Here is a 57,671-nt window from a genome sequence, read left to right on the forward strand (position 1 = left end):
ACAGAAGCGCTGCTGAAAGCCTCTGGCATCCCGTTCGCCCTGCTGCGTAACGGCTGGTACAGCGAGAACTACGCAGCCAGCATCCCACCGGCGCTGGCGCATCATGCGTTTATTGGCGCAGCAGGCGAAGGTCGTATCGCCTCGGCAGCGCGTCAGGATTACGCCGAAGCGGCGGCAGAAGTAATGACCCGTGAGGATCAGGCGGGCAAAGTGTATGAACTGGCAGGTGATGACAGCTACACGCTGGCGCAGTTTGCTACGGAGATTGCCGCACAGAGCGGTGAAAAGGTTGATTACGTCAATCTCTCTCAAAGTGAGTTTGCGGCGGCGCTGAAAAACGCAGGCCTGCCAGAAGGTCTGGCGGAAATGCTGGCGGATTCTGATGCCGGTGCAGAGAAAGGCGGTTTGTTCGATGACTCCCGTCAGCTAAGCCAGCTCATCGGTCGCCCCACCACCACCTGGCAGGCAGTCATTCGCGCGGCGCTGGCAAATCGTTAATTCTGTCGTTCATGAGCGGACAATCGGGTCCGCTCACCTCACTCTCCTGTCCGAATTCCCGTTGGGTATGCCACTTTCTGCACTCTTTGCGGCTGCTGTTTCTTTTACAAAATGTGAATAAACGCCAGTTTTCTTCAGGTTAAATTTTTTTATTCAGGTCGCTAAGAGATTCATCTGAAATGCGTTTTTTGTGAACAGCGCTATATTTGGTTGAATTGTCTGGAATTTATCCAAAAACCTCGATTAATCGACAATATTTATTACGTTCATAGATATTCTGCATTGTTGTTCCGGGGGAGGAGAGGTCTATAATTTGTCCTTTGTGCAACCACGACCGCTCAGGAGGCCGTTATTAATACCCATCGCCAGCAACAAAATGCACTTGAAGAGGTTCGTGCCGGGGCGGAAGTTGAGTATCAATACGATCCCCATGAACTGAAGCTGGATCGCATGCAGGATTCTGAACCGGAGCCGGAGCTGATTGAAGGCTTGCCGGCGCCGGATGCGCTGACCCCTGCCGATCGTTATCTGGAACTGTTTGAACATGTTCAGATGTCGCGGATTTTCGAGGACAGCAAAACCTTCCCCGACTGTTCGCCCAAGTACGATCCGCTGGATGTGCTGATGCGCTATCGTCGACAGAAACGCAGCAGTGATTTCGACCTGTCGCGTTTTGTCGCCGATCACTTTTATCTGCCTGGCGTAAACGAAAGTTTTTATGTCTCCAACCCGGATAAAACGCTCAATGAGCATATCGACGACCTGTGGCCGGTTCTGACCAAAATGCCGCAGCAGCATATGCCGCACTCATCGCTGCTGCCATTACCCAAACCCTATGTGGTGCCGGGCGGACGTTTTGGCGAAACCTACTACTGGGACTCTTACTTCACCATGCTCGGCCTGGCAGAATCGGGCCGCGACGATCTGCTGCGTCACATGGCGGATAACTTTGCCTGGCTGATCGATAACTACGGTCATGTGCCAAACGGCAACCGTACCTATTATCTCAGCCGCTCGCAGCCACCGGTGTTTGCCCTGATGGTTGAGCTGTTCGAAGAAGATGGCGTGCGCGGTGCTAAGCGCTATCAGGAACAGCTGATGAAGGAGTACCAGTTTTGGATGGACGGTGCCGGTTCACTGATGCCGAACCAGGCTTATCGTCACGTGGTGCGGATGCCAAACGGCTCACTGCTGAACCGCTACTGGGATGACCGCGATACGCCGCGTGATGAGTCATGGATTGAAGATGTGGAAACCGCCCGCGAATCGAAACGTCCGGCCAGCGAAGTGTATCGTGACCTGCGTGCCGGAGCGGAATCGGGCTGGGATTACTCCTCGCGCTGGCTGCGTAACCCGAAACGGCTGTCGAGCATCCGTACCACGCAGTTTATTCCTATCGATCTGAACTCGTTCCTGTACAAGCTGGAGCTGATGATCGCCACCCTGTCGCACGCGAAAGGCGAAGAGTTGACCGCGCTGGCCTGGCAGAAAAAAGCGGAAGCGCGCAAACGTGCGATTACCCGTTATCTCTGGGACAGCACCGCCGGTGTGTTCCGTGACTACGACTGGCGTCGGGAGCGTTTCGGTGCCTTTACCGTCGCCTCCGTGGTTCCGCTGTTTGTCGGTCTTGCAACGCCGCATCAGGCGCACCTGCAATCGATCTCGCTACGGCATCTGCTATTGAGCAACGGCGGCCTGCTGACCTCAATGGTGGAAAGCGGTGAGCAGTGGGATCGACCCAACGGCTGGGCACCGATGCAGTGGATGGCGGTTGTTGGCCTGAATAATTACGGTGAAGAGACGCTGGCGACTGAAGTGGCAGTGAACTGGCTCAACACGGTCAACAACTTCTATCAGTTGCACCATAAGCTGGTAGAGAAGTATGACATCAGCGGCGAGCGTGCCCGTCCTGGTGGCGGTGGTGAGTATCCGTTACAGGATGGATTCGGCTGGACTAACGGCGTTACACGTAAGCTGATGACGATGTATGGGCATTTAATGGCTGACTGAGTATCGCAGCCGGTAAACCTTTAAAACGCAAAAAGCCGGGTTATCCCGGCTTTTTCATGTTTCATGCAGGCTATTCAGCGCTACTTCTTCGCTTCAGTGCCTGGTTGTGACGCACGTTGCAGGAACTGCTGTGTCACTTCAGGCAGGTGCTGCAGCAGCCACTCCGCCATCGCCACTTCCTGATCGCGGATCTCATTCAGTATGCGTACGCCCTGCGCATCACCAACCTGCTCAGCCGCAGCGATCAGGCTGGTGTAGCTGGCGATCTCGGCATTCTCGAATACATAGCCACTGATGGCGCCCTTCACCACTTCATCTGAGTTAAACATGCCGCCCACGGCCTGGCCGGTGGCTGCCATTTTGCCTATCGCATCTTTCATTACAGAGTGATCGATACCGTGGCTGTCAAGCAGCTGTTCCAGCAGAGTCAGCTGGTGTTTTGTTTCATCAAGATGTTGCGCCAGACGCTGTTCCAGCGCCGGATAGTGTTCAAGACGACCTGACATCTTGCTCAGCATGCTTTCTGCTTGTTTTTCCATCGCATGCGCATCGCGCAGCCAGTCGTGATAATGTTCAATCGCAGTCATGTATTACTCCTTAAGAGACGGTAATAGACTCGGCTACCGAGGTGAGCTTCTCATCCGTTTGCTTCTCTTCATTCAGGGTTTCTTCCAGCAGCTGTGCGGCTTTGGTGTAACCCAGCTTCAGTGCCAGCGCATGCAGGGTACCGTAGGTGGCAATCTCATAATGCTCAACTTTCTGCGCCGCACCGATCAGTCCATGATCGCGAATCTCGCCCTTCTCGACCGAGTCGATAATTTCCTGCGCTTCTTCAACCAGACCTTCCAGCGCATGACATTTCATTCGTTTGATTTTGACTTCAGGTGTCACTTCCACCAGTTCGTCGAGTCGTTCAATCTGAGCACGGGTCTCTTCCAGATGCTGATTAAACGCAGCGATAAGATTTTCGTCACTGGCTGCACGCGCCATTTTAGGCAATGCACGGGTTATCTGCTTCTCAGCGCTGTATACATCGGATAAGTCATGGATGAACAGGTCGTTTAACGTTTTCACTGTCATAAGATAGCCTCATTGATTAAAAAGCTGCGTCTGTAATAACGCAGCGCCAGTCATATCGTTGACACCTGAAAAGTCTAGTGGAGATTCTTAATATCGCACGCTGCATCAGTATGAATTTAAGACAAAAGTGGCATGTAAAATGCACTTTCCTTTTTACAGCAACGCGTTAGCTAAAAATTGTTTTTAAGATTGCGGCTTCGCTAGCAGTGCTGGATTTTGTACAAAGTGATAAATCGTTGTATACATTTTTTAAGATTAACTGCATAAAAAAGTACCACTCGAAACTTATCTGTACAAAGTTGTATTTAACGGTACAGCTTTAATCGATAGGAAATAAAAAACCGGAAGGGAAAACCCTTCCGGTTCAATTCACAACTCCAGCCATTGCCAATGATGGAGCAATGACATAATTCAGGGTGTAATTATCTTCACGAGGAACTAAAAAGATTCAAAATGCCCGGCTAACAGAGTAACCCTGCCGTTACAGCAGTGTTAAAGACGTTCAGCTCCGGCGGCTAACCTTACCTCCCTTGCGCCCCGCTTCAATGGCACGTTCAGGATCGTTTTTGAAGTTACCGCCGCTTTTCTGGCCTCCTTTGCGCCCTGCTTCAGCAGCACGCTCTTTGTCGGCCGCAAAATTCCCGGCCCCACCGCGATATTGAGTCATATGCGTCCTCTTTGAATTTTAAAAATTGGAATTTGCACAGTTAACGCTTCATCAGGCCGATTCAGCAACATAAATGTAGACAGAAAATCGGACCGATCAAGTCAGAGAAATAAAAAACCCGTCACAGTTCTGGTTTATTGGCCGTCCTACCCTCAACCGGATTGATAACGGATTTCAACCATCGCTCTTTTCTATTCATAAAAGAGCCGCAGCATGAAAAATATTTATAACGAAAATCGCCGCGCCCTATTAATCGATCATTTTCAAAAAAAGTCCAATTGAAAAAATATAAGCGAAGCGGCAAAGAGATAATTTCATCAATATCAGGTAGTGAAGATGATCAACAAACGATCAAATTCCCCAAGCGAAGCGCTAATTAGAAATCTGAAACCCTGCTTTTACGTTAAGAATAAGCGAAGCGTGACGCATTGATAGCACCAGTTAAAAATAGCCTGAATCGATCAATAAACGATCAATTATGCTGGTTAGATGAAAATTTTTATTAAAAAGAGAGGTCAGATTTAGCACTGATATCTGAATATAACCGAAGCGGCAAGATTCAGGTATTTGGTGGCAAAAAGCGGGTTTTCGGAATAGTACTAAAAAGTCCTTTCTGCGGGCATACGCATAAATTTTGCATGCCTGCCAAAAGGGGAACTCAACATTATGAGTAAGATCGAGCAAAGCCATGAGGGAGATTGTGCGTTATTGACTTGCAAAACATATGCCCTGTTCAGCAGAGTCAGAGGGAGTCGGGAAAAGTGGAATCAAAAGCGACACCGCGCTTGCCATTTTTCTTGATACGGTACATCGCTTCATCAGCACGCTGCAGTGCAGTATCAAAGTCATCTTTGTCCTGCGCCTGAGACACACCGACAGACGCCCCAATGAGGGCATGCCCGTTTGCCATATCAAAAGGTGCCATTACCGCGTCAAGACAGGCGTGCGCCAGTTTCTTTACCCGCGGATGGTTCAGCGCCCAGGGTATTAACAACACAAACTCGTCGCCGCCCAGTCGGCCAATGATCACTTCTGCCGGAGAGAGTTCCGTAAACCGCTGACTTAACTGGATGAGGACTTCATCTCCGCTGCGGTGCCCCAGGGTGTCGTTGACGTGTTTGAAGTTATCCAGGTCAATAAAGACCACGCAGAGCGGTCCCTGAGCTTTCATTTCACCGAAATAATTCTGCAGAGCATGGCGATTGTTGAGCAGCGTAAGGGGATCGTGCAGCGCCAGCAGGGCAAGCTGCTCTTCATATTGCTTCTCTTTGGTCATATCGATGTGAGTGCCGATCACTTTAACCGGCTCTCCGTGCGCATTCCATTCGCTGACCCGGCCCCTATCCAGCACCCACGTAATGCTGCCATTTTTGGCGATCATGCGATGCAGAGCCTCGTAATAAGGCGCTTTCCCGGCGATGTGGTCGTGGAATGCCTGTAAAACGTCGGCGGCATCATCGGGATGCAGGCTCTCTTTCCAGGATTCAAAGTTGGCGTCGGTCTCTTTCGGCTGGAAGCCCAGCATCGCCCCCCAGCGCCGGTTGAAAATCACCAGTTTGCCGCTGGGAATATCCAGCTGCCACAGGAACAGCCCGGTACCATCCAGCGCCGCATTGAGTTTTGTGCGGGCGTCATGCGCTATACGCTTCAGACGCGCATTGTGCTTTTTGAGGTTCTGTATCTGCAGACGCAGCGCTTCTTCTGACATAACCGTGTAAGAGGAGGAAAAAGGGGTATTGTGCCTGTCAGGCTGATTCTGTAAAGGGTGGCTTATAAAACACGATTAGCCGCGGTCAATTGCAGGCTGGACAGGATATCAGGCGGTACCAGTCTGGCAACGCAGCACAGAGGCGAAGCGGCAAATTGGTTTCGCCATGAAATCTGTTTGTGTTGCGACAGGGTTGAGAAGTGGAATGGGCGCGGGAGAGGCGAAATTCGGAATGTTCGGGGAGATGGCGAATCGGGTGGCCTTAAAAAAGCAAAAACCCGCCAGAGGCGGGTTCTTTAAAGATGGTGCCCGAACCCGAAAATGCCGGGAGCATTTTTGCATCGCGTGCCAGCGCGACCCAGAGGGCGAGCCACAGGGATGTGGCGAGTGAATCGAACCTTCGATAACGGGTTCGCTCCAGAATGCAAAAACCCGCCATAGGCGGGTTCTTTAAAGATGGTGCCCGAACCCGGAATCGAACCAGGGACACGGGGATTTTCAATCCCCTGCTCTACCGACTGAGCTATTCGGGCAACGGGGCGCATTAAACCAAAGCGGCCCGGCAGCGTCAAACGCTTTTCACCAAAATCAAATCGACTGACCGCTTTTCCATCAACCCAAAGAGTGGGTCTGACCTGCCGCCATAAACCTCTCTGTTGGCCGGATATATTTTAGTCAGAAAGCAGGCAGAGTCTGCATTGTGACGCGAAATTGCCGATATAGCATGCGAGACCAACACTAATAATAAGGATCGCCATGTTTTCCACCATTACATCAGGTATCGCTTCCCGTCACAGCTGGCAGAAGCGTTCACACTCAGCGGCAACGCTGAGCTCTCTCAATGGCTCCATCGCCATGATTGAATTCTCTCCCGATGGCTCCATTCTCAGCGCGAATGCGCTGTTTCTGGCGCGCATGGGCTACGCGCTGGCGGAGATCGAAGACCAGCACCACAGCCTGTTTTGTACCGCAGAGCAGCTTGAGTCGCGGGACTATCAGGATTTCTGGCTGCGACTGAACCGGGGCGAAAGCTTCAGCGATAAGTTCCTGCGCGTGGCGAAAAACGGCCGACCGGTATGGCTCGAAGCCAACTATGTACCGGTGCAGAACCGCCATGGCCGGGTGATTAAAATCGTCAAACTGGCAACCGACATCACCGATCATATCAACGATGCGCAGGAGCAGCGCGCCATCACCACCGCCATAGAACGGTCGATGGCGGTGATCGCTTTTAACCTCAAAGGTGAAGTGCTGAAAGCCAATGATAACTTCCTGAAAACCATGGGCTACCGTCGTGAGGAGGTAGAAGGTGTGCACCACCGTCGCTTCTGCTCACAGGCGCTGCGCGACAGCCGCGAATATAGCGAGTTCTGGCAGCAGCTGAACCGCGGCGAATTTGTCTCAGGTCAGTTTCCCCGGGTCAATAAACGGGGTGAGACTATCTGGCTGCGCGCCACCTACAATCCGGTGTTTGACGAACAGGGCAGGCTCTACAAAATCGTGAAATTCGCCACCGATGTGACCGCGCAGGTGGAAAAGAATCAGCAGGAACATGATGCGGCACAGCGGGCTTATCACACCGCGCTGCAAACGGATGAAAGCACAAAGCTGGGGGCCGATGTTATCGCCAGCAGCGTGCAGACCATGAACGCTCTGGCAGGTGAACTGCAGGGGATCTCCGGTGATATTACCGGACTGAGTGAATCCTCAGAGCGTATCGGCGCGATTGTGGAAGGCATACGCCGGATAGCCGATCAGACTAACCTGCTGGCGTTGAATGCCGCTATTGAAGCGGCACGGGCCGGAACCCATGGCCGCAGCTTTGCGGTAGTGGCTAATGAAGTCCGCACGCTGGCAGCAAACATCAATCGCGCCACCACCGATATCGAAAATCGGATACAGCAAAACCATCAGCTGGCGAGCCGGGCACTGAAAGGGATTGAATCCAACCTGAAGCGCGCCGATCAGGGCGTACAGCTGGCCCAGGAGGCGGGCGGCGTGATTGCGGAAATCCGTGAAGGCGCAACGGATGTAGTACGCGCCATCGGCCAGGTGACCAAAACGCTTAAAGTCTGACGCTCTGCGGGGGCAACCGCCCCCTTTTAAGGTGTTGCCTGAACCGGCGCTTCTGGCACCGGCGGGATAAAGATATGATCCAGAATCGCCCGCATTACGGGTGCCGCAGTAATCCCTTCGTTGCCACCATTCTCCAGAATTAACGCTACCGCCACTTTCGGGTCATTAAAGGGCGCAAAGGCGGTGTAGAAGATATGGTCACGCAGCCGTACCGGTATCATTTTCGCGTTATAGGTCTGGTTCTGGCGCAGGCTGAACACCTGCGACGTCCCGCTTTTCGCAGCGATGCCATAGGGTGCCGTGTGGAAATATTTATACCCGGTGCCGTTGGGTGCGTTAGCCATGCCAAACATCGCGTGGCGTACCAGCGACCAGTAAGGTGAATGAGGATCGCCAATCTGCGCTTCATGCTGCTGCGGATGATAGTTCTCCACCAGCGTGCCGCGCTGGGTTTTCTCCAGCAGATGGGGGGCAATGACCCGACCGTTATTAATCAGCGCCACCATCGCTTTCACCATCTGAATGGGTGTCGCAATCCAGTAACCCTGTCCGATACCGACTGAAACCGTATCGCCCTGATACCAGGCCTTTTTATGCACCTTCTGCTTCCACTCACGGCTCGGCAGTAAACCGCTGTACTCCTCATTCAGATCGATACCGGTCGATTTGCCATAGCCAAACTGGCTGAGCATAGTGTGAATGCGATCGATGCCCATCATGAACGCCACCTGGTAGAAGAAGGTGTCGGCAGACTCTTCGATTGCCCGCGTCACATCCAGCATGCCGTGCCCGGTTTTTTTCCAGTCGCGATAGCGCCGGTCCGTGCCTGGCAGCGTCCAGGTGGGTGCGCCAAAGAATTGCGACTGCGGCGTAATCACATGAGTCAGCAGCGCCGACATCGCCATGTAAGGCTTCACCGTGGAGGCGGGCGGATAGAGTCCCTGCGTGACGCGGTTAATCAGCGGCAGGTCTTTATCCTGTAGCAGCTTTTTGTAGGCCTGATAGCTGATGCCTTTCACAAACGGATTGGGATCGTAGCTGGGGCTGGAGACCATCGCCAGCACGGAGCCGTCGTGCGGATCTTCAATCAGCAGCGCCGCACGCTGCCCCGCCAGCAGGCTTTCCACATACTGTTGCAGGTGCAGATCCAGCGTCAGCGTCAGGTTTTTACCCGCGACCGGCGGTACCTCTTTCAGCACCCGCACAATGCGGCCATGATTATCCACTTCCACTTCCTGATAACCCGGCTTGCCGTGCAGCAGCGCTTCGTAATAGCCCTCAATCCCCTGCTTACCAATGTTATGGTCAGCCGCATAGTTTTCGGCGATGCCTTCCGCATTCAGCCGTTTATAGTCGTTATCGTTGATTTTCGACACATAGCCGATCACATGCGCCAGATCCGCGCCATAGGGATATTCACGATCCTGGTAGGTCTCAATGCTGGCGCCGGTGAAGTGAAACTGATTGACCGCAAAGCGGGCGACCTGCTCTTCAGTCAGCTCCTCTTTCAGCACCACCGGCTTGTAACGGCTGGTCTGCTTCAGCGCATGGCGGAAGGTGTCGATTTCGTCCGGCGTCAGATTAACGATCGGCGTGAGTGCCCGCAGCGTGGCGTCCATGTCGCTGATTTTGTAAGGCGTCAGCGTAATGGCGTACCAGCTGACGTTTCGCACCAGCGGAATGCCGTTGCGGTCATAAATCAGCCCGCGCGTCGGGGCGATGGGGATCATTTTGATGTCGTTCTGGTTAGAGCGCGTCTGGTAATAGCCATGATCACGCACCTGTAAGCGAAAAAGGTTTACGCCAAGAATGGTGAAACAGAGACAGACCAGAGCAAAGGCTATTGCAGCGCGGCGGGCAAACAGCTTCTCTTCAGCTTCGAAGTTACGAAAGTTCATCAGGGGGCATTATCAGGCGATTAATTATTATCTGTTATTGCGCACCATGATAAAGCGCGATCGCGGGCGTGCCAGCGCGAAGATGCACAAGCCTGACCAAAAGTGTGTCATTTGATGTGAATGTTACCGGGACGGCGAGGCGGGAAAATGCAGATCCCCCGGTTAAGGGGGATCTGCGCAGGGGGATCGGGCAGCAGGCGTCAATGCCTGCCACGCTGATTAATCACCCAGCAGAACAGACTCCAGCGCAATCTTGATCATGTCGTTGAAGGTGGTCTGACGCTCAGCAGCGGTGGTCTGCTCGTGCGTACGGATGTGGTCTGATACGGTGCAGATGGTCAGCGCTTTAGCACCGAACTCTGCGGCCACACCGTAGATACCTGCAGCTTCCATCTCAACGCCGAGGATGCCATATTTTTCCATCACGTCGAACATCTGCGGATCCGGGGTGTAGAAGAGATCGGCAGAGAAGATGTTACCCACGCGCGCTTCAACACCCAGGTTTTTCGCCGCATCAACCGCGTTACGCACCATGTCGAAGTCAGCAATCGCAGCAAAATCGTGATCTTTGAAACGCATACGGTTCACTTTGGAATCGGTGCAGGCACCCATACCAATCACGATGTCACGCAGTTTTACATCGGCACGCACGGCACCACAGGAGCCCACACGGATGATCTTTTTCACGCCAAAGTCGGTGATCAGCTCTTTGGTGTAGATGGAGCAGGAAGGAATACCCATTCCATGGCCCATTACAGAGACTTTGCGGCCTTTATAGGTGCCGGTGTAGCCCAGCATCCCGCGCACGTTGTTCACTTCTACCGGATTTTCCAGGAAGGTTTCAGCAATGTGCTTTGCACGCAGCGGATCGCCAGGCATCAGCACGACGTCTGCGAAATCGCCCATTTCAGCATTAATATGAGGGGTTGCCATTGTTTAATCCTTATTAAATTGCTGATTTACAGCATGTTCTTGCCATAGTCCATCTCGGACAGGCCAAAATAGTGTGCAATTGTCTGACCAATATCGGCGAAAGTTTCGCGGTAACCGAGTGAACCCGGCTCGACTTTCGGTCCGTAGATAAGAATCGGAATGTGCTCACGCGTGTGTTCAGTACCTTCCCACGTCGGGTCACAGCCGTGGTCAGCGGTCAGGATCAGAATGTCATCTTCTCCGACTAACTCCATCAGCTCAGGCAGACGACGGTCAAACAGCTCCAGCCCGCCCGCATAACCGGCAACATCACGACGATGTCCCCAGGTTGAGTCGAAATCAACGAAGTTAGTGAAAACAATCGCCTGATCCGGCGCGGTTTTCATCTCCTGAATCGTCGCGTCAAACAGCGCATCCAGACCGGTCGCTTTGACCTTTTTGGTAATGCCCTGCTCAGCATAGATATCGGCGATTTTACCCACGGAGATCACGTGACCTCCCTTCTCATCCACCAGCTTTTTCAGCATGGTGGCGGATGGTGGCTCAACTGCCAGGTCGTGACGATTGCCGGTGCGCTCGAACTGACCCGCTTTGTCGCCCACAAACGGACGGGCGATAACCCGGCCGATGTTGTAGCCACCCTCGGTCAGCTCTTCACGGGCGATTTCGCACAGCGCATAGAGTCGATCCAGACCAAAGGTCTCTTCGTGACAGGCGATCTGGAACACCGAGTCCGCAGAGGTATAGAAAATCGGCTTGCCGGTTTTCATGTGCTCTTCGCCCAGCTGGTCGAGGATCACCGTACCTGAAGAGTGGCAGTTCCCGAGATAGCCCGGCAGATCTGCGCGCTCGACCAGTTTGTCCAGCAACTCCTGTGGGAAGCTGTTCTCTTTGTCGCTGAAGTAGCCCCAGTCAAACAGCACCGGCACACCGGCGATCTCCCAGTGGCCTGACGGCGTATCTTTACCTGACGAAAGCTCGCTGGCGTAAGCGTACGCGCCGGTGATTTTCGCCTCAGGATCCAGACCTGCCGGGAAGCGGCCGGTCGACAGCTCTGCGGCTTTGCCCAGACCCAGCGCGGTAAGATTAGGCAGATTCAACGGGCCTTTACGTCCCTTGTCTGCTTCACCCCTGAAACAGGCTTCGGCGATGTGACCTAAAGTATCCGAACCTGCGTCGCCGAATTTATCGGCATCTTTACTGGAGCCAATTCCAAAGGAATCGAGAACCATAATAAAAGCACGTTTCATGCAAGTCTCCTGCGCATCGGCGCGTGACAAGTCAAAAAAAAGCGATCAGATCAGTATACCCGAATGCATCGCAGCTGGCACCGGTTACCGGTCAGTTAGCTGATATCGCTCACACGGCGATAGACAACCGGCGTCTCAGCCGGGGCAGAATCACCGAGCACCAGCGCGGCTTTGACCGCGGCGGCGGCCTGCTGCCATTTGTCTTCGCTGCTGGCGTGAATGATCGCCAGTGGACGCTGCGCATCGGCACGTTCGCCCAGGGTGATCATGTCGCTTAAGCCGACGCTGTAATCAATACTGTCGCTGGCACGCTGACGTCCGCCGCCCATTGCCACCACCGCCAGACCCAGCGCACGGGTATCCATGCTGCTGACGATGCCTGGCTGGTCGGCATACACCGGCTTGCTCAGCATTGGCGCGGGCAGATAAGCGTCGTAGCGTTCCACGAAATCGGCAGGTCCCTGCTGGGCAGCGACCATACGACCAAATACCTCGGCTGCTTTGCCGTTATCCAGCACCATCATCAGCTTCTGACGCGCTTCGGTGTCGCTGGCGGCCAGTTTGCCGGAGACCAGCATTTCGCTGCAGAGCGCCAGCGTCACTTCCAGCAGGCGCGGATTCCGCTCTTCGCCGGTCAGGAAGCGAACCGCTTCACGCACTTCCAGCGCGTTACCGGCTGAGGAGGCGAGAACCTGGTTCATATCCGTCAGCAGTGCGGTGGTCTGGCAACCTGCGCCATTGGCGACGCCAACAATTGACTGCGCCAGACTTTCTGACGCCTCATAGGTTGGCATAAACGCGCCGGAACCCACTTTGACATCCATCACCAGTGCATCCAGCCCTTCTGCCAGCTTCTTCGCCAGAATCGAGGCGGTAATCAGCGGGATCGAATCGACGGTGGCGGTGATGTCACGCGTGGCGTAGAAACGCTTATCCGCCGGTGCCAGCGAGCTGGTCTGGCCGATAATCGCCACACCCACCTGCTTGATGATCTCGCGGAAGCGGTCATCGCTCGGGAAGATATCGAAGCCCGGGATCGCTTCCAGTTTATCCAGCGTGCCACCGGTATGGCCAAGGCCACGACCCGAGATCATCGGGACATATCCGCCGCAGGCCGCGACCATCGGCCCTAACATCAGCGACGTCACATCGCCGACGCCGCCGGTCGAGTGCTTATCCACCACCGGGCCATTGAGATTAAGTGATTTCCAGTTCAGTACCGTACCGGAATCACGCATCGCCATGGTCAGCGCGACCCGCTCAGGCAGCGTCATATCGTGGAAATAGATGGTCATCGCCAGCGCGGCAATCTGACCTTCCGAAACGGTGTTATCACGCACACCATTGATGAAGAAGCGAATCTCCTCTTCAGTCAGCGCATGGCCGTCACGTTTTTTGCGAATTATTTCTTGTGGCAGGAACAAGGTAACCCCCTGGTTCAGGGAAATCAGGATGGGGAACAGGCGGTCAGCGACCGCCTGAAGGATCAGTAACCCGCTTTGCTGGTGTCGCTGTCATGACCCAGGGTGTTGAGCAGGCTCGCCAGCAGGCTTGATGCACCAAAGCGGAAATGACGCGCATCGGCCCAGTCGGCACCCAGCGTCTCTTCCGCCATTTTCAGATAGATAGCGGCATCTTCAGCGGTGCGCACGCCACCAGCGGGCTTAAAGCCAACCTGCTGGCTGACGCCTTTATCACGGATCACGTTCATCATGATCTGCGCTACTTCAGGCGTGGCGTTAACCGGCACTTTACCGGTAGAGGTTTTGATGAAATCGGCACCGGCATCAATGGCAATCTCAGAGGCCTGACGGATCAGCGCTTCCTGCTTCAGTTCACCGGTTTCGATGATCACTTTCAGCAGTACATCTGCTTCGGCACAGGCGGTTTTACAGGCTTTCACCAGATCGAAACCGACCTGACTGTTACCGGCGATCAGCGCACGATACGGGAACACCACATCCACTTCATCGGCACCGTAGGCGATAGCGGCGCGGGTTTCTGCCAGCGCAATATCAATGTCGTCATTGCCGTGCGGGAAGTTAGTCACCGTGGCGATGCGGATCTCCGGAGTTCCCTGCTCGCGCAGCGTTTTACGGGCAATCGGAATAAAACGCGGATAGATACAGATTGCGGCGGTGTTGCCTGCCGGGGATTTGGCCTGATGACACAGGGCGATCACTTTTGCGTCGGTGTCGTCGTCATTCAGGGTGGTTAAATCCATCAGTTTCAGGGCGCGCAGGGCAAGGTCTTTGATATCGGTCATGAGGCTCTCCAAAGGATCGGGGTGCAACCCACCGGCTCGCCGGCGGAATGTTATAATAATAACACTCTGATGCGGCCTGATATGTGCCAGGAGTCACATAGGAATAAGAAATTAATGCAACATTGCCACGTTTACTGTGACTAACATTACAGATAACGGTACCTGATGGTCATTATACGCCAGCGGGTGCAATGTTACTATTATCACATTTAAGCGCGAAGGCTGCAGGTCGGGTGAGACGCGGGGGGTCAGTTGCGCAGCGCCGGGAAAGCGGGGTCGAGCTGAAATAGCTGCTGACTGTTGTGCCACAGCGCATCGGCAATCTCCTCAGGTGACTCTTCACGCAGGCTGCAGAGCACCTCCCACACCTGACGCGCCCGCTCCGGACGATTAGGCTGGCCCTGAAAGCCCTGCAGCGGCATATCGGGTGCATCGGTTTCCAGCAGCAGCGAAGAGAGCGGCAGCTGCGCCACGGTCTGACGGGTTTTGCTGGCGCGTTCATAGGTAATGGTCCCGCCGATGCCAATCGCATAACCCAGCTTAATAAAGGCCTGCGCCTGCTGCAGACTGCCCGCAAAACCATGCACCACGCCACGGCGCGGCAGATCGTAACGACGCAGAATCTGCGCCAGTTTGTCATGAGTGCGGCGCGAATGCAGGATCACCGGCAGCTGATACGCTTTCGCCAGCTTAAGCTGCGCCTCAAGAAAGCGTTGCTGCTTATCAAACTGCGGATCGTCGCGATAGAGATCCAGCCCGATCTCGCCGATCGCCACCAGCTTACGCGGCCGCTGTTGCAGTAAGGTTTCCAGCTGGTCGAGATGGGCCTCCTGATGATTTTCGATGACGATTGGATGCAGGCCCAGCGCGGCATAGAGCGCCGGTTGCGCCGCGGCTAACGCGCAGACCCGCTCAAAGCGGCTGGCATCGATCGCCGGAACGATAATCTTTTCCACGCCAGCTTCTGCAGCACGTGCCAGGCTGCCAGAGATATCCCCTTCAAACGGCGGAAAATCGAAGTGGCAGTGCGTATCGATAAACTTCATGCCAGCGATCCTTTGTCGTAATCAGCATCATTATCCGCCAGCGGCGGTGTGATGATGAGGCGGGTATCGGGTGCATTGGCTACCGGAGCAGGCGGCGTAACGATACGCGCCGTGGTCATCGGTTCCGCATCGCTCAGCCACTGGCCCAGCGTGGCGAGGAAATAGCGACCGCAACGCCGTCCCAGATGATAATCCTGATTCAGTGAAGCGATGCGGCTCCCCAGCGCACTGCTGGCCAGCGCATGCAGCGGAAAGATTTCGATAATGCGCAAATCATCGGGCGGATTCTCAATGAACTGCTGAATTTCCCGATAGCTCTGTTCATGTTTATTCAGCACGTTGATCATCGGCTGCAGTGTGCCGGTGCTGAGCCAGCGTTCCATCCGCTTAAACCATTTCGGGGTATAGAACATCTGCGACGGCACGGTGCGGATCACCACAATGGTATCAGCGCCACGGCGCGCGGCTTCACGCACCGGAATCGCATCGCTGATGCCGCCATCGAGATAGCTGATCCCTTCCAGACTGACCCCCAGCCGGTAAAACCCGGGAATGGCACTGGAGGCTTTGATCAGATCCAGCCAGTTATCGGCGGTCGGATTGAAGTAGCCGGGCGTGTAGTCGTCACTGCGGCAGGCGCACATATAAAACTCGCGGCCGCTGGAGAACAGCTGTTCCGCGCTGCTCATCGCCAGCGGAAATTCACTGCGGGTAATATCTATCAGCCAGTCGAGGTCGATCAGATTGCCACCACGCACAAAGCGCAGCGGATCAAAGAAGAGTTTACTGGTGGTATAGCGGGTAATCACACGTCGGGCATAGCCGGGCTGACCACAGACAAAGGCAGAAAGATTTTGTGCACCGGCAGAGGTGCCGAGCATCAGCTGAAAGGGGTTGAATCGGGCACGCTGAAATTCATCTAATACGCCTGCGGTGAAAATGCCGCGTTGACCGCCGCCTTCACAAACCAGCGCAATTTTCTGAGATTTAAACGGAGTCAGGGCCAGAGGTTCAATGGCGCCGAGCGTGACAGGAATGCGTATACCCACTGTACGAACCTCAAAAAGGGGTTCCGGGTCTGCTGGAGGATCGATCCGTTAAAGACGGCAGCATTCCGGAGAACCAGTCATATGTTCCTTTAACCGGCAGGCCAGCAGGGCTGGCTTACCTTGCAGCGATGTGAAGGTGTCCCTCTCTTCACGTCAGTCGCTACAGATGACTGGTCTCCGCTCTATGCTTTGCGTTGCATTACACTGCAGGACTCATCGGCTAAAGCTTTTTACGGCCGGTAAACAGGCTGATGAGGAACAGGATAATACCAACGACGAAGACAACTTTAGCTGCCCATGCTGCTGTGCCCGCTAAACCGCCAAAACCTAACGCTGCAGCGATCAGTGCGATCACCAGAAAAATAATGCCCCAACGAAACATAAGCCTCTCCTTACCCTATTTAAAAATCGAATATTTAAAAATCGATCTGCTTATTTCATCCCCGGATGGGTATCTTTTATTCGTGCGGCCACAGAAGTGACCGCACGCAAGCTTAAGATTTAACCGTCAGGTCATTCTTAACGCTTTTCACGCCTTCAATGGCTTTAGCAATGCTTTCTGCACGATCTGACTGTGCCTGATTAGCAACCTGCCCTGAAAGCTGAACAACGCCGTCGGTGGTCTCAACTTTTACGTTGCGCGACGGAACAATGTCATCCGCTAATAGCTTAGCTTTAATTTCGCTGGTCGTGGCGGTATCGCCCGCATAACCTTTCATTGATGATGCTTTGCTGTCTCTGACGTGTAGTTTGTCGCTGACGGATTTAACACCTTCGATTTTCTGCACCACAGCCACAGCCTTCTCAGCCTGATCCTGTGAGGTGACGAAACCGCTTAAGGTCACGACGCCGCTATGCGTTTTTACCGAGATATCCGTGCTTTTAATTGCGTCATCATCTACCAGTGCCGCTTTGGCTTTGGCGGTGATGCCGCTGTCATCCATATAACCATCGACTTTTTTCATAGAACTATCGATTTTTGAACCCGCGCTGTCGGCTGTCTGTGACGCTTTCTGCGACATTGATTCGTCAGCCAGTGCGCTGCCGCTGATCAGTGCTGAGCCAATCATGGCGGCCATCAGGGTTTTAGCAATCTTAGTCTTGTTCATCGATATCTTCCTTCTATCAGTTAACTCACCCAAAAACTGTGGGCGCAACAGAGGCACAGGTGCCGCTGCGTTACAGGACGTAAGGACAAGAGAAGTCTCTTCCGCCGTCCGATAGAGTAATCATAGACGGCATTTTGCAATTTGCCTGGCTAACTGGTTGATCACACGTCAAAACAGAAGAAAAACGGGGTTTTTAGGAGGAGTCTGGAAGGAGGAAAATAGGGCCACTCCCAGCTGGAATGGCCCGGAAACAGGCGATTAGTGCTCGCGCGTTTTGCGGAAACGGACGTCGGGGTAACGTTCCTGCGTAATATTAAGATTAACCATGGTTGGCGCGATATAAGTCAAATTATTGCCGCCATCGAGCGCCAGGTTAACTTCGTTTTTGCGCTGGAAGTCCTCAAACTTTTTCGCGTCGCTGCATTCAACCCAGCGCGCCGTAGAGACGTTGATCGCTTCGTAGATCGCTTCGACGTTATATTCGCTTTTCAGACGGGCAACCACCACATCGAACTGCAGCACCCCGACCGCGCCCACGATCAGATCGTTGTTATGCACGGGACGGAACACCTGTACCGCACCCTCTTCCGACAGCTGAACCAGCCCTTTCAGCAGCTGTTTCTGCTTCAGCGGATCGCGCAGACGAATACGGCGGAACAGCTCTGGCGCGAAGTTCGGAATACCGGTGAACTTCATGTTTTCACCCTGAGTAAAGGTGTCGCCAATCTGAATGGTGCCGTGGTTATGCAGGCCGATGATATCGCCAGGATACGCTTCTTCAACGTGCGAACGGTCGCCCGCCATAAAGGTCAGGGCGTCGGAGATCACCACATCTTTGCCGGTGCGCACCTGACGCAGCTTCATCCCTTTTTCATATTTACCGGACACCACACGCATAAAGGCCACGCGGTCGCGGTGTTTCGGGTCCATGTTGGCCTGGATCTTAAACACGAAGCCGGTGAACTTCTCTTCTTTCGCTTCAACCGTACGGGTGTCGGTATCACGCGGCATCGGACGCGGTGCCCATGCCACCAGGCCATCCAGCATATGGTCAACGCCAAAGTTACCCAGTGCGGTGCCGAAGAAGACCGGCGAAAGTTTGCCGCTCAGGAAGGCTTCCTGCTCAAACTCGTGCGATGCGCCCTGTACCAGCTCCAGCTCTTCACGCAGCTGTGCCGCCAGATCGTCACCGACTGCGGTGTCGAGATCCGGGTTGTTCAGCCCCTTCACGATGCGGACATCCTGAATGGTGTGGCCTTTACCGGTCTGGTAGAGATAGGTCTCATCTTTGTAGAGGTGATAAACCCCTTTGAACAGTTTGCCGCAGCCGATAGGCCAGGTGATCGGTGCGCAGGCAATTTTCAGCTCGCTTTCCACCTCATCCAGCACTTCCATCGGGTCGCGGATGTCACGGTCAAGTTTGTTCATAAAGGTCAGGATCGGCGTATCGCGCAGACGGGTAACTTCCATCAGCTTACGGGTACGATCCTCGACGCCTTTAGCGGCATCAATCACCATCAGACAGCAGTCAACCGCGGTCAGCGTACGGTAGGTATCTTCCGAGAAATCTTCGTGACCCGGGGTATCCAGCAGGTTCACCAGGCTATCGCGATAGGGGAACTGCATCACCGAGGTGGTAATGGAGATACCACGCTGCTTCTCCATCTCCATCCAGTCCGACTTAGCGTGCTGGTTAGAGCCACGGCCTTTTACCGTACCGGCGGTCTGGATAGCCTGTCCGAACAGCAACACTTTTTCGGTAATGGTGGTTTTACCGGCATCCGGGTGCGAAATGATCGCGAAGGTGCGGCGGCGTGCCACCTCTTCTAAAAAGGGATTAGACATGGAATTCTTCTCAATAGGCAGCGCAACTTACTGGCGCTGCTGATAAATCACGGTGGCCGGCAGAACCTTACCGGCGGGTAAACGGTGCCAAAAACGATCTTTCATCGTTGGCGGGTCAGCGCGAAGTTACATTGGCGTGAATTCCGGTTACCTGGTCAGCTTTAAGGCGGCATAGCATACAATATTTTGCGCGCGGCGGCGAACAGCGGCGGCGGAAATTGTTGCCCGCCGGCGCGCAGTGGTCAAAACAGATGACAACCCGGCACACACTGTGCAGGATAAAGGTTTTCATTTTCAGGGAATCACCCATGAGCGCCAGACCGGTCCCCCTGGAGGGCCGTATTCGACAATACTGGGATGAGCTTTCCCTTCACGAACAACGGCTGGCGGAAGTACTGCTCGCGGCACCCGGCCAGCTGGCGATGAATACCGCCACGGAACTGGCGCAGAGTGCGGGCGTCTCCAAAGCGACTGCCACGCGCTTTTTCCGTCATCTCGGCTATGAGAGCTACGAAGCGGCGCGTCGTCAGGCGCGGGAGATGCAGAACAGCGGCTCGCCTCTTTATCTGCACTCAGGCTCGAGTGCCTCGCCCCTCGATAGCCTGATGCAGCACCATCTTGAAAAAGAGATTGCCAATCTGGTCAATACCTTCCGCTCGCTGGAGGGGGAAACGCTGCAGGCGTGTGTTGAGGCGATAGCGGGGGCGCGTCGCGTCGTGGTGCTGGGCTGGCGTCACAGCCAGACTATCGCTGCCCTGATCTATCGTGATCTGCTGCACGTCCATCCCAGCGTTTCGCTGCTGCCACGCGCGGGCGATTCGCTGGCCGAACAGCTGGCGGCTCTCGGCCCGCAGGATATGGCAATCTGCGTCGGTCTGCGCCGCCGGATGCCCGCGCTGGATGCGGCGATGACGGCACTCAGTGCGCAGCAGGTTCCTATGCTCTATCTCTCCGATGCACTGGCGGGCAAACCAGCACGCCACGCGCGCTGGACACTGCGCTGCCACACCGACGGCAGTCTGATTTTCGACAGCACCGTGGCGCTCTCCGGCGTCTGTAACCTGCTTTGCTCGCTGGTGGCGCGCCATTCAGGCAAGGCGGGCAGCGATCGTCTCGCCGCCATCGAAGTTCTGCACCAGCAGCTCGACGAGCTCGAATAGCGCGCCATCCTGGCGCATTTTTGTTCAACTGATGCCCTGAAAAGGTGCACCGCTGTCCGGCATGTCTGACCGCTTAAACCGTCAAAGAAACAAAAGAAAAATAAATATCATAATGAGAAACGTATGTTTCTCACTGATTCTGTTTATAAAAGCAGGACGCGCGCCTGCCTTCTGCCTCTCCGCTGTCACAACGTGGCACAAAATCTGCTCAGGTACAGGTGACCTTCACCAATACCAGGGACCAGCATAATGAAAAAAATTGCACTGCTCATCACTGCGCTGCTTGCCGTCAGTGCGGCGCAGGCTGATACGCTCTCGGACATTAAGAGTGCCGGCAAAATCACTGTCGGTATCGACCCGACCTTTCCACCCTATGAATACAACAGTGACAAAGGTGAGGTCACCGGTTATAGCGTGGCCATCATGCGATCTTTTGCCGACGATCTGGGCGTGAAACTGGAGTTTCAGAAAACCGCCTTCAGCGGCATTCTTCCCGGTCTGATCTCCGGCTCTTTCAACGCGGAAGGATCTTCACTCAACGTCACCGCTGAGCGTGCGAAAAAAGTGCTGTTTACCGTGCCCTACAGCAAAACGGTTAACGGCGTCCTGATGCGTAAAAGCGACGCCGAAAAGTTCAGCAAACTCACTCTCTCTCCCGAGCGCCTGTCAGGGTTGCGTGGTGCAGTTAAGAGCGCCAGCGTGCCGGAACAGTTGCTGAAAAACTTCAATAACGAGCTGAAGAAAACAGGCAAACCGCCAATTACCATTATCAGTGTCGACACCCTGGATCAAACCGTGAGCACGCTGATGACGAAGCGTGCCGACTTTGTTCTGGATGATATTGCGGTGCTGGCCCCCATCGTGAAGAAGTATCCCGACAAAATCGCGCAGGCCGGCGAAGTGGGGCCTTCGCAGTGGATGGCCTGGGCCACGCGTAAAGAGGACCTTAGTCTGAACAAGGCACTCAGTAACCATATTCTGGCCATGCAGCAGAGCGGCAAACTTGGAGTGCTTCAGAAGCAGTATCTCGGCACCACCTTTACTGTGCCCGCCAGCAACTTTATTCCCATGGAGTAAGCGATGAGTCATCACTCTCTCTCGGTACCCGCCGGGCACGGCCGCACCTTTCAGGTTCGTAAAGGCCAGCGGATTATCATCATCGACAGCGAGGGGCAGCAGGCCGCTGACTTCGTTGCGGTGAATGCGGCTAATCATAATGAGAAGCTCTCGCCGGTGCATACCCGCCAGCATCTGCGCTCGCTTTTCTTCAAGCCAGGGGATGCACTCTGGTCCAGCGACAACCGCCCGCTGCTGCGCATCGTCTCCGACACCATTGGCATTCACGATGCCAATGTCCCCGCCTGCGATCGCACCCGTTTCAGCGTCGATTTCGGCATAGAGGGCCATCGCAACTGTGTCGATAATCTGCTGGAAGGCATGAAGGCGCACGGCATCACCTATTACTCATTACCGGAACCGTTCAACCTGTTTCAGAACGGCCCGGTGACCGCCGACGGACGCATGGAGGTCACCGATCCACACAGTCGGGCCGGTGACCGGATCGTGTTCGAGGCGCTGTGCGATCTCATCTGCGCCGTCTCCTCCTGTCCACAGGACATCATTCCCGGCAACGGCCTGCAGGTCACGCCGATCGCCATTGAGATCCATGACGACGAGCCTGCGGAGGTCAACCATGCTGCTTATGCGTGAAGGTTTTACGGAAGAGGTGCCGCGTCCGGTTGCCGCTCCGCTCACCGTCGCAGCGGGTGATGTCGGCGCAATTCAGGTGCTGCGCGGCCAGCTGCTACGCATCAGTGCGCTGGCGCCGGGCGCGGTGGCGTCGCTTTTCGGGTTCAGCCTTTTGGATCCGGCGGTATGGCTCTCGGTTCACCACACCCGCGTCTTTAGCAACAGCTATCTGCTCGGCTCCGGCATGCGCCTGGTTAACAATCGCCGCCGTCCGATGATGGTGCTGGGCAAAGATAGCGTAAAACGTCACGACCTGCTGCTTCCCGCTTCGACGCGCGACTTCCTCGCCTCCCGGGGTTATCAGGATGAGGGATGTGTCGAGGCGGTAAGTCTTGAGCTGTCACGTCTCGGCATCCGGGTGCCGAAGCTGCCCGATCCTATCAATCTCTTCATGCACGTCAGACTCACGCAGGCGGGCGAGATCCTGCCTGAACCCAATCTGACCCGCGCGGGCGACGCGGTTACCTGCCGCGTCACCATGGATATGCAGTTTGTCGTTTCCGCCTGCAATACCGGAATTGAGGGTAATGACCAGCCTGCGCCGCTTCGCCTTGCTGTTGCGGAAAATCTGTCCGATTTTAACAGGGAGTAGCCGGTGATGGGGCTGAACGAACAGGTCGTCAGCGCCCTGCCCGAACTGGGACATGGCCTGCTGATGACGCTCTCTCTCACTGTGCTGGCGGCGCTGCTTAGCCTGGTGTTGGGCCAGCTCGGCTGCTTTCTTCAGCTGCGACGCTTCTGGTTGTGGCGCGGTGCAGGACGTCTCTACGTCAGCCTGATGCGCGGCACCCCCGCCATCGTGCAGCTGTTTGTAGTCTTTTTCACCCTGCCACGCCTTGGTCTTGGCGGACACCCCATGCTGGCGGCGGTGGTCGCCATTGGCTTAAATAGTGGCGCTTACGTGGCGGAGATTTTGCGCGTGAATCAGGGTCTGGTGACACGCGGTCAGCGCGAAGCTGCACGCACGCTGGGACTGAGCCGGTGGCTGACCTGGTGGTACGTCATTAATCCACAGGTCGTGCGCGCCAGCCTGCCGATGCTGGTGAGCGAATTTACCATTCTGCTCAAGACCACGCCGCTGGCATCGGTGGTGGCGCTCACCGAACTGACCTATGCCGGACAGATCGTGATCGCCCGCACCTATGAGGCAACACAGGTATTACTGCTGGTGGCTGCGGGCTATCTGTTGATTGCGCTGCCGCTGATGCGCATCGTGCATCAACTCGAACGCAGAGGGAAACGCACATGATGGACTGGCAGGCGATTCTTACGGCGCTGCCGTCACTCGGCGAAGGAATGGCAGTGACGTTGCAACTCTGCGCCGTCGCGGCCCTCTGTTCGTTACTGTGGGGCGTCATCATGGCGGTCGGGATGCTGCGCGCGCCCGCTTTCTGGCGAAAGCTGCTGCGTTTATACAGTGCGCTGACCCAGGCGCTGCCGCTGCTGGTGGTGATCTACCTGCTCTATTTCGTGTTGCCAGAATATAACCTCACTTTCAGCTCGTCTCAGGCAGGCGTGCTCGCGCTGACGCTCTACTACGCCCCCTACGTTGCCCAGGTCATATGCAGCGCGATCAAGACGCTGCCGCGCGGTCAGTGGGAAGCGAGCCGCGTACTGGGGCTGAGCCGGATGGAGCAGTTGCGTGACGTGGCACTGCCACAAACGCTGCCACAAATGCTCTCACCGCTGGTTGGGCTGCTGATCGGTCTGATCAAGGACTCCGCGTTGCTCTCTATCGTCTCAGTACAGGAGTTTATGTACGCGGCCAAAGAAGCGATCTCCGCCACCTATGCTCCGCTGGAGATCTACCTCACCGTTGCGCTCTGCTATTGGGTACTCAACAGCCTGCTCGACTGGCTGACACGCCGTATTGAATTTCGTATGACGCGCTACCGTCGCACTCTGCCACATTGATCAGGAGAATAGTATGTCAGTTGAATATCAGCAGCGCGATGCGCTGCTAGTCCCCGCACGTCACGGTAAAGCCGTATTACTGCGCAAGGGCGAAGCCGTGCAGGTCATCAATCTGCACGGCACACAGGTGGTGGATTGCTGGGCGTATAACGCAACCGACCTGACTGAATATATGTCGATGGAGGCATCACGGGTCTGGAACCAGCGCCTTAATCCCCGGGTGGGCGACAGTTTTATCACCAGCCAGCGCCATCCCATTCTGACACTGGTAGCGGATACCTCGCCGGGCGTACACGACACCTTTATGGCAGCCTGCGATGCACGCCGCTATGAACTGCTGGGCTGTACCGAACCGCACCGCAACTGCCATGACAATCTGTTTGAGGGAATGGCGGCGCTGGGCGTGAAGCTGCCGCACGGCAATCTGGCGTCGTTTAATATTTTTATGAATATTCAGGTGCAGCCAGACGGCATAACGCTAAAAACGCTACCGGTGGTGACGCGTCCGGGGGATTACATCATTCTTCGCGCGGAAATGGATTGCTATGTGGCTTTTTCCGCCTGCCCACAGGATATCGTCAGCATTCAGGGTGCGGGCGATAATACCCCGCGCGATGCGGAGCTGCGTATTCTTACCGGTGGTTTTCCTCAGCCCCCGCTGGCAGGGCCGTGGGTACCAGCCTGACTGGAATGCGTTGCCCGCCGCGAGCCGGGCAACGTTTATATCTATCCCAGCACCTTTCTGACGCAGGCTTTGAAGATCTGCACACCAATCTCCAGCGAGTCGAGATCAAAATGCATGTCGGGATGATGCAATCCGGGCGTCAGGTTGGTGCCCAGCCCCCAGAAGCCCGCTTTTACACCCGGACGCTTCACCGGATAGTAGAAAAAGTCCTCGCTGCCTGGCGTGGTCCGGGTTGACAGCGCGCCCTCTTCGCCCAGCACCTCGACGATCGCGGCGCGGATCACCGCCGTCGCCTCATCATCAATCTCGGCGGCGGGCATCTCTTTTAATACGCGGACCTCGGCGCTGGCACCCAGTGCCGCCACGCTGTGAGTAATGGCGCGCGTGACCTGCTCTTTCAGCAGCGTCATCGGCCCGTTCTCCTGCGAACGCAGATCCCAGACTACGCGGGCTTCATCCGGCACCGAGTTGGTGACACCGGCGTCGCACAGGAAGCGGGTCGCTTTGACGCTCCAGGTCAGGCCGGGCGAGAGGTGGATGGCGTTGACCGCCTGAACCGCCTGTACGGCAGCATCCAGCGCATTCACCCCCAGGTGCGGACGCGCCGCATGGGCGGGCTGGCCTTTGATGGTCGCTTCCAGCGTGCTGCAGGCTGAGTAGAGCACCGCAGGCACCGCCTGTCCGACCACGCACTCCTCCAGCGGACGCAGATGGAACCCCAGAATTATCTCCACATCATCCAGTGCGCCACCTTCGATCATTGAGAGCGCACCGGCGCCCAGCTCCTCGGCGGGCTGGAACAGGATCTTCAGCCGGCCACGTTTCACCGCGCCCTCCTGCAGCAGAGCCGTCGCCGCCGTCAGCACGACCGAAGAGTGACCGTCGTGACCGCAGGTGTGGCGCGCACACGGCACGCCATCAATGATGTGCCCCAGCGCATCCATGTCCGCGCGCAGTGCCAGCACCGGACCCGGCACACCGCTGTCGATCTCGGCCACAATGCCGGTGGTGTTATTGATATTGCGCGTCACCTTCAGGCCCGCTTTCTCCAGCTGATCGGCGATGTAGGCCGAGGTTTTCACCTCCTGAAAACCCAGCTCCGGAATTTCGTGTAAATAGTGGTAATGCTCTAATACCTCAGACACAGCGTTACTCCTGAATAAACAGACGCATAACAGACATTGCGATCAGCGCGTTGATGATGCTCACCAGCATCAGCAGCGGCCAGTATTTTTTTGGCACATCGGCCACGCCCAGCAGCCGTCCCATATATTGCAGCTGCGATCCCATCAGGAAAATCGCCGGGGCCAGAATCGTGATATCCGCCCCGGTCAGCAGCCCTTTGGTCAGCAGACTCACCGCTACGCCGGTACCCGCCGACGATGAGAGCCAGGCGGTGAGCAGCACCGTAATTGCCTCACCCGGCAGCCCGAACAGCCCCATCACTGGCGCAAAAACGTGCCCGAGAAACTGCATGATGCCGAGCAGATTGAGCACTTCTGCCAGCACATAGGCCATCACCACATTTGGCATCAGGTTGTGAATGGCGATGTGAAAGCCTTTACGCGCGCCGGTCACAAACACATCAAAGGGATTACTGCTGGTCGTGATTTTATTTTCCATCGGCGAAATCCTTCTTATAAACACTGTTTAACACAGCGCGCGTTATCGCCGCACCGACAAATTTCAGCACGAACATTAATAACAGCGGAATAATAATCGGCAGCGTCATTGAGGCGAATAGCGCGGAGCCGATGGCGAAATAATTATTGATTAAGCCGGCACCGGAATATTGCCAGGCACTCATCACCACCACTTCTTTTTTACCGATCTGATTCTGGTCGGCCATCTCTTTGGTTAATGCCGCGCCCGCGTCGGTACTTTGCAGGTCGGTGATTAACGCCAGACCGCAATGGCCCGGCAGCCCCATTAGCGGCTTAAGCAGTGGCGTCAGCAACCGATGCGCCGCGCGAATCGCGCCGTAGTGGGTGAAGATTTCCAGCACGCCCAGCGCCAGCATCACCGTGGGCGTCAGCGACAGCGCAAACAGGAAACCCGCTTTGGCACTGAGCCCGCCTGCGCCAAGAAAGGTGTTACTGGCGGGATCTTTCATGGTGCCAAAGCTGCCGCCCAGCGTGGTGAAGTCAAAGGCGCCCAGCCATGAAAGACCCTCGACGTTATAAAACAGTCCTGAGAAAAACAGGATGGCAAAAATTAACGCGACATAACTGCCTCTGGTCGCCGTCATTTTTACCGGACTTATCACACTCTCATCTGACATTATTTTCTCCTGATAACCTGGCTTGCCGCCTGTTCCCTGCCGTGGCAAGTTTCAATATATGGAACTGAGTTCTAAGCATGATTTATGCCAGAGCCGATCGGCGCGCGATGATTAATGGCCCTGCTGTCACCACCGGGCGTTTAATCCACGCCATACCTGTTATGGCTCATCGAAATATCTTTTTCTGACGGCAACGTGATATTTCCGGCGCGTCATCAGATGACCGCTATTTCTCCAGCTTCAGCGGCGATTGCACCAGCAGGATAGCGACCGGGCGCACTATCATGGTGCTGAAAAACTGATTTTGTTGCCCGATAAGGAGTGATGCAGAATGAGAATCGCTCGCATTCAATTTGTGAAATAATTCTATTTAAATCAATCAGATAAATTGGCTGCTTTTGCGGAAAAGCCTTCGCTTTACTAACATATTTGATGCATAATTCACCGACTATACCTGTTTATTTAACATCATCTTAAAAGGACTCGGCCATGCTGACTGCTGAAATGACTGGGCGTTTAAACGACCAGCTGAACCTGGAATTTTTCTCTGCCAATCTTTATCTGCAAATGAGCGCCTGGTGCAGCGACAAAGGCTTTGAGGGTGCCGCTTCCTTCCTGAAGATGCATTCACGCGAAGAGATGCAGCATATGCAGCGTCTGTTTGATTACCTGAGCGATACCGGCGGCATGCCGGTGCTGGGTACCATCGCTGCGCCGCCAGTCTCTTTCACTTCACTGAATGAAATTCTGCAGCAGGCGCTGGAGCATGAGCAGCTGATCACCAGCAAAATCAATGAACTGGCCCATGCTGCCATGACCTCACAGGATTACTCTACCTTCAACTTCCTGCAGTGGTATGTTGCCGAGCAGCATGAAGAAGAGAAGCTGTTCAAAACCGTGCTGGATAAACTGGCGCTTGTCAGCAACAGCGGCAACGGTCTGTTCCTGGTCGATAAAGATCTGGGCCGCATGAGCACCGAGAACCACGCAGAATAATGTTTATCGGCCCCTTTTCGGGGCCGATCTTATTGCCGTCTTGCTGACACCACTGCACCGCTATTCCAGCCGGTAACTCGCGGCTTTCCCGCCATTCACCCACAGTTCACGGCTTTCACCCGCAGGCAGTAACAGCGCGATCTCCCGCCAGGCTGGCTGGTAATCTCCACGTTTTTCCACCGTCAGATCGATACGCGTGGCGCTGCTGCAGAGCGTCCAGCGAAGCCATAGCGCATTACCCTGCTGCCAGCCGTGGCTCTCGCCATCGTCATCAAACATTTCGCCTTGAGTCTGCACGCCTTCGGGGGCAGGCCATAGCTGCCATTGCCGCACCGTATCACGCCGCGCATCGGTGGTGCTTTCGCACTCGCCCAGCGGGATCACCGCACCGGCCCGCACCAGCAGCGGCAGCCGATCCAGCGGCGCATCCAGCGTGATGGTCTCGCCGCCCGCAAACGCCTTGCCGCTGTGCCAGTCATACCAGCCGCCGCGGTTACGGGGCAGATAGACTTCACGACTGCGCGCGCCCTGCTCCACTACGCTGGCGACCAGCAGATCGCGCCCCAGCATAAAGTCATCACACTCCTGATAGGTCAGCGGATCCTGCTCGTGATCGAGGAAGGTCGGGCGCAGCATCGGCTCATCTTCCACGCTGGCCTGCCACGCCAGGTTATAGAGGTAGGGCATCAGGCGATAGCGCAGCCGGATCGCCTCGCGGATCATCGGTGTGACTTCCGGGTACATCCAGGGCTCGTTTACCGTGTGATCGTCATTCCAGGAGTGGATAGTAAAGCGCGGGTGCATAACGCCATTCTGAACCCAGCGCACAAACAGCTCGGCATCCGGCTTATCGCCCGAGAAGCCGCCGACATCGTGCCCGACGTTAAACAGCCCGGAGAGGCTCATCCCCAGTCCCATGCGGATGTTGTAGCGCAGGGTTTGCCAGCTGGTGCGGTTATCGCCGCTCCAGGTCTGTACATAGCGCTGCATCCCGGCGCAGCCGGAACGGGAGATCAGATAAGGGCGTTTGTCCGGTGCAAACTGCTGCTGGGCTTCCATTGAGGCGCGCATCATCAGCAACGGCATTACCGGCCGGATATGCTTGATGGCGATCGGCTGACCAAAACCGTGACAGCGCGCTTCGCCATCCCACACCTCATATTCGTTGTTGTCATTCCAGGTGGAATCGATGCCCTTTTCCAGCAGCTGCCGGGTGACATTCTCCTGCCACCAGCGCACCGCCTGCGGATGAGTGAAGTCGAGGTGCGATCCCTCATCGTCCCAGAACACCGACCGCTCAGGACGATCCTGCTCAGAGTCACGAATAAATAGCCCCTGCGCGGCCACTTCCTGATAGCGCGGATGATCCTGTAGCAGGCAGGGTTTGATGTTGGCTGCCAGCTTCATTCCGGCAGTATGAAACGCGTCGCTCAGCGCATTGGGATTCGGGACTTTGTCGTAGTTCCAGTTGAAGACGTAGCGCTTGTTGTTAATCGAGGTGTAACCCGATGAGAGCTGGAACGAGTCGCAGGGAATTTCATGCTCGCGACACAGACGGATAAAGGATTGCAGCTGCTGTTGTGCGTCGGGCGCGTCGGTGTAGTGCATGGTGGACCCGCTGTAGCCCAGGCTCCACTTCGGCTGAAACAGGGTGCGACCGGTCAGACGAACAAAGGCTTTGGTGACATCGAGCAGCGTCGGGCCCAGCATCATGTAGTAATCGAGATCGCCCGCTTCGGCGCGGTAACGGCGATAAGGGAGATGGTAGTTATCCAGCTCATTCCCCAGATCGAGCCAGCTGCTGCTCAGGTTGTCATAAAACAGGCCAAAACTGACGCCATCGCGCTGCGTCAGGGTAAACGGAATATGTTTATAGAGCGGATCGGTGCTGGCGGCGTTGTAGCCCATGGCGTCCAGATTACGCATCTCAAAACGGCGGTTAACGCGGTTCAGGTCGCCGCTCTTCTCGCCCAGGCCATAAACCCGATCCTGCGGCTGGCGACGCTGATAGTGCTCGACTCCATCACCGTGCGCATTGAGCAGATAGGCACCGGTGTGACGGTCGGCGGCCAGCGGCTGCCAGCTCTCACCATCAAACTGCTCCCAGCTCAGGCAGAGCGGCTGATGCACCGTGACACGCAGCCGTTGCGTGCTGATGCGCAACTGCTGCGCATCGTGTTCAACCTTAAATGCCGGCAGCGTAAAGCCATCCAGCGCCTCACGATCCCGCCCCTGCCAGGGCACGTCGTTGACAGGCGCAATGCTCCAGGTGCGGTTCAGCGCCAGCTCACCGTCGCGCTTCAGCAGCACGCGCATCAGCTTATCCTCCAGCACGTAAAGCCGCAGGAAGTGACGATCTTCGACCTTGAGTTCAACAAAGTGATCGGCCTGCTGATGCAGCGTCCAGTTCTTCAGGGTTTTCATCACGATATCCTTATGGGTTAGCAGGGCGCTGGCGGCGTTCGGCGACCAGCATCACCAGGAAAACGGCACCAATCAGGTCAAAGAAGCCCATCGCCACAAACAGCGGATTGAAGCCGATGGTATCGGCGGTGACGCCGATAATCAGCGAGAAGATAAAGCTGGCGATCCAGGCGCAGGAGCCGCGCATGCCGTTGACCGTGGCCATCTGGCGGCGATCAAAACGCTCCACCACCAGCGCGCTCAGCATGCAGGAGATCACCTGATGGCCGAAGCCACCGACGGAGATCAGGGCGATCGCCAGCCAGGGATCTTTTACCAGCGTCATCAGCGCCAGGGAGACCATTAGCAGTGCGCCGGTCACCGAACTGGCGACAATCGAATTCACACGGGTGAGACCAAACCAGCGCACATAGATTTTGGTCAGATAGCCGCTGGCGACGCTGCCGAGGTCGGCGGCCAGAAACGGCAGCCAGGCAAACATCACGATCTGCTTGAGATCCATGCCGCGCTCATTGGCCAGATAGAGCGGCACCCAGAAGCTCAGGACCGCCCAGGCCGGTTCGGCCAGAAAAGCCGGGATGGCGATGCCGTAGAATTTCTTCTCTTTACCAATCACTTTCAGCGCGGTGAAGAACGGCAGTTTTTCCCCGATCGCTTCGTTGTCCTGATTAATAAAGGCCCGCTCTTCATCAGAGAGACGAGGATGACTCTCAGGCGAGTGATAGCCCCACCACCAGAGTGCAACCCACAGCAGGCCCAGCCCGCCGGTGAGCAGAAAGGCGCCCTGCCAGCCAAACGTTATGTGCGCGACATAAATAATCGGTGGTGCCAGCATGGCACCAATCGAAAAGCCGACGCCCGCCCAGCCCGCCGCGACCGGACGCTCCTTTTTCGGAAACCAGTCACCGATCGCTTTGGCGTTCGCGGGCGTTGCCGCCGCCTCAGAGGCGCCCATGACAAAGCGCAGCAATGCCAGATGCAGCCAGCTTCCTGCGCCGGCGTGCAGCAGACAGGTCACCGACCAGATCAGCGCACAGATCAGGAAGCCCATCTTCAATCCGATCACATCGATCAGCCAGCCGCAGATTGGCTGAAACAGGGTATAGGCCAGCTGAAACGCCGCCACCACCCAGGAGTACTGTTCGGTCGTCATGTGAAGACTGTTTTTAAGTTCCGGTGCCAGAATGCCGAGCGAGTTGCGGGTGATGTAGTTGACGGTTACACCCAGCAGGAACATTCCCAGCATCCACCAGCGTAAATTTTTAATCACGCGCACCGTGCGGGATGCACTGATGGGTTTGGTTGTTGATTCGAGGCTCATTGTGCCACTCCTGATTGCCATTGATGACGCACACCGCCTGCTGGCGTACCGCGTGTCCTGTAACGAACTTAGAAAAGTGCGAAACGTGGGTACAGACACTTTTTTGCAACGCTTTTCATGGCAGGCTGAATCCCGGCAGAAAATGGCACTGAAACGCATATCTGACGCGATTCAGCAGGTTATGAAAAATTTTTCATCAGCAGATTTGAAGGCGATCACAGAATGAAACAAAGGCTGAAAGTAAGCGAGATTGCGGCACTCAGCGGCGTCTCCATCAGTACGGTGTCGCGGGTGCTGGCGGGTAAAGCCAATACCCGGCCCGCCACCCGTGACAAAGTGCTGGTCGTGGCGCAGCAGCAGGGCGTCCTTAACAATCTGCACAGTGGTCGCCTGCTGCTGAATAACCTGATGGTCTTTGCCCCGCCGCGCGCCTTTGATGTACGCAGTGACATCTTCTACTACAAAGTGATTCAGGGGATCAGCCAGGCGGTAGAGCCGCATGAGGTGCGGCTGCGCTACTGCCCGCTGGAGGAGGTGGAAAGTGATGCGGCGCTGTTTATCGATAAGATGCAGCAGACCGAAGCGGCACTGCTGATCGGCATTGATGATGAGCATATTCATCAGCTGGCGGCGGAGATGAACAAACCCTGCGTGCTGATTAACGCCCGCGATCGCCGAATGCGCCTGCCTTCGGTCTCGCCCCATCATCAGCTGATTGGTGAATTCTCAGCGCGCTACCTGTTTGAGCAAGGACACCGGCAGATCCTGTCGCTGCATTGCTTACGCCGCTACACCATGGAGCAGCGATTGCAGGGGGTGCGCGACGCCTGGCATGCCATGAACCTGCGGTTTGACAGCCGCCAGCATCTGCTGACCCTGAACAGCTTCAGCAGCAATGAAGCGGCGGAGCGGCTGAGTGAATATCTGCGCCACTGCCCTGATGCGCTTCGCCCGACCGCGATTCTCGCCAGCGGTGATTACATTGCGGCGGGCGCCGTCACTGCGCTGGAGCAGGCCGGTCTGCGGGTGCCGCAGGATATTTCGGTGATGAGTATGGATGGCTTTAACCTGGCCGCTATCCACGATATTCCGCTGACCTCGGTGCAGGTGCCACGTGATGAGCTGGGCGCAGCGGCAGTGAGAATGTTGCAGGAGATGCGACTGAATCCCGGCACACCCACCGGCAGCCTGCTGCTGAATGGCAGGCTGGTGGTGCGCGAGTCGGTGCGGCGCATTCGCGATAATCTCAGCCATGCACCGGTCCAGCAGCATGGCCTCTATGATTAACACGGTATGGATTAACCCGGCGCGGATTAACCCAGCGTTTTCAGCCGCAGTTCCGACGGCTGAGGCCGTCCGAACAGGAAGCCCTGGAACAGGGTACAGCCCTCATCGCGCAGCTTAGCGAACTGCTCATCACTCTCCACCCCTTCGGCAGTAATCTGGATATCCAGACTGCGACTCATACCGGTGATGGCGCGGATAATCGCCAGCGCCTCGCGGCTGTCACCCATATCATTGATAAAGGATTTGTCGATTTTGATTTTGTCGAACGGGAAAGATCGCAGATAGCTCAGCGACGAATAGCCGGTACCGAAATCATCCAGCGCAATCTGCACGCCCAGCGCCTTGAGATTTTGCAGAGTACGGATATTACCCAGCGAATCATCCAGCAGCACCGATTCGGTGATCTCAACCTCCAGCCGCGCCGGATCGAGACCCGACTCTTTCAGCGCGCCTTCCACCACCGGTACCAGCGAGCTGTTTTTAAACTGCAGCGGTGAGAGGTTGACCGAGACCGACTGCTCCCCTTCCCAGCTCGCCGCTTCGCGACAGGCTTCATAGAGTGCAAACGCCCCCAGCATATGAATCAGGCCGGTCTCTTCAGCGATCGGGATGAAGTCGTTGGGCATGATCAGCCCACGAATCGGATGATGCCAGCGCATCAGCGCCTCATAGCCAATGATGGTACGGTTATCACCGTTGGTGATGGGCTGATAGTAGAGCCGCAGATGCCCGCCGCTAATCGCATCGCGCAGATCGTTTTCAATCAGGCGTCGACTGCGCGCCACATCGTCCATCTCCAGCGTGAAATGCTCATAACGGTTGCGACCGTTACGTTTGGCTTCATAAAGCGCCATGTCCGCACAGCGCAGCAGCTGCTCCGGCGTATTGGTAATGGTGGTGCTGAGCGCAATACCCACGCTGAGCCCGACCGACAGATTATGGCCTTCAACGTTGACCGGCGGGCGAATCGCCTCAATCAGGCGCTGCGCCACAATGCTCGCCTCTTCATTACTGGCCACCGAAGGCAGCACGATGGCGAACTCATCGCCTCCGATACGCGCCAGAGTATCCTGGTCACGCAGCGCGTTACGCAGACGCTTAGCCACACTGCGCAGCAACTCGTCGCCAATCTGGTGGCCCAGCGCATCGTTCACATTTTTGAAGTTATCGAGATCAAGGCAGAGCGCGGCGGTCTGGCGCTGTATCTGACCGGCAGTGCGCAGGGCTTCACTCAGACGCTGGCGGAACAGAATGCGGTTCGGCAGGCTGGTGAGGTTGTCGTGGTGCGCCATATGGTGAATACGGGCATCAGCGGCGCGCTGGTCAGTGACATCTTCCACCAGCAGCATCAGGTAGTTACGTCGCGCATCCTGACCGTTAATCGCAGTGGCGCGGGTATGCAGAATGCGTTCGCCGCTGGCGGTCATCAGCAACTGCTCACGTTCATGCATGCCCTCACTGCGCAGCGCAACATCCGCCAGATTATTAAAGTAATCGCTGAGTTCGGGCGACATACATTCGTGCGGGCGCTTGTTGACGATCAGCGATTTCGACAGGCCAAACAGCTGCTGAGTGCGGTCGTTAACCAGCAGGATCTCGCGGGTGATCGCATCTTCAACAATCACGCAGGAGGGAATGTTGGCGATGATATTATCCAGGAATTTAGAGAGCGCGGTTTTCTGGGTGCTCTGGGCTTCAGCCAGATCCCTGGCGCGCAGCACCTGCTGCTCCTGCTCACGGCGTTCCGTGCGGTCGCGGGTGATCTTAGCGAAGCCGACCAGCTTGCCGTCATCATCGTGGATCGCGTCGATGACCACATGCGCCCAGAAGGCGCTGCCATCTTTGCGGTAGCGCCAGCCCTCATCTTCAAAACGGCCGGTCTTAAGCGCGATACCGAGATTCGCTTCCGGGATGCGATTCAGCCGCTCCTGGGAACTGTAAAACAGCGAGAAGTGCTGACCCACCACTTCATCCGCTTTGTACCCTTTGGCACGCTGCGCACCGGCATTCCAGTTCACCACCACGCCATCGACATCGAGCATATAGATGGCGTAATCGGTGACCCCTTCTACCAGCAGACGGAAACGCTGCTCCTGCTCCCGTTGCTGACTGCGGACGCGCTGCTGTTCGGTGCAGTCGCGGGTGATTTTAGCGTAGCCCAGCAGCTTACCCTGATCGTCGCGGATCGTGTCGATCACCACATGCGCCCAGAAGGCGCTGCCATCTTTGCGGTAGCGCCAGCCCTCATCTTCAAAGCGGCCGGTGCGATAAGCGGTTTGCAGGTTCTGCTCCGGGACACGGTTCAGGCGATCCTGGGCGCTGTAGAAGCGGGAAAAATGCTGGCCGACAATCTCTTCCGCCACATAGCCTTTGGCGCGCTGTGCCCCGGCATTCCAGTTCACCACGTTGCCGTCATGATCGAGCATATAGATAGCGTAATCGGTAACGCCCTCCACCAGCAGGCGGAAGCGCATCTCCTGCTCCCGCTCTTTGCGCTGCTGCTCCTGCTGCTGAGTGCAGTCGCGGGTAATACAGGCGTATCCCACCAGCAGACCGGCGTCATTGCGTATCGGGTCGATCGTCTCGTGTGCCCAGAAAGCACTGCCATCTTTGCGATAGCGCCAGCCTTCGCTTTCATGGTGTCCGGCAGTCGCAGCCATATCCAGCCCACGCTGCGGCAGGCCCCGGCGGCGATCTTCTTCGCTATACAACAGAGCGAAGCTACAGCCAATCATCTCGTCTGGCGTATAGCCTATCGTGCGCTGAGCACCCTGATTCCAGCTGCCGATGATACCGTCAGGTTTTAGCATAGTGATGGCGTAATCATTCACGCTTTGTACCAGCATGCGATAGATGACCTCAGAGTTATTATCCATTGTGATTAGCCTGCTGCTCTGTAGCCGGATGACGGCTTAGGAATGTTCTTAATAGCGTGCGCAGACTACAGCCGAAAAGAGCTGAGATGACAAGCGCATTAAGAAGATTAATCAGTGTTTATAAGGGGTTTATCGGCAGCGGCGAGTAAATGTTCAATGACTCCGTGGCGGCGGCGCGTCAGGCGACCCGCTCCCAGCGCGAGGAGAGCGAATAACGGTGCTGCCAGCAGAGCATTGCCGGACTTTGGCTCATCAGCTGCTGGCACTCTTGCGGCGCGACAAACGCCGGGATCACTTTCTGGGCCGCCGTCTGTCTGATCAGCGCCAGCTGATCGTCGAGCGGCGGATGCACATTCCACGGCAGCCAGCGTGCCATGCCGGATTGCAGCATCTCAAAGGCACGGGTGCCGCTGGAAACGTGACTGCTGAAGATCAGACGAAAGTCGGGCTGATGGCTGAGCTGCGCCGCCAGCCCGCTGTCAGCCACCGCATCCGCCGCGACAATAACCGTATCCGGTCGCCAGCGGTCGGGTGTTGCGACGCGCAATAACCGGGCCAGCGCCAGCATCGCCGCGGCGGGCAGGCTGTTGAGCGCCAGCAACTGCGCCACCTCTTCGCGCACCTGGGGACACATCACCACCGGCAGCCCGCGAGCGCTGAGCTGCAGCGCCATCTCAGGGCCGCGCCCGTGCAGCGGCGCGGTGACCACGGCGCCCCCTTGTGCCGCCAGGGCCAGCGCGTCGATCTGCTGCGCCAGTCGCTGATTGCGGTCGCCATAGGAACCATCGGTAATCAACAGCCGTGCGCGTGGCGGGCAATCAAACGGCAACAGCAGCGATTCGCGACTCCAGTCGCCCATATAGGTGATGCCACCTGCAATCGGCAGATGAAACCAGATCGATCCTGGCGAATGCCCGCTGCGACCGGTAAAGAGATTCAGCGGCCCCAGCGCGCACTGGCCGCGCAATGGCAGGATGCGTCGCGCCTGAGCCGGCACGCCAGCCTCGCCCAGCTGCTGCCAGGTGATCTCACTGGCATAGACCGGCGGTGAACCGATGTCGGCCCAGCTATCCAGCGCCGCCGCGTGATCCACATGGGAATGGGTCAGGCAGAGCGCATCGACCTGGCCGATGGCGTCCACTGCGGGCCGGACGCCCGGCTCCGGCCCGGCACCTAAATCCCATAACAGACGGTATCCCTCTATCTCCAGCAGGAAAGCGGCCGGCAGTTTTCCGCCGACGCCGCTGATCACCGTCAGGCTTGCCATGGCAGGACTCCCTGCGGCAGACGGCGCGTCAGTCGTGAGGCCAGTAGCATTAAGCCCAGCACGATCCCGATCATCAGGCATCCGACCGCCGCCGCCAGCGGCGCCGATCCGCCTTCATCCAGGAAAATAATGGTCGGGCCAAGCGTCTGGGTTTGCGCGGTAACCAGCAGCACTGAAACCTGTATTTCATTCAGCGCGGTGAGGAACACCAGCAGCGCACCGGCCAGCACAGAAGGTGCCGCCAGCGGTAGCAGGATGTCAGTCATCCGCCGCATCAGACCCGCGCCGCATAAGCGCGCCGCCTCATCCAGTGACGGTTCGATTTGCGCGAACCCGGCCAGCGTCGGCCTTAACACCAGCGCCAGGAAATTGGCCAGATAGGCCGCGAGAATAATCCACACCGTTCCGTAAAGAGAAAATCCCAGCAGCGGCAGCGGTCGCAGGAAAAACAGCATCGCCGCCACGCCGGTGACAATGCCGGGCAGCGCATAGGTCAGCTCACTGGCGAATCCCAGCCCCCGCACCAGCCGGGTACGATGCCAGCTGAGAAAGAAAGCCAGGAACAGTGCCATGACGCTGAGCAGCAGCGCCGTCAGGCCGGTGAGCCACAGGCTGGTAAAGAACGCCTGCCGTATCGCCGGATAGCCCCACAGCGCCTGCTGAAAATTCTCCAGCGTCAGGGTTTGCCAGTTCAGAGCCTGACCGAAACCGCGGGTTAAGGCGGTGGTCAGCAAGGCGCTGAGCGGCAGCAGCAAGGTGATCACCATCCACAGCCAGGCGATGATTTCGCCCGGCAGTCGCGCGCGCCGCAGCGGCTGGTGCCAGGGTCGTGGCGATCCGCTGACCCGGACATCGCGTCGTCCGCCCAGCCAGCCGCTAATCAGCATCCCGGCGAGGGTGATCAGCGCAATCAGCATCGAGTAGACGGCGGTATTGGGCAGCGCACCGGGGCCGAGGGTATTGAGCTGCTGATAAACCAGCGTAATCAGCGTCGGCACCCGCGCCGGAATACCCAGCATCGCCTGGATACCGAAATTCCCGACCGCAGCGACAAACGCCAGCGCCGCCCCGGCGAAGATCGCGGGGCGCGCCAGCGGCAGGATCACCGTGAACAGAATCTGCCGGGGTGATGCGCCGCTGATGCGGGCCGCCTCCACCAGTTCGGCGGGGAGTCGACGCAGGCCAGCCCGCACCGTGAGGAACACCAGCGGCGCATTGTGCAGACCCAGCAGCAGCACCATGCCGGTCGCGGAATAGAGCGGTTGCTGACCGGGTGCCAGCCACGTCCCGCCCAGCGCATTCACCGCTGTGGCCAGCAGACTGCCCGGTGCCAGCGCCTGTATCCAGGCCAGCGCAGTCACCTGAGGCGGGATCATCAGCGGCAGGATAAAGGCAAATACCCAGGCCGCTTTGGCACGCAAATCGGTGAGCGCCACCAGCCAGGCGGCCACCGTTCCCAGCAGCAGCGACAGCAACGTCGCGCTGATGCCGATCGCCAGGGTATTCAGTGTGGCACTGAGCACCCGCCGGCTGGTCAGCAATCTCAGCAGGCGATCGCTATCCAGTATGCCATCCGGTGCCAGCGCGGTTCCCATCAGCCGGGCAAAGGGTGCCACCGACAGCAGGCCGATCACCAGCACCAGTATGCCCAGCACCAGCGGTTCCGCCCGCCATCTGCGATGCCTGGCGGCCTGGCCTCTTCGCCATTCGTTGCCCAGCACGCTCACGATCAGCCGCCAAACAGTTCAGTAAAGGTTTCGCGGACCTGAGCATCCTCGGCCACCGCTTTTGCCACATCCGGCGTCAGCAGCGTGATTTGCTCAATCGGCGCAAAGCCACTGGGTGCCGCCACGCGGGCATCGACCGGCCGGTTTCCCTGCTTCGCCACCAGCTGCTGTCCTGCTTCCGACAGCATGAAATCAACAAAGGCTTTGGCGGCCGGCAGATTATGCGCCGACTTCATGATCGCCACCGGCTCGGTCACATAGGAGACGCCCTCCTGCGGATAGACCAGATCGATGGGCGATCCCTGCTTTTTGGCGCGGATAATATCGGCATCCGTGATCACGCCATACTTATCCATGCCGCTGGCAACCGCTTTCAGCGCCGGTCCATTGCCGCCCTGTGGCGCAATGCCGATAGCGGCCAGTTGCTGATAGAACGCCCAGCCAATCGACGGAGTATGGATATCGGTATGCAGCTTATAGAGCGCCGCACCGGAATAGAGGGGACTGGGGACCGCAATCTGGCCTCTGTTTTCTTCTACTGCCAGCGCTTTCCAGCTACTGACCGGCTTCGCACGCTGGGTGTTATAGGCGATCACCGTGGCGATAATTTTGGTGCCGAAAAAGGTTTTATCCGCATCGTAATAGGCAGGCTTCAGGTGGCTGACCGGGGCGGCCGGATATGAATAGAGCTGCCCCTCTTTCTTGAGTGCGCCCAGATTGATCGCGTCGGCCACCAGCAGCACATCGGGTTTGACCTGGCCGCTCATCATCTCAGTGCGCAGCACGTTCATCAGTTGAGTGGTGCCGTTGCGGGTCCACTCCACCTCCACCGCCGGATACGCGGCCTTAAACGCATCGATGGTCTGTTGCGCAATTTCAGGTGCCTGCGACGTGTAAACCACCAGCTTGCCGCCGGGCGCGTCGGCCGCCTGCAACAGGGTTGAGGCCGCCAGGCCCGACAGCAACAACAGCGCGTGAAGCGGAGTACGAAAAGCCGTTTTCATGGTTTCTGAAACCCTTTATGCAGGAAGAATCCAGCCGTCATCGACGGCGACGCCGACGGTGTCATCCACCGCCAGTAATGCAGCATCATTAAGCGTCAGCGACAGGCTGACATCCGGTTGATTAAGCGGTCGAAGGTTGATCTGATGGTAGCCACCGCGAAAGATAATGCGCTCAACGCGGGCGGCAAACTGCCGCTCTCCCTCAGTGGCGAGGTGAAAACTGACGCTGTGGAAGCTGGCTTTGCCGTGTGGCAGCGGGCGCTGGTGAGGCGAGCAGCGCAGCAAAACCCGCAGCCCGCAGAGCGTGGCGGTTGCCTGACCCGGATCGAGCGGCTCAATGTCGCTGACCGGCAGCACCCGCCCCTCATCAATAAAGGTCGCCACCATCTCATTAGCCGGTTCGCGCCACAGGGTCTGCGGGCTGGCGAACTGCATCACTCTGCCGTGTTCGAGCACCACGATGCGGTCGGCCAGTGCCATCGCTTCGCGTTGATCGTGGGTGATATAGAGTAAGGTGGCGCCACTGTGGCGATGGAAGCGGCGGAACTCCTCTTCCATGGTGGCGCGCAGATGGACATCGAGGTTAGCCAGCGGCTCATCCAGCAGCACCAGCGTCGGCCGTGCCACCAGGCAGCGTGCCAGTGCCACGCGCTGGCGCTGACCGCCGGAGAGATCGGCGGGTCGGCGGTCGGCGAAGCGATCCAGCCCGACCAGCGTCAGGGCCTGGGTGGTGCGCAGTTCGCGTTCTGCGCGCGCCACACCGTTCACCTTCAGGCTGTAGCCGACGTTCTCCGCGACCGTCATATGCGGCCACAAAGCGTAGTTCTGGAACACCACGCCGAGCTCGCGGGCTTCCGGCGGCAGGTGCAGCCCGTCTGCGGCAACCTGACGTTCACCGATGCGGATTTCACCGCTGTCGAGCGTTTCAAAGCCGGCCAGCAGGCGCAGCAGGGTGGTTTTGCCGCAGCCAGAAGGCCCAAGAACGGCGACAAACTCGCCCTGGTTAATCTGTAACGAAACCGCGTCCAGTACCGGCTGCGCGCCGAACGCTTTGCTCAGTCCGGTTAAGGATATTGCCGCCATCTTACTCTGCCTTTGCCGTTGACATGCTGGGCAAAACGCTACGACAGTTTGATGACAGCCCGGTGACAGCCAGGCTTACGGGACGCGAAAGCCGGGCTGGCGGAGCGGCATCGGGGCGTGCTCGCCCCGTGGCTTACTGCTGGGCGGTGAGCGCCGCAATCGGCTGCCAGATCTCGGTTAATGCGCCCTCTTTGCCGGTAAAGGGATCCTGCGTCGGCAACGGCACTTTTTTTACCTGCTCCTGGGCCATTTTTAGCTTCGCGGGCTCATCGCGCAGCGTCTCCGGCGACATCCCGTGCGGATAGGCGCCTATCACCATAAAATCTTCGCTGGCGCTGACCTGCCGATGGCCGACACCCGCCGGAATCAGGACTGCATCGCCTGCGCGCAGGGTCACCATGCGGCCACTGTCGCCGCCAAACAGCACTTCCGCCCAGCCTTCAGCGACGCCCAGCAGTTCATGGGTATTGGGATGATAATGGGTGTATGGGAAGATCGGATAGCGCCAGGCGGGTGGCCAGCCGTTCTCCTCGAAAGTTTTTTCAAACCACGCAGCGATCTCCTCCTCTTCCGGCACCACGCGCGGCCAGATAATCAGAGGTAACGGGTTATTGGGTACACCGCCCGACGGGCTGGCGAGCATCAGATGCTGAGGATTGTCAGAGGCCCCGGCCGAGAAGGTGCCAGCGGCAAAGGACATCATTAATAGCAGACTGGAGGATGAGGCACGCATACAGGTTCTCCGATGTTTTTCTAAGTGTGGCAAACCCGCGGCACAATGCAATGTGCGCCAGACGACACAATTGAGATAATTGACTGATATTGCTGACTAAAGCCAAATGTGTCGTTAACTATAGGGTCGGAGTGTGCCTGCGCGACAGAGGGTAGCGGTTCTTACTGCGGCAAAGTGTTGCAAAATGTCAGGCGGGAAGTCTAAAGGCGCAGCAGCCCGACGCCCCGGTCACTGTCGTATAAACTGTTATATAAAAAAAGCACAGATCTGTTTCTGATATGCTTGACTGTTATCTGTTGTAATAGCTAACAGATGACAGTGAGGTAACAAATGGACGCTATTAAACAAATCCTGATTGACGAGATCGCCCTGCTTAACCGCGAAGAACGTCGCGACAATTTGCCGCGTTTCAGCCTCTCGTTTCTGAAGAACCACCCTGGTCTCTGGGCAGTAATGTACCTCTGCTACGGCCTGTGCGTGGCGCTGATTTTCACCACCGAGATGCTCGGCTGGCCCGCCTTCTGGTTTGCCACCGTGTTTGTGCTGGTAATGAGTGTGCTGATGCTGCTGGATATCAACCCGAAATATCGCTTTGAAGATATCGATGCCCTCGATCTGCGCGTTTGCTACAACGGCGAGTGGTATTACATTCAGCCGGTACGCGAACAGGCAATCTCACGCATTCTGTCGCTGCCTGAGACACCAGAACGCGTGAAGAGCGGTATCCAGCGTCTGCTGACACAAAAAGGGGAAGTGGACTTCTATGATGTCTACTACCTGACCTGGGGCCATCAGGAAGCGGCGCGGGTTTAATCCGCCTATCCTTCCGCCATTAGCTGACCCAGCTTCACGATTGCCGCCTCGGCCCGACTATCCCACGGCCAGGCGGTATTTAACCTGAAGCAGTGCCTGAACTGCTCACCTGCCGAAAATAGCTGCCCCGGTGCAATACTGATCCCCTGAGCCAGCGCCCGCTGATAGAGCCGGGTCGTATTGATGCTTTCCGGCAGCGTCACCCAGAGAAAATAGCCGCCGCGCGCTTCGCTGACCGTGGCCTGCGGCGGCAGCACCTTCATTAACGCCTGGCGCACCATCTGCTGTCGCTTCGCCAGAATCTGCCGCAGCCGCTTCAGATGGGTGTCGTAACGCCGCGTGGCAAGAAAATCGGCCAGCGCCAGCTGCATCGGCGCACTGGTAGAGAGCGTGCTCATCAGTTGCAGCCGCTGAATACGCTGCGCATGCTGTCCAGCCGCGACCCAGCCGACCCGGAATCCTGCCACCAGTGACTTTGAAAATGAGCCGCAGTGCAGCACGTTCCCCTGGCGATCCCAGGCTTTCGCCGGCAGCGGCGGCGCATCACCCGCCCAGAGTTCGGCATAGACATCATCTTCAATCATCGGTACCTGATAACGCGCCAGCAGTGCGACCAGCTGCTGTTTGCGTTCCGGCGTTAAGGTTACGCTCAGCGGATTCTGCAGGGTGGTCATCAGCCAGCAGGCTTTCACCGGCCAGCGCTGCAGTGCCTCCTCCAGCTGGACGAGGTCGATGCCATTTCTGGCATCGACCGGGATCGCCAGTGCCTTGAGCTTAAGCCGCTCTATCGCCTGCAGCGCGCCATAAAAACTCGGCTGTTCAATCACCACATAATCGCCCGGCTCGGTCAGCGATTGCAGACTGAGGTTCAGCGCCTCCAGCGCTCCGCTGGTGATGACAATTTCATCCGGCGACAGGGTGATGCCCTGACGCGCATAGCGCTGCGCCAGCAGCTGTCGCAGTGTAGCGTTGCCGGGCGGCAGATTGTGCAGCGCATCGGTTGGGGTCAGATGATGAGAGACGTTAGCCAGCGAGCGCATCAGCTGGCGCTGCGGAAAGAGTGCGGGATCGGGAAAGGCGGAGCCAAACGGCACGATGGTCGGATCGCGCGTGGCCTGCAGCACATCAAACACAAAGTCGTTGATATCGACCTGTTCACTGATCGCCACGCTCAGCGGCGCGGGTGCTAAGGCACGCGGTGCAACGTAGTAACCCGACTGTGGACGGGAGACGATCCAGCCCTGACTCTCCAGCAACTCATAGGCATGCAGCACCGTCATCAGGCTGACACCCTGCTGCGCGACCTGCTGACGCAATGACGGCAGACGGGTGCCCGGCAGCCAGATGCCGGCCTCTATCTGCTGCTGAATCTCATCCATCAATCGCTGGTATTTCGCCACGGGTGACCTCTCCTTGTTTTACCGTGAATAGTCTGACCGCGAGACTTTACCACGCACGGCGACCAATGACAGGCGGCGCGAATCGCTTTATCCGATTGCGCTGATTCTTCACGGCTTCAGGCAGGTCAGATCACAGCGACCTGCGGCGTCAGCGGCTGCCCGGCTTCGGCTTCGGCTTCGGCATTAAGACTCACTTCCGCAATCGCCTCTTCAATTTCTGCCACCACATAATCAGCCAGCTCCGGCACCCGCTCCGGGGGAACCGGCTTGCCCAGCAGATAGCCCTGCAGCGTATTACAGCCTAGGCTGGTCAGGAAGGCCTGCTGCTCAGCGGTTTCAACGCCTTCGGCCACCACTTTCAATTGCAGCGACTGCGCCAGCGCCACTATCGCCGACACGATGGTGGCATCTTCTGTGTGATGCTGCAGCTCATTCACAAAGGCCCGGTCAATCTTGAGTTCACTGGCCGGTAGCCGTTTCAGATAGAGCAGGCTGGAGTAGCCAGTGCCAAAGTCATCAATTGAAGCTTTAACCCCGAGCTGGGTCAGCTCAGTCAGAATACGCACGCTCTCATCGGGATCGCGCATCGCGGTGGTTTCCGTCACCTCCAGCGTCAGCAGTTCGGCCGGAATCTGATGTTTTTCCAGCGCATCCACCACCGTCTTCACCAGATTCGATTGCTCAAACTGCAACGCCGACAGGTTCACCGCCACCGACCAGTGCGGATGGCCCTGCAGATGCCACTGGCGCAGCTGGCGACAGGCTTCATGGATTACCCAGTTGCCGATATTGACAATCATTCCGGTCTTTTCTGCCATTGGCAGAAATTTATCGGGCGACAGCAGGCCGCGCTGCGGATGCTGCCAGCGCAGCAGCGCCTCAAAACCGAGAATCGGACCGCTCGGCGCGCAATATTTTGGCTGATAGAACAGGCGCAGTTCATCATGATCCAGCGCCTGCCAGAGATCGTTATTCAGCTGAAGCTGGCTCTGGGCCTGAATGTTCATTGAAGGCTGAAAGAAGGTGTAGCCGTTGCGGCCATTATTTTTGGTGTGGTACATCGCCGCATCGGCGTTGAACATCAGTTCGCGCTCATCCACGCCATCGCCGGGATAGACCGCGATGCCAAGACTCAGCGATACCACCAGCTCATAGCGTGAGATATCAAACGGGCGATCCACCGCTTTGACCAGCTTATCGGCGATGGCCGCCGCATCATTGGGATCGTCGATCTCCACCAGCAGCACAAACTCATCACCGCCGAGCCGCGCCAGCGTGAAGTAGCCGGTCATCTGCTCGCTCATGCGCTCGGTCACGCCGACCAGCAGACTGTCGCCAATGTGGTGCCCGAACGCGTCGTTGACCGCCTTAAACCCATCGAGATCCATAAACATCAGGGCAAACTGCCTCTGCTCACGGTTCGCTTTGTTAATCGCCTGCTCCAGCCGATCCTCCAGCAGGATGCGGTTGGGCAGCCGCGTCAGGTTGTCGTGCAGCGCCAGCTGTGCCAGCTCGCGATTAGCTTCAGCCAGCGAACTGGCGAGAATCGAGGTACGCGCCTGCATCCGCGCATCCAGCATCGACACCAGCAAGGTAATGCCCAGAATTGAAATAGTGACCACCGTGACCAGAATCGCCAGCCAGTTGCTGTTGACGCCCTGCCCGACCGGATGACTGTGGACGGGAAACTCTGCCGCCATCATGCCGGTGTAGTGCATGCCGGCAATAGCACAGCCCATCACCACCGATGCGCCAATGCGCAGCAGGGTGACCCGACTGGTCTGTCCTTCCCGCAGGTTAAACGCCAGCCACAGCGCGGTGCCAGAGGCGGCCAGGGCGATCGCCACCGACAGCGCTACCCAGCCCCATTTCCAGACGATACCGGGGGAGAACATCAGCGCCGCCATGCCGGTGTAGTGCATCGCGACTACGCCGCTGCCGAGGATCAGCGCGCCGCCCGCCAGGCGCGGCAAAGGCAGATCGCCATTGCAGACCAGCCACAGCGCAAATATCGACGCACAAACCGCGATGGCCGCAGAAAAGGCGGTGAGCCCGGCGTTGTAGCTCATGACCATCTCCATGTTCATCGACAGCATGCCGATAAAGTGCATCGCCCAGATGCCGATGCCCATGGAAAAACCGCCGCCGAACAGCCAGACCAGCGCAACTTTGCCGGTTGAATGCACCACCCGTCCCGCCATATCTAAGGCGGTGAACGAAGCCAGCATCGCGACAAGAACGGAGACGATGACGATAAAAGAGTCGTATGAGGTCGCTAACATAGTGCATTCCCGCGAAAGCAGAGCTTGTGGTTGGGCAGAGGGTTTTAAAATTATTCTCTTAGTTATCGGCACAGCCCGGCGGTTAATGAGCCGCGAACCCTGCATCCTTCCACTCATTCTGAGTGATGAAATCTATCGTTGCTATCAACACAGTCAGCCGGACAGTGACGCCACCGGCTGTCGCAGTGAGGGAAAACTCAGCGCCTCAACCCGGTCCGCTGGCGTCGGCTTGCCCAGCAGATAGCCCTGCAACGCATCAAAGCCTAAGCTGGTGAGCAAATGCTGCTGCTCTTCAGTCTCCACCCCTTCCGCCACCATGCGCAGATTGAGGCTCTGCGCCAGGGTCAGCATGGCGCTGACCACGGTCGCATCTTCACTGCCGGGCCGCAGACAGTTGATAAAGCTGCGATCAATTTTGAGTTCACTGGCATCCAGATCTTTGAGATGCAGCAGGTTGGCATAACCGATGCCGAAGTTATCAATCGCGACGCTGACACCCGCCTGCTGCAATTCACGAATGCGCTGCTGGCTGAAAGCGGGATCGCGCATGGCAATCGCTTCAGTGATCTCCAGCATCAGCGCGCTGCCTGGCAACTGGTTACGCGCCAGGGTCTGCGTCAGGATAGTCAGTAAATCACGCTGGTGAAACTGCAACGCGGAGAGATTCACCGATACCGTCCAGTCACTGTGGCCCTGGCTGTGCCATATCCTGAGCTGACGGCAGGCCTCCCCGATCACCCAGTTACCCAGCGCAATAATCTGACCGGTTTTTTCGGCGCGCGGCAGAAACAGCTCAGGCGTCAGTAAACCGCGCTGCGGATGCTGCCAGCGCAACAACGCCTCGAATCCCATTAACCTGGTGCCGCCGGAACAGAATTTCGGCTGATAGAACAGCCGCATCTGCTCGCGCTCTATCGCCTCCCACAGATCGTTCGCCAGCTCCAGCTGATGCTGCGTCGCGGCGCTCATGGCCGGTTCAAACAGGCACCAGCCGTTTCGTCCGCTGTGTTTGGTGTGATACATCGCCGCATCAGCATTAAACAATAGCTCCTGCCGGTTGCGACCGTGCAGCGGAAAGATCGCAATGCCCGCGCTGAGTGAAACGTGCAGCACATAGCGGTCAAGTTCAAACGGCGAACTGATAACTTTAACCAGTTTTTGCGCCAGCTGGCGGGCTGCGCTGATATCGCACTCAGCCATCAGCACAAATTCATCGCCCCCCAGACGCACCAGCAGCATCGTGTTGCTGAGCTGGCTGCACAGCCGTTCCGCCACCGCCACCAGCAACCGGTCACCGACGTGATGTCCCCATGTGTCATTGACCGCTTTGAAGCCATCGAGATCCATATAGATCACGGCAAAGCGATGCTCATTAAGCATCGCCTGTTTAATGGCGAGATCGAGCTGCTGCTCCAGCATTACACGATTGGGCAGCGTGGTCAGGTTGTCATGCATCGCCAGCTGACGCAATTCCTGGTTAGCGCGATTGAGGCGGGTCGCCAGACGCGCGGCGCGCAGCTGCGCATCCAGCATCGAACTCAGCAGAGTGATACCCAGAATAGTCAGGGTAATCAGCGTCACCCACACCGCCAGGCCCGCATTACTGACGCCGTGCGGCTGCATCATACTGCTGTGGCTGAACTCTGCTGCCGCCATACCTACATAGTGCATACCGGCGATGGCGATGCCCATGACCAGAGAGGCCAGCCCGCGCATCAGCATCAGATGATGATCGCCCTGGCGCAGATGAAAGGCCAGCCACAGCGCCAGGCCAGAGGCCGCAAACGCAATCAGCACAGAGAGCGCCACCAGCAGCGCATTCCACTCCGGTTGCGGTTCAATCAGCAGGGCATACATACCAAGATAGTGCATGACCACCACACCCGCGCCCAGGATCAGCGTGCCGCGCAGCAGCCGCTGGCGGGTGAGATGCAGGCCACCCACCGTCTGGCCAAAAGCCAGCACAGACGCCAGGATCGCCACCAGCAGCGAGAGGATCGTCAGTCGCGTGTCATAGCGCATCATCATCGGCATCATCATCGCCAGCATCCCGATAAAGTGCATTGCCCAGACGCCAATCCCCATTGCGATGCCGCCCACCAACAGCCAGAACCGGGCGCTCCAGCCACGGGATACCGCTACCCGTCCGGCAGTATCCAGGGCTGTAAAAGAGGCAATGAACACCACGATCAGCGAAACGCAGATCAGGACGCTATCCCAGGTGACAGGCAACATGTGCAACTCCTCACCACCCGCGGAGAAACGGGTGCTGTGTACAGTCTGATAAGTGATCTGAAAACACCCGATGGGTGAAAGTGATTAAATTTCGGTATTTTATTGTCCTGAAGGCCGGGCAAAACGCGCCCGCCGACGCTGGCCATTTATAACCTGCATCTTATTAACCGCCCGCAGAGCAAGCCGGTAAACCGTTATTATGTCTGATTGGTACAGGAACATATCACCGAAGCAGAAAGCATGCCAGATACCGAAAAAACAAAGAATTTTGTTTTATCGCCTCGTCTTCGCGCCTTGCTGTTACTGGGTTATCGGCCGGAGTGACGTTTTGATTAATCAAAAATAAATAGCGAGGCTTCGCGTAACGCTTTAACTGATCTATAGTAAGTAAAACTGATATAAATCAGCATTCTTAAGTCTAAGATTTTTCTTAAGATAGCGGCACTGCCTCCCTTGTTATTTTATTTCCTTTATTTTGGGTTGAATCGTTAATAAACACCGGGTGAAAAAGCACTGACTCTGGATAATCCGTAAGGAAATATTATGAAACTCAAGCTTTTTCTGTTTGCCGCTGCAGGATTAACTGTCGCTATTCCGTCATTAACCCAGGCGGCGACGACCTCGGGAACCATCAATGCCACGTTAACCCTGACCACCGGTTGTCTGGTGAACGGCCAGTCGGCTACGGCGGGCGTTAACTTCGGTACCCTGAACTTTGGTAGCAGCGCAGCCACGTTCGATACCCTGAACGCCACACTGGTCGGTGCGGCTGGTAACGGTATTTTTGTGCGCTGCACCACCGGTCAGGATTACAACGTGGTGGTCACCAGCAGCAATGCTGCGCCAGCGACCATCTACGGCACCGCCTCTGCATCGCCGCGTTATCTGGTACTGGGATCGGATAATGCGCAGGGCATCGCCTATACCCTCTACAGTGATGCCTCCTTTACCACGGCGATCGCCAACAATACGCCTATCGCCGCCAGCGGTACTACCGATCCGACGCTGGGGACCAACTACGCCATCTATGGCCGGGTGGTCGGCGGCGGCTTTAACCCCCTGATCCCTGCCGGAACCTATACCGACACTATTAACGTTGCCGTGAACTATTAACTGCTGTCGCAGGTAAATACGGGTGGTTCTCTGGCGATCCTGCCTGACGATCGCATGCGGTCTGCCCCTGCTGACAGGGAGTATCAGCGCCTGGAGTCTGCCAACCAGCACCTTCCAGGTTACCGCGTCGATTGTGGCAGGCTGCGTGATATCCGGTACCAATACCGGCGTCTTTGGCACGCTTAATTTCGGCACGCAGTCTGGCGTGGCGGCGAATACCGTCAACGCCAGCTATCTGCAGAGCACCTCGATTAATCTCGCCTGTACGCCAGGCACAACGCTGAGCATGAGCATTAATCAGGGCAACAATTTCACCACGACCCGTAACCTGAAGCTGCCCAATTTCAGCAACACCGTTCCCTACACGCTCTTTAGCAACGCCAGCCGCACCACGGTGATCCCGGTGAACCAGGCGGTGCCGCTGAGTTATAGCAATGCCAATAACATTACGCTGCCGATCTACGGTCAGCTACAACTGCCCGGCACTGCGCGCGCCGGCGTTTATACCGACACGCTGACCGTCACCCTGAGCTGGTGAGGTGATAGAAAACAAGGATATGATCATGAAGCCACTGCGCGCCCTGTTGCTGCTGCTAAGTTCCACCCTGCTCTCCCCGGCCTTCGCCGCGAATTCGGTCATGATCTGGCCCATCGATCCCGCCATTAATCCTGAAGAAAAAGCCAGCGAACTCTGGCTGGAGAATCGCGGTAACAGCACCACCATGATGCAGATCCGCGTCTTCAGCTGGCAGCAGAACAATGGCCAGGAGCAGTATCAGACTCAGCAGCAGGTAGTCGCCAGCCCGCCGATGGTGCGGATGGAGCCAGGCCAGAAACAGCTGGTCAGGCTGATTAAACAGACGCCGCCTGCGGCCGGTAAAGAGCTGGCCTATCGGGTGGTGCTGGATGAGATCCCCACCCCGCGTAACCCCGGCGAGAATCAGGCCGGGCTGACCTTCCAGATGCGCTATTCGGTGCCGCTGTTTGTTTATGGTACCGGGCTGAATACAGACAGCGCTCGCCCGGCTCTGCGCTGGCAACAGGTCAGCGAGGGAGGCAGGCGCTGGCTCCAGTTAACCAACAGCGGCAGCGGTCACGCCCGGCTGAGCAATGTGGCGATTGGTGGTCGCAAACTGGGCGAAGGCTTATACGGCTATGTGCTGGCTGACAGCTATCACCGCTGGCCGCTCACCTCGCCAGTAAGCGGCGAACTCACCGCAGAGGTTAACAAGAGCCAGTGGCGCAGCGCTGCCCAGAAGTAAGCGCTGAATGAGACCGTTTTCCCTGCATCCCTGCGCGCTGGCCGTGGCCAGCGTCATTTACGCTGTTACGCCGGATCCTGTGCTGGCGGAGACTTACTCATCCCTGCCCCCGCCGCCCAGCCTGCAGACCAGCAGCAACGGTCAGCAATATATGCTGGAGCTGGTGATTAACCAGCAGGAGAACGGCAATATTGTGCCGGCAGAGCAGCGCGACGGTCATTTCTGGATTCGCAGTGGCGATCTGCAGCGTGCCGGCCTGCCAGCGGATAAGCTGGGCCAGCAGCCGCAGGTCGATGTCAGCAGCCTGCAACCCATCAAAGTAGAGTATGACGCTGCGCGACAGCGTCTGCTGCTGACCGTACCGCCTGAGTGGCTGCCCGGTCAGGTGATTGGCGAGGCGAAGAACGGACCGCGCTATCCGGGCCGTACCAGCAGCGGCGCGCTGATGAATTATGATCTTTACGCCAGCCGCACGGATAACAGTGGCTCCCGCCTGTCCGCCTGGAACGAACTGCGGCTGTTTGGTGATGCCGGTCATTTCTCCACTAATGGCGTCTGGCAACAGCAGCTGGAAGGCAGTACGACTTATCAGGATGATGGCTATATCCGCTACGACACCTGGTGGAGCAATGAAGATGAGAATGCGGCGGTAAGCTGGCGGGTCGGCGATCTGGTCACCGATTCGCTGGCCTGGAGCAGCAGCGTGCGTCTTGGTGGCATCCGCGTCGGTCGCGACTTCAGCGTCCGTCCCGATCTGGTGACCTATCCGCTGCCCGCTTTTTCCGGTCAGGCCGCCGTGCCTTCCACCGTCGATCTCTTTATCAACGGCTATCGCTCCAGCCAGGCGAACGTGCAGCCTGGCCCCTGGTCGATGACCAATGTGCCATTCGTTAACGGCGCGGGTGATGCCGTGATCACCACCACCGATGCGGTTGGCCGCCGTGTTACCACCACCATGCCGTTTTACGTCTCCAGTAACCTGCTGAAATCGGGGCTGTCGGACTACGCCTTCTCTGCCGGGGCAATCCGCGAAAACTACGGCATAAAGAACTTCGATTATGGTGAGGCAGCGGCCAGTGGCTCTTATCGTTACGGTATGACCGACTGGCTGACGCTGGAGAGCCACGCCGAAGGCAGCGAAACGCTGGCGATGGGCGGGCTGGGTGGTCAGCTGCGCGTCGGCAGCTGGGGCGTGGTCAACGGCGCGGTGGCGCAAAGTCAGCTCGATGGCGAGAGCGGCAGGCAATATAGCTGGGGATATCAGTACAACAACCGCTGGTTCAACATCGGCACTCAACAGACCCAGCGCAGCAGCGACTTCGGCAATCTGGCGCTGGTCGGCAGCCGTGCCGGTAGCCAGGCGGATAGCCGCTACGCACTCTCACGCCGCAGTGCTCAGTACAGCGCCAGCGTCTCGCTGAACCGCTTTGGCAGCGTCGGTGCTGCCTTCATCGACATCACCGACGGTCAGGGCGATCGCACCCGGCTGTGGAACCTCTCATGGAGTAAAAATCTGTGGGGTAACAGCAGTCTGTATGTCTCGGCCAGCCGCGATCAGCAGGAGAGAAGCTGGACCGGGGCGATTTCGCTGGTGATCCCGTTTGGCGAACAGGGCAGCGTTGCCCTCAGCAACGAACGCGACCAGCGTGGCCGCGACAGTCAGCGCGTTTATGCCTCACGCGCCATGCCCAGCGACGGCGGGTTCGCCTGGGATGCCTCCTGGGCGAATCAGAGCGGAGACAGCGGCGATTATCGTCAGGGCAGCCTGCGCTATCGCAACAACCAGATTGATACCTCGGCGGGCTTCTATGGCGATGATGATAACCTCACCCAGTGGGCCGATCTCTCGGGTGCGCTGGTGTTAATGGACAACAGCGTCTTTGCCGCTAACGAGATCAACGACGCCTTTGTGCTGGTGAAGACCAACTATCCCGACGTTAACGTGCGCTACGAGAATCAGTCGATGGGACGCACCAATCAACAGGGTTATCTGCTGGTGCCCGCCATCAGCAGCTACTACCCGGCCAAATATGATATCGACACCCTCGACCTGCCGGCAGATATGACCACGCCACGGGTTGAGCAACGCTTTGCGGTGAAACGCCAGAGCGGCTATCTGCTCAACTTCCCGGTGGAGAAACTGCGCTCAGCCAGCGTAATCCTGGTCGATGCGCAGGGCCAGCCGCTGCCGGTATCAAGCCTGGTGCAGCGTCCCGATCATCCCACCGAGTATGTCGGCTGGGATGGCATCGTCTGGATGGAAGATCTCACCGCCAGTAACCCGATGCAGGTGGTGACGCCCGATGGCCGCCAGTGCGAAACCGAACTGCGCATCGCCAGCGGTCAGCCGCAGGCGCTGAAAACTTACGGCCCCCTGACCTGTGCGTTGCCCGCCCCTGCCGCAGGCAGCGCCCCCTCTCCCGCTGAATCTTTTACGTCCGGAAACCGACCATGATGAAATCTGTGATACTGGCTGGCCTGCTACTCTTACTGCCGTCGCTGGGCTACGCCGCCTGCGCCCTGCCCGCATCGACCGCCAGTTTCGGTTCAGTCACAACCTTTGTGGCTAACACCACCGTCAGTTCCACCACCACCAATGCCAACGTCAACTGTGGCGCGGGTGCCGGGCTGTCGCTGCTGGGCAATAACCAGATCACCTTTCAGCTGACGGGCGCGACCAATAGCAACGGCACGCGTGGTACGCTGAAACGCAGCGGTGATACCGGCAGCGATAATGTGCCGGTGCGGCTCTGCACCGACACGGCCTGCGCTACCGAACTGACGATTGGCGGCACGCCATTTGTCTATGGTTCGCAGACCCTGATCAACCTGGCGGGTTTGCTGGGCAGCCTTAACTTCGCCATCCCGGTCTATCTGCGCACCGTTCCCGGTCAGGTGGTCGCCGCCGGGACGTACCAGCTGACGCTGAATATGGCCGTGACTTATCGCATCTGCACCAGCGTTGCGATTGGCAATGTCTGTTTAAGCGAGCAGAACGGCAGCGGTGTCATCCCGGTTAATATCACCGCCATTCTTACCAATGACTGCACCACCATTACCGCGCCGAATATCAGCTTTGGCAGCGCGCCGCTGGTCGGCAGCTTCTCCGCCGTGTCACAGACCATCAACGTGTTGTGCAGCAAAGGCAGCACCTATACCGTCGGGCTGAGCAACGGCAGTTATCCGGTGGGCAGCGTCAGGAATATGGCGAGCGGCGCGAATCGGCTGAGCTATGAAATTTATAAAAGCACCACCAGCAATCGCTGGGGATCGGCAGGCACTGAACGCTGGAGCAGTACCACCTCGACGGCGGTATCCACGGATGGACTGACGCGCGGTTTTAACTACACCGCGCGCATCCTGACCACTCAGAACACGCCGCCAGCCGGAAACTACAGCGACAGCGTGGTGGTCGATTTGTCGTTTTAGAGTGAAGCACTGACCGGCGTGCCGCTGTGACGGGCCTGATACTGCTTCACCATCCGGCCAATCAGCAACGTGCCGATTAACCCACAGACTGCGGCAAAGGTCAGCCAGACGCCCGGCATTGCTTTGTCACCGGTGGCGTGAATCAGATAGCTGGAGATGGCAGGCGTAAAGCCGCCAAACAGCGCCGTCGCCAGGCTGTAAGCCATGGAGAAACCGGCGGCGCGCACCTCCGCAGGCATGATCTCCGCCAGATAGACCACCATCGCACCGTTATAGCTGGCATAGAGAAACGACAGCCACAGTTCCGCTTCCAGCAGGTGGGCGAAGCTGGCCGATCCCACCAGCCAGTGCAGCACCGGCCAGGTGGTGACAATCATCAGCAGGGTAAAAATGATCAGCAGCGGACGGCGTCCGACGCGGTCCGACAACGCCCCCATCAGCGGCAGCCAGATGAGGTTTGAGACACCGACACAGAGCGTCACCAGAAACGCCTGCTTGTCACTCATCATCAACACCGTTTTACCAAAGGTCGGGGTAAAGGCGGTGATCATGTAGAACATTACCGTGGTGGTGACCACCATCAGCATCCCCGCCAGCACCAGCGCCCAGTTACTGGCGACGGACCGCATAATTTCCGTCATGCTCGGATGATGTTTACGTTTGCTGAACGCCTCGGTCTCTTCCAGCATCCGGCGGATATAGAACAGGAACGGCACAATCAGACAGCCGATCACAAACGGGATACGCCAGCCCCATTCCGTCACCGCCTCTTTCGCCAGCAGATGATTCAGCATCAGACCCAGCAGAGCAGCAAAGATGACCGCAATCTGCTGGCTGCCTGACTGCCAGCTGACGAAAAAGCCTTTGCGTCCTTTGGGCGCGACTTCGGCCAGATAGACCGACACGCCACCCAGCTCCACGCCCGCCGAGAAGCCCTGCAACAGCCGTCCCAGCAGGATCAGAATCGGCGCTGCCACGCCCAGGGTGGCATAGCCCGGCACCAGCGCGATGGTCAGGGTGCCCATCGCCATTAAGCCCAGCGTCAGCAACAGCCCTTTACGACGACCATGATGGTCGATGTAGGCACCGAGGATGATCGCCCCCAGCGGGCGCATCAGGAAGCCTGCACCGAAAGTCATCAGGGTCAGCATCAGGGAGGCAAACGGGTCATCGCCGGGAAAGAAGGTTTTTGAAATGGCGGTGGCGTAGTAGCCAAACACCATAAAATCGTACATCTCCAGGAAGTTACCACTGGTGACGGTGAAGATGGTTCGGGCGGCACTTTTCGGCGGCTTTTGTAAAGAGGGGGTGTGACTCATAACGGCTTCCTGTTGTTTTTTAGCCGTTTTAGCCTGCCTGATGCGGGATTAATGTGACCTGGCTCACCATTGCACTTTACAAACCCATGTACATAAGTAACAACTAATTAACAAGTCAGTTCGAGGAGCATAAGTGATTACCCTGGCCCTGATTTGCCTGATTTTATAGGGCTGGAGAGCAGCCATAAAAAAAGGCGACCTGAACAGTCGCCTTTTTCCTGAGCCGGATAACCCGCTATTTCTTCACGGTTTCCATGCCCATCAGACCAATTTTCAGATAGCCCGCCGTGCGTAGCTTATCCATCACGCTCATCAGCGTTTCATAATCGACTGACTTATCCGCCTGGAAGAAAATGGTGGTCTCTTTGTTGCCCTGGGTCTGGTTAGTCAGCACGTTAACCAGCGACTCCGGCATGACCTGATCGTTACCGACATAAAGCTGCTTATCCGCTTTAATCGAAAGGTAAACCGGCTTTTCCGGGCGCGGCTGCGGCGCGCTGGTTGAGGCGGGCAGATTGACGCGTACGTCTACCGTGGCCAGCGGCGCGGCCACCATAAAGATGATCAGCAGAACCAGCATGACGTCGATAAACGGCGTCACGTTGATCTCATGCATTTCACCATCCGTTTCCAGATCGTCGTTTAATCGCATTGCCATAAGAACTTACCCTAAGCGCAGTTTCTGAGCCGTCGCAGGACGCGGAACATCAGTTGCGACGGTGCCCAGATCGATATCACGGCTCTGCAGCAGCATCACCTGAGCGGCGACATCACCCAGCGAGGCTTTGTAGTTGGCGATCATGCGGGCAAAGACGTTGTAGATCACCACCGCCGGAATCGCAGCGATCAGGCCAATCGCGGTTGCCAGCAGCGCTTCGGCGATACCTGGTGCAACAACCGCAAGGTTCGTCGTCTGGGTTTTAGCGATGCCGATAAAGCTGTTCATGATGCCCCATACGGTGCCGAACAGGCCGATAAACGGCGCAACCGAACCGATGGTCGCCAGGAAGCCATTGCCCCGGCCTGCATGACGGCTGAACGCAGCGACGCGGCGCTCAAGGCGGAAACTGGTACGATCTTTAATCCCGTTGGTATCTTCCACGCCAGCCGACAGTTCAAGCTCATTCTGCGCATCATTCAGCAGCACCACACTGTGGCTGTGACCGGTAAACGACTGGGCAATGCGGGCGGCGTCATTCAGATTGCGGGCTTCGCCCAGCGCCAGATGCTCGCGCTTCAGGCGGCGCTTAGCGGCGCTGAGTTCGGCATATTTGCCGAAGAAGATCGCCCAGGTCACCACTGAGGCCAATAACAGGCCAATCATGACCACCTTTACCACGATATCGGCATGTTGATACATGCCCCAAACGGAGAGGTCCGTTTGCATCAAATCACTGGCTACCACGCTGCTTCTCCAACTTCTGATTCAGGGATGCGAGACAAGCGCGAATAATAGCAAAACGACGGCGAATTGATAGTAGTTCTCATTAGTATTTACAAAGCTGATCGACGCCATTTACCCGCAATTGACCAGGTTTAAACACTTTTGACAGGATGTTTCGAAAATGTGAAGTTGCATGAAAATTTATTAAAACATCGTTTCAAAATGTGATGGCATTCATTCAATCAGCATTGCCGCATTTTACTGGCGCGCGTTTTCACTATGCTGGCTCCACACGGTTCTCTCCGGTTAGCCCCCGACGCCGGACGCCGTCCTACCTCAGCGGGAGACAAAATAATGAGAATGACGAAAACATGCCTGGCCAGTGCCCTGGCGGCGATGATGATGAGCGCCACCGCCACGGCACAGGTGATCAAAGTGGCTGAAGTCCAGCCTGCCGGTTATCCGACCGTGGTCGCCTTGCAGCACATGGGC

General features: G+C 57.1%; 51 protein-coding genes and 1 tRNA gene (2 of these 52 only partly in view). 20 read left to right on the forward strand and 32 right to left on the reverse strand.

The window, feature by feature from the left end:
- A protein-coding gene (locus HFD94_RS12630) for an SDR family oxidoreductase (RefSeq protein WP_022623861.1) crosses the window boundary here: on the forward strand, positions 1–498 show its 3' portion. Its footprint begins 360 nt before the window's first position; the window shows 498 of its 858 coding nt (coding positions 361–858); its start codon lies off the left edge, out of view; the stop codon is at positions 496–498.
- A gap of 351 nt (positions 499–849) precedes the next feature.
- A complete protein-coding gene (gene treF / locus HFD94_RS12635; protein WP_045139632.1) occupies positions 850–2,508 on the forward strand; it encodes an alpha,alpha-trehalase TreF in 1,659 nt (552 codons plus the stop codon).
- Between the two features lie 80 nt (positions 2,509–2,588).
- Here treF and HFD94_RS12640 read toward each other — a convergent pair whose 3' ends face one another.
- The 5 genes from HFD94_RS12640 to HFD94_RS12660 form a co-directional block, all read right to left on the reverse strand.
- The gene (locus HFD94_RS12640; protein ID WP_064689980.1) at positions 2,589–3,095 is read right to left on the reverse strand and encodes a ferritin-like domain-containing protein; all 507 of its coding nucleotides are present in this window, start codon (positions 3,093–3,095) and stop codon (positions 2,589–2,591) included.
- Positions 3,096–3,105: 10 nt separating this feature from the next.
- Positions 3,106–3,588 carry a ferritin-like domain-containing protein gene (locus HFD94_RS12645; RefSeq protein WP_111534623.1) on the reverse strand — a complete coding sequence of 161 codons (483 nt, stop codon included), beginning with the start codon at positions 3,586–3,588 and terminating at the stop codon, positions 3,106–3,108.
- Between the two features lie 502 nt (positions 3,589–4,090).
- The gene (locus HFD94_RS12650) at positions 4,091–4,255 is read right to left on the reverse strand and encodes a general stress protein (RefSeq protein WP_004571242.1); all 165 of its coding nucleotides are present in this window, start codon (positions 4,253–4,255) and stop codon (positions 4,091–4,093) included.
- 742 nt (positions 4,256–4,997) lie between these two features.
- The gene (locus HFD94_RS12655) at positions 4,998–5,963 is read right to left on the reverse strand and encodes a sensor domain-containing diguanylate cyclase (protein WP_064689981.1); all 966 of its coding nucleotides are present in this window, start codon (positions 5,961–5,963) and stop codon (positions 4,998–5,000) included.
- A 457-nt stretch (positions 5,964–6,420) separates the two neighbouring features.
- Positions 6,421–6,496, reverse strand: a tRNA-Phe gene (locus HFD94_RS12660).
- 223 nt (positions 6,497–6,719) lie between these two features.
- Between HFD94_RS12660 and HFD94_RS12665 the strand changes: the two genes are divergently transcribed.
- Positions 6,720–8,039 carry a PAS domain-containing methyl-accepting chemotaxis protein gene (locus HFD94_RS12665; RefSeq protein WP_064689983.1) on the forward strand — a complete coding sequence of 440 codons (1,320 nt, stop codon included), beginning with the start codon at positions 6,720–6,722 and terminating at the stop codon, positions 8,037–8,039.
- Positions 8,040–8,065: 26 nt separating this feature from the next.
- On the opposite strand, the gene mrdA is transcribed toward HFD94_RS12665, so the two are convergent.
- From mrdA to prfC, 10 genes are all read right to left on the reverse strand, one after another.
- Positions 8,066–9,937: a penicillin-binding protein 2 gene (mrdA, locus tag HFD94_RS12670; RefSeq protein ID WP_045139630.1), complete on the reverse strand. Its 1,872-nt coding sequence runs from the start codon at positions 9,935–9,937 to the stop codon at positions 8,066–8,068.
- Positions 9,938–10,156: 219 nt separating this feature from the next.
- Positions 10,157–10,870 (reverse strand): purine-nucleoside phosphorylase, encoded by a 714-nt coding sequence (deoD, locus tag HFD94_RS12675; protein ID WP_010248951.1) that lies wholly within the window; start codon positions 10,868–10,870, stop codon positions 10,157–10,159.
- A 26-nt stretch (positions 10,871–10,896) separates the two neighbouring features.
- Entirely contained in the window at positions 10,897–12,120 is a 1,224-nt protein-coding gene (deoB, locus tag HFD94_RS12680; RefSeq protein ID WP_122889625.1) for a phosphopentomutase, read from the reverse strand.
- Positions 12,121–12,215: 95 nt separating this feature from the next.
- A complete protein-coding gene (gene deoA, locus HFD94_RS12685; RefSeq protein ID WP_122889624.1) occupies positions 12,216–13,544 on the reverse strand; it encodes a thymidine phosphorylase in 1,329 nt (442 codons plus the stop codon).
- Between the two features lie 62 nt (positions 13,545–13,606).
- Positions 13,607–14,386, reverse strand: coding sequence for a deoxyribose-phosphate aldolase (gene deoC / locus HFD94_RS12690; protein ID WP_010248957.1), 780 nt, complete (start codon positions 14,384–14,386; stop codon positions 13,607–13,609).
- A 248-nt stretch (positions 14,387–14,634) separates the two neighbouring features.
- The gene (locus tag HFD94_RS12695) at positions 14,635–15,432 is read right to left on the reverse strand and encodes a TatD family hydrolase (protein ID WP_010671095.1); all 798 of its coding nucleotides are present in this window, start codon (positions 15,430–15,432) and stop codon (positions 14,635–14,637) included.
- Complete coding sequence (locus HFD94_RS12700) at positions 15,429–16,481, reverse strand: patatin family protein (protein WP_167433182.1); 1,053 nt, start codon at positions 16,479–16,481, stop codon at positions 15,429–15,431. The genes HFD94_RS12695 and HFD94_RS12700 overlap by 4 nt, the downstream gene beginning before the upstream one ends.
- Positions 16,482–16,701: 220 nt before the next feature.
- Complete coding sequence (locus tag HFD94_RS12705; RefSeq protein ID WP_003848537.1) at positions 16,702–16,863, reverse strand: DUF1328 domain-containing protein; 162 nt, start codon at positions 16,861–16,863, stop codon at positions 16,702–16,704.
- 112 nt (positions 16,864–16,975) lie between these two features.
- Complete coding sequence (gene osmY / locus HFD94_RS12710; RefSeq protein WP_010671097.1) at positions 16,976–17,590, reverse strand: molecular chaperone OsmY; 615 nt, start codon at positions 17,588–17,590, stop codon at positions 16,976–16,978.
- A gap of 258 nt (positions 17,591–17,848) precedes the next feature.
- Positions 17,849–19,435: a peptide chain release factor 3 gene (gene prfC, locus HFD94_RS12715; protein WP_010671098.1), complete on the reverse strand. Its 1,587-nt coding sequence runs from the start codon at positions 19,433–19,435 to the stop codon at positions 17,849–17,851.
- 308 nt (positions 19,436–19,743) lie between these two features.
- Here prfC and HFD94_RS12720 point away from each other — a divergent pair, with 308 nt between their 5' ends.
- The 7 genes from HFD94_RS12720 (at position 19,744) to HFD94_RS12750 (ending at position 24,943) form a co-directional block, all read left to right on the forward strand.
- Complete coding sequence (locus HFD94_RS12720) at positions 19,744–20,595, forward strand: MurR/RpiR family transcriptional regulator (RefSeq protein WP_122889622.1); 852 nt, start codon at positions 19,744–19,746, stop codon at positions 20,593–20,595.
- A 249-nt stretch (positions 20,596–20,844) separates the two neighbouring features.
- A complete protein-coding gene (locus HFD94_RS12725; RefSeq protein WP_167433183.1) occupies positions 20,845–21,672 on the forward strand; it encodes a transporter substrate-binding domain-containing protein in 828 nt (275 codons plus the stop codon).
- Positions 21,673–21,675: 3 nt separating this feature from the next.
- Positions 21,676–22,305, forward strand: coding sequence for a DUF1989 domain-containing protein (locus HFD94_RS12730; RefSeq protein ID WP_122889620.1), 630 nt, complete (start codon positions 21,676–21,678; stop codon positions 22,303–22,305).
- Positions 22,289–22,936 carry an urea carboxylase-associated family protein gene (locus HFD94_RS12735; RefSeq protein ID WP_122889619.1) on the forward strand — a complete coding sequence of 216 codons (648 nt, stop codon included), beginning with the start codon at positions 22,289–22,291 and terminating at the stop codon, positions 22,934–22,936. Before HFD94_RS12730 ends, HFD94_RS12735 begins: the two co-directional genes overlap by 17 nt.
- Before the next feature lie 6 nt (positions 22,937–22,942).
- Entirely contained in the window at positions 22,943–23,593 is a 651-nt protein-coding gene (locus HFD94_RS12740) for an amino acid ABC transporter permease (protein WP_122889618.1), read from the forward strand.
- Positions 23,593–24,258 (forward strand): amino acid ABC transporter permease, encoded by a 666-nt coding sequence (locus tag HFD94_RS12745; protein ID WP_122889677.1) that lies wholly within the window; start codon positions 23,593–23,595, stop codon positions 24,256–24,258. The genes HFD94_RS12740 and HFD94_RS12745 overlap by 1 nt, the downstream gene beginning before the upstream one ends.
- A 13-nt stretch (positions 24,259–24,271) precedes the next feature.
- Positions 24,272–24,943, forward strand: coding sequence for a DUF1989 domain-containing protein (locus HFD94_RS12750; protein ID WP_122889617.1), 672 nt, complete (start codon positions 24,272–24,274; stop codon positions 24,941–24,943).
- 41 nt (positions 24,944–24,984) lie between these two features.
- Here the strand turns inward: HFD94_RS12750 and HFD94_RS12755 are convergent, their stop codons facing one another.
- The 3 genes from HFD94_RS12755 to HFD94_RS12765 are packed head-to-tail and all read right to left on the reverse strand — an operon-like array spanning position 24,985 to position 27,224.
- Positions 24,985–26,088: a M20 peptidase aminoacylase family protein gene (locus HFD94_RS12755; protein WP_167433184.1), complete on the reverse strand. Its 1,104-nt coding sequence runs from the start codon at positions 26,086–26,088 to the stop codon at positions 24,985–24,987.
- Between the two features lie 4 nt (positions 26,089–26,092).
- Positions 26,093–26,566, reverse strand: a complete 474-nt coding sequence (locus tag HFD94_RS12760) for a YjiG family protein (RefSeq protein WP_010248980.1) — start codon at positions 26,564–26,566, stop codon at positions 26,093–26,095.
- Entirely contained in the window at positions 26,556–27,224 is a 669-nt protein-coding gene (locus HFD94_RS12765; RefSeq protein ID WP_122889615.1) for a nucleoside recognition domain-containing protein, read from the reverse strand. The genes HFD94_RS12760 and HFD94_RS12765 overlap by 11 nt, the downstream gene beginning before the upstream one ends.
- A 489-nt stretch (positions 27,225–27,713) precedes the next feature.
- Between HFD94_RS12765 and ftnA the strand changes: the two genes are divergently transcribed.
- Entirely contained in the window at positions 27,714–28,220 is a 507-nt protein-coding gene (ftnA, locus tag HFD94_RS12770; protein WP_010248984.1) for a non-heme ferritin, read from the forward strand.
- A gap of 60 nt (positions 28,221–28,280) precedes the next feature.
- Here the strand turns inward: ftnA and HFD94_RS12775 are convergent, their stop codons facing one another.
- Entirely contained in the window at positions 28,281–30,644 is a 2,364-nt protein-coding gene (locus tag HFD94_RS12775; RefSeq protein ID WP_122889614.1) for a TIM-barrel domain-containing protein, read from the reverse strand.
- Positions 30,645–30,654: 10 nt separating this feature from the next.
- The gene (locus HFD94_RS12780) at positions 30,655–31,965 is read right to left on the reverse strand and encodes an MFS transporter (protein ID WP_010248988.1); all 1,311 of its coding nucleotides are present in this window, start codon (positions 31,963–31,965) and stop codon (positions 30,655–30,657) included.
- Between HFD94_RS12780 and HFD94_RS12785 the strand changes: the two genes are divergently transcribed.
- Together HFD94_RS12785 and HFD94_RS12790 are read left to right on the forward strand one after the other, a co-directional pair.
- Positions 31,937–32,191 carry a hypothetical protein gene (locus tag HFD94_RS12785; RefSeq protein ID WP_122889613.1) on the forward strand — a complete coding sequence of 85 codons (255 nt, stop codon included), beginning with the start codon at positions 31,937–31,939 and terminating at the stop codon, positions 32,189–32,191. The two genes, HFD94_RS12780 and HFD94_RS12785, sit on opposite strands and share 29 nt — an antisense overlap.
- Complete coding sequence (locus tag HFD94_RS12790) at positions 32,188–33,252, forward strand: LacI family DNA-binding transcriptional regulator (RefSeq protein WP_159226986.1); 1,065 nt, start codon at positions 32,188–32,190, stop codon at positions 33,250–33,252. The genes HFD94_RS12785 and HFD94_RS12790 overlap by 4 nt, the downstream gene beginning before the upstream one ends.
- A 26-nt stretch (positions 33,253–33,278) precedes the next feature.
- Here the strand turns inward: HFD94_RS12790 and HFD94_RS12795 are convergent, their stop codons facing one another.
- From HFD94_RS12795 to HFD94_RS12820, 6 genes are all read right to left on the reverse strand, one after another.
- Positions 33,279–36,128: a bifunctional diguanylate cyclase/phosphodiesterase gene (locus HFD94_RS12795; RefSeq protein ID WP_010671103.1), complete on the reverse strand. Its 2,850-nt coding sequence runs from the start codon at positions 36,126–36,128 to the stop codon at positions 33,279–33,281.
- 178 nt (positions 36,129–36,306) lie between these two features.
- On the reverse strand, positions 36,307–37,395 hold the full coding sequence (locus HFD94_RS12800) for an MBL fold metallo-hydrolase (RefSeq protein ID WP_010248994.1): 1,089 nt from the start codon (positions 37,393–37,395) through the stop codon (positions 36,307–36,309).
- Entirely contained in the window at positions 37,383–39,122 is a 1,740-nt protein-coding gene (locus HFD94_RS12805) for an iron ABC transporter permease (RefSeq protein WP_031291968.1), read from the reverse strand. Before HFD94_RS12805 ends, HFD94_RS12800 begins: the two co-directional genes overlap by 13 nt.
- Before the next feature lie 2 nt (positions 39,123–39,124).
- Positions 39,125–40,126 (reverse strand): ABC transporter substrate-binding protein, encoded by a 1,002-nt coding sequence (locus HFD94_RS12810; protein ID WP_061703100.1) that lies wholly within the window; start codon positions 40,124–40,126, stop codon positions 39,125–39,127.
- 15 nt (positions 40,127–40,141) lie between these two features.
- A complete protein-coding gene (locus HFD94_RS12815) occupies positions 40,142–41,209 on the reverse strand; it encodes an ABC transporter ATP-binding protein (RefSeq protein ID WP_010249000.1) in 1,068 nt (355 codons plus the stop codon).
- Between the two features lie 133 nt (positions 41,210–41,342).
- Positions 41,343–41,942 carry a cupin domain-containing protein gene (locus HFD94_RS12820; RefSeq protein WP_010249001.1) on the reverse strand — a complete coding sequence of 200 codons (600 nt, stop codon included), beginning with the start codon at positions 41,940–41,942 and terminating at the stop codon, positions 41,343–41,345.
- A 330-nt stretch (positions 41,943–42,272) separates the two neighbouring features.
- On the opposite strand from HFD94_RS12820, the gene HFD94_RS12825 reads away from it, so the two are divergent.
- Positions 42,273–42,755, forward strand: a complete 483-nt coding sequence (locus HFD94_RS12825; protein WP_010249002.1) for a YlaC family protein — start codon at positions 42,273–42,275, stop codon at positions 42,753–42,755.
- A gap of 5 nt (positions 42,756–42,760) precedes the next feature.
- Here the strand turns inward: HFD94_RS12825 and HFD94_RS12830 are convergent, their stop codons facing one another.
- From HFD94_RS12830 to HFD94_RS12840, 3 genes are all read right to left on the reverse strand, one after another.
- Positions 42,761–44,155 (reverse strand): PLP-dependent aminotransferase family protein, encoded by a 1,395-nt coding sequence (locus HFD94_RS12830; protein WP_122889609.1) that lies wholly within the window; start codon positions 44,153–44,155, stop codon positions 42,761–42,763.
- A gap of 125 nt (positions 44,156–44,280) precedes the next feature.
- Positions 44,281–46,437 (reverse strand): bifunctional diguanylate cyclase/phosphodiesterase, encoded by a 2,157-nt coding sequence (locus HFD94_RS12835; RefSeq protein WP_010249004.1) that lies wholly within the window; start codon positions 46,435–46,437, stop codon positions 44,281–44,283.
- 153 nt (positions 46,438–46,590) lie between these two features.
- Positions 46,591–48,672, reverse strand: a complete 2,082-nt coding sequence (locus tag HFD94_RS12840; RefSeq protein WP_122889608.1) for a bifunctional diguanylate cyclase/phosphodiesterase — start codon at positions 48,670–48,672, stop codon at positions 46,591–46,593.
- A 543-nt stretch (positions 48,673–49,215) separates the two neighbouring features.
- Here HFD94_RS12840 and HFD94_RS12845 point away from each other — a divergent pair.
- Genes HFD94_RS12845 through HFD94_RS12865 form a run of 5 tightly spaced genes read left to right on the forward strand, consistent with a single transcriptional unit; the run spans position 49,216 to position 54,476 of the window.
- The gene (locus tag HFD94_RS12845; RefSeq protein ID WP_033758818.1) at positions 49,216–49,785 is read left to right on the forward strand and encodes a spore coat protein U domain-containing protein; all 570 of its coding nucleotides are present in this window, start codon (positions 49,216–49,218) and stop codon (positions 49,783–49,785) included.
- Between the two features lie 22 nt (positions 49,786–49,807).
- Positions 49,808–50,323: a spore coat U domain-containing protein gene (locus HFD94_RS12850; protein WP_010249007.1), complete on the forward strand. Its 516-nt coding sequence runs from the start codon at positions 49,808–49,810 to the stop codon at positions 50,321–50,323.
- A gap of 25 nt (positions 50,324–50,348) precedes the next feature.
- Positions 50,349–51,047 (forward strand): molecular chaperone, encoded by a 699-nt coding sequence (locus tag HFD94_RS12855; protein ID WP_010671112.1) that lies wholly within the window; start codon positions 50,349–50,351, stop codon positions 51,045–51,047.
- 7 nt (positions 51,048–51,054) lie between these two features.
- A complete protein-coding gene (locus HFD94_RS12860; RefSeq protein ID WP_122889607.1) occupies positions 51,055–53,502 on the forward strand; it encodes a fimbria/pilus outer membrane usher protein in 2,448 nt (815 codons plus the stop codon).
- Positions 53,499–54,476, forward strand: coding sequence for a spore coat U domain-containing protein (locus tag HFD94_RS12865; RefSeq protein ID WP_122889606.1), 978 nt, complete (start codon positions 53,499–53,501; stop codon positions 54,474–54,476). Before HFD94_RS12860 ends, HFD94_RS12865 begins: the two co-directional genes overlap by 4 nt.
- Here HFD94_RS12865 and HFD94_RS12870 read toward each other — a convergent pair.
- From HFD94_RS12870 to exbB, 3 genes are all read right to left on the reverse strand, one after another.
- Positions 54,473–55,795, reverse strand: coding sequence for an MFS transporter (locus tag HFD94_RS12870; RefSeq protein ID WP_061703105.1), 1,323 nt, complete (start codon positions 55,793–55,795; stop codon positions 54,473–54,475). The two genes, HFD94_RS12865 and HFD94_RS12870, sit on opposite strands and share 4 nt — an antisense overlap.
- 235 nt (positions 55,796–56,030) lie before the next feature.
- Entirely contained in the window at positions 56,031–56,453 is a 423-nt protein-coding gene (exbD, locus tag HFD94_RS12875; RefSeq protein ID WP_167433185.1) for a TonB system transport protein ExbD, read from the reverse strand.
- Between the two features lie 6 nt (positions 56,454–56,459).
- The gene (exbB, locus tag HFD94_RS12880; RefSeq protein ID WP_022623877.1) at positions 56,460–57,182 is read right to left on the reverse strand and encodes a tol-pal system-associated acyl-CoA thioesterase; all 723 of its coding nucleotides are present in this window, start codon (positions 57,180–57,182) and stop codon (positions 56,460–56,462) included.
- Between the two features lie 351 nt (positions 57,183–57,533).
- Between exbB and HFD94_RS12885 the strand changes: the two genes are divergently transcribed.
- Positions 57,534–57,671, forward strand: the 5' end (the start) of a protein-coding gene (locus tag HFD94_RS12885) for a TRAP transporter substrate-binding protein (protein WP_010249015.1). The gene runs 834 nt beyond the window's last position; the window shows 138 of its 972 coding nt (coding positions 1–138); its start codon is at positions 57,534–57,536; its stop codon lies off the right edge, out of view.

The sequence above is a fragment of the Pantoea sp. EKM20T genome, from assembly GCF_011800485.1.
Taxonomy (GTDB): domain Bacteria; phylum Pseudomonadota; class Gammaproteobacteria; order Enterobacterales; family Enterobacteriaceae; genus Pantoea; species Pantoea agglomerans.

What these genes read in the sequence shown, in the direction of transcription:
- HFD94_RS12640 (WP_064689980.1), bottom strand. Translation starts at nt 3,095, where the DNA reads ATGACTGCGATTGAACATTATCACGACTGGCTGCGCGATGCGCATGCG.
- HFD94_RS12645 (WP_111534623.1), bottom strand. Translation starts at nt 3,588, where the DNA reads ATGACAGTGAAAACGTTAAACGACCTGTTCATCCATGACTTATCCGAT.
- HFD94_RS12650 (WP_004571242.1), bottom strand. Translation starts at nt 4,255, where the DNA reads ATGACTCAATATCGCGGTGGGGCCGGGAATTTTGCGGCCGACAAAGAG.
- HFD94_RS12655 (WP_064689981.1), bottom strand. Translation starts at nt 5,963, where the DNA reads ATGTCAGAAGAAGCGCTGCGTCTGCAGATACAGAACCTCAAAAAGCAC.
- HFD94_RS12665 (WP_064689983.1), top strand. Translation starts at nt 6,720, where the DNA reads ATGTTTTCCACCATTACATCAGGTATCGCTTCCCGTCACAGCTGGCAG.
- mrdA (WP_045139630.1), bottom strand. Translation starts at nt 9,937, where the DNA reads ATGAACTTTCGTAACTTCGAAGCTGAAGAGAAGCTGTTTGCCCGCCGC.
- deoD (WP_010248951.1), bottom strand. Translation starts at nt 10,870, where the DNA reads ATGGCAACCCCTCATATTAATGCTGAAATGGGCGATTTCGCAGACGTC.
- deoB (WP_122889625.1), bottom strand. Translation starts at nt 12,120, where the DNA reads ATGAAACGTGCTTTTATTATGGTTCTCGATTCCTTTGGAATTGGCTCC.
- deoC (WP_010248957.1), bottom strand. Translation starts at nt 14,386, where the DNA reads ATGACCGATATCAAAGACCTTGCCCTGCGCGCCCTGAAACTGATGGAT.
- HFD94_RS12695 (WP_010671095.1), bottom strand. Translation starts at nt 15,432, where the DNA reads ATGAAGTTTATCGATACGCACTGCCACTTCGATTTTCCGCCGTTTGAA.
- HFD94_RS12705 (WP_003848537.1), bottom strand. Translation starts at nt 16,863, where the DNA reads ATGTTTCGTTGGGGCATTATTTTTCTGGTGATCGCACTGATCGCTGCA.
- osmY (WP_010671097.1), bottom strand. Translation starts at nt 17,590, where the DNA reads ATGAACAAGACTAAGATTGCTAAAACCCTGATGGCCGCCATGATTGGC.
- prfC (WP_010671098.1), bottom strand. Translation starts at nt 19,435, where the DNA reads ATGTCTAATCCCTTTTTAGAAGAGGTGGCACGCCGCCGCACCTTCGCG.
- HFD94_RS12720 (WP_122889622.1), top strand. Translation starts at nt 19,744, where the DNA reads ATGAGCGCCAGACCGGTCCCCCTGGAGGGCCGTATTCGACAATACTGG.
- HFD94_RS12725 (WP_167433183.1), top strand. Translation starts at nt 20,845, where the DNA reads ATGAAAAAAATTGCACTGCTCATCACTGCGCTGCTTGCCGTCAGTGCG.
- HFD94_RS12730 (WP_122889620.1), top strand. Translation starts at nt 21,676, where the DNA reads ATGAGTCATCACTCTCTCTCGGTACCCGCCGGGCACGGCCGCACCTTT.
- HFD94_RS12735 (WP_122889619.1), top strand. Translation starts at nt 22,289, where the DNA reads ATGCTGCTTATGCGTGAAGGTTTTACGGAAGAGGTGCCGCGTCCGGTT.
- HFD94_RS12740 (WP_122889618.1), top strand. Translation starts at nt 22,943, where the DNA reads ATGGGGCTGAACGAACAGGTCGTCAGCGCCCTGCCCGAACTGGGACAT.
- HFD94_RS12745 (WP_122889677.1), top strand. Translation starts at nt 23,593, where the DNA reads ATGGACTGGCAGGCGATTCTTACGGCGCTGCCGTCACTCGGCGAAGGA.
- HFD94_RS12750 (WP_122889617.1), top strand. Translation starts at nt 24,272, where the DNA reads ATGTCAGTTGAATATCAGCAGCGCGATGCGCTGCTAGTCCCCGCACGT.
- HFD94_RS12760 (WP_010248980.1), bottom strand. Translation starts at nt 26,566, where the DNA reads ATGGAAAATAAAATCACGACCAGCAGTAATCCCTTTGATGTGTTTGTG.
- HFD94_RS12765 (WP_122889615.1), bottom strand. Translation starts at nt 27,224, where the DNA reads ATGTCAGATGAGAGTGTGATAAGTCCGGTAAAAATGACGGCGACCAGA.
- ftnA (WP_010248984.1), top strand. Translation starts at nt 27,714, where the DNA reads ATGCTGACTGCTGAAATGACTGGGCGTTTAAACGACCAGCTGAACCTG.
- HFD94_RS12775 (WP_122889614.1), bottom strand. Translation starts at nt 30,644, where the DNA reads ATGAAAACCCTGAAGAACTGGACGCTGCATCAGCAGGCCGATCACTTT.
- HFD94_RS12785 (WP_122889613.1), top strand. Translation starts at nt 31,937, where the DNA reads ATGGGTTTGGTTGTTGATTCGAGGCTCATTGTGCCACTCCTGATTGCC.
- HFD94_RS12780 (WP_010248988.1), bottom strand. Translation starts at nt 31,965, where the DNA reads ATGAGCCTCGAATCAACAACCAAACCCATCAGTGCATCCCGCACGGTG.
- HFD94_RS12790 (WP_159226986.1), top strand. Translation starts at nt 32,188, where the DNA reads ATGAAACAAAGGCTGAAAGTAAGCGAGATTGCGGCACTCAGCGGCGTC.
- HFD94_RS12795 (WP_010671103.1), bottom strand. Translation starts at nt 36,128, where the DNA reads ATGGATAATAACTCTGAGGTCATCTATCGCATGCTGGTACAAAGCGTG.
- HFD94_RS12800 (WP_010248994.1), bottom strand. Translation starts at nt 37,395, where the DNA reads ATGGCAAGCCTGACGGTGATCAGCGGCGTCGGCGGAAAACTGCCGGCC.
- HFD94_RS12810 (WP_061703100.1), bottom strand. Translation starts at nt 40,126, where the DNA reads ATGAAAACGGCTTTTCGTACTCCGCTTCACGCGCTGTTGTTGCTGTCG.
- HFD94_RS12815 (WP_010249000.1), bottom strand. Translation starts at nt 41,209, where the DNA reads ATGGCGGCAATATCCTTAACCGGACTGAGCAAAGCGTTCGGCGCGCAG.
- HFD94_RS12820 (WP_010249001.1), bottom strand. Translation starts at nt 41,942, where the DNA reads ATGCGTGCCTCATCCTCCAGTCTGCTATTAATGATGTCCTTTGCCGCT.
- HFD94_RS12825 (WP_010249002.1), top strand. Translation starts at nt 42,273, where the DNA reads ATGGACGCTATTAAACAAATCCTGATTGACGAGATCGCCCTGCTTAAC.
- HFD94_RS12835 (WP_010249004.1), bottom strand. Translation starts at nt 46,437, where the DNA reads ATGTTAGCGACCTCATACGACTCTTTTATCGTCATCGTCTCCGTTCTT.
- HFD94_RS12840 (WP_122889608.1), bottom strand. Translation starts at nt 48,672, where the DNA reads ATGTTGCCTGTCACCTGGGATAGCGTCCTGATCTGCGTTTCGCTGATC.
- HFD94_RS12845 (WP_033758818.1), top strand. Translation starts at nt 49,216, where the DNA reads ATGAAACTCAAGCTTTTTCTGTTTGCCGCTGCAGGATTAACTGTCGCT.
- HFD94_RS12855 (WP_010671112.1), top strand. Translation starts at nt 50,349, where the DNA reads ATGAAGCCACTGCGCGCCCTGTTGCTGCTGCTAAGTTCCACCCTGCTC.
- HFD94_RS12860 (WP_122889607.1), top strand. Translation starts at nt 51,055, where the DNA reads ATGAGACCGTTTTCCCTGCATCCCTGCGCGCTGGCCGTGGCCAGCGTC.
- HFD94_RS12865 (WP_122889606.1), top strand. Translation starts at nt 53,499, where the DNA reads ATGATGAAATCTGTGATACTGGCTGGCCTGCTACTCTTACTGCCGTCG.
- HFD94_RS12870 (WP_061703105.1), bottom strand. Translation starts at nt 55,795, where the DNA reads ATGAGTCACACCCCCTCTTTACAAAAGCCGCCGAAAAGTGCCGCCCGA.
- exbD (WP_167433185.1), bottom strand. Translation starts at nt 56,453, where the DNA reads ATGGCAATGCGATTAAACGACGATCTGGAAACGGATGGTGAAATGCAT.
- exbB (WP_022623877.1), bottom strand. Translation starts at nt 57,182, where the DNA reads ATGCAAACGGACCTCTCCGTTTGGGGCATGTATCAACATGCCGATATC.